The organism is Streptomyces sp. CS113, from assembly GCF_002188365.1.
Classification (GTDB): Bacteria; Actinomycetota; Actinomycetes; order Streptomycetales; family Streptomycetaceae; genus Streptomyces; species Streptomyces tendae.
In genome coordinates this window covers 3,201,672-3,256,978 of record NZ_KZ195574.1, presented here as the reverse complement: position 1 = coordinate 3,256,978, position 55,307 = coordinate 3,201,672, and the positions used below count along the sequence as shown (strand labels likewise).

The following is a 55,307-nucleotide window of genomic DNA, read 5'->3' as shown; positions in this document are numbered from 1 at the left end:
GGGTGCGCAAGATCGCCGAGGGGCTGCCCGACTGGGAGCCGCTGCCACCCGGTGAAACCGTCGTACGCCGGCCGGGCGGCGGGGCGTGACGGGGTACTGGGGGCACGGCGGCCCCTACGAGACCTGGGTGGACTTCCTGCGCCGCTGGGCCGCCGAGGAGAACCCCGACCCCGCCGCCCTGCCGCCGCTGGCCCAGGAGGACTTCCCGGGCGAGACCTGGGAGCGGTTCGCCCTCCACCTCGGCGAGGCCCTCGACACCCGGCTGAAGTCCTGGGCCGAGCGGCTCAGCGAGGCGGTCCTCGCCGCCCCGGACGAATTCTCGGCGGGCCGCGAACTGGCCCAGGCACGGGCAGGGCTCCGGACGGTACGGGCGGTGGCGGGGCATCCCGGCCTGCCCGAAACGCTCCGGACGAGGTTCCGCGAACTCGTCGACGGCCAGATCACGGACCTCCAGCGGCAACTGGAACGCCGGCTGGACGACCTGGCCGCCGCGAACGGCTCCGACCCCCGCTGGGTGGAACAGCGCCGCCGCACGGTCCGCGACAACGCCCTCACCGCAACGCTCTCGCCCTCGCCCTCGCCCTCGCCCTCGCACCCCGGCACGGCCGATCCATGGGCGCAGACGCACACCGCAGACCGTCCCCGCCGCCGCGTCGTCACGGACTGAAGAACCGCGACCGGGCGGGCACCAGAGGCATCCGAAAACCGATCCGAAGGCCCGTATGTCGAATTACAGCGAAAGCCTCCATCACCTGGACAGCTACATCTCCGCCCGTGTCCCAGTGATCGGCATGCGCACCATCGAGCAGCAACGCGCTCTCCGCCTGCTGAGGGACGCGGCCCTCCAGCACCGCCGCAGCAGCATGCCGTTCTGGATCTACACCCGGGCCACCGGGCTGCGCGACCTGCGCACCAACGCGCCCGTGCAGGACGACCGTTCACTGACCGGGGCGATGGACTTCGCCGCCGGCCAGTTCAGCAGCCGCGCCAACGCCACCGTCGTCTTCGTCGACCCCGACCACCTGGAGGACGACACCCCCGTCACCCGGCACATCGCCGAACTCGCCCGGCTCGCCGACAACAACATGGGCAGCATCGTCCTGATCACGGACGCGCCCATCTGGAGCGGGCTCCAGCGGCTCGGCATGAGCCTGCAACTGGACCTGCCGGACGCCGAGGAGATGCACGGCACCCTCGCCGGCTTCCTGGCCGACCACCGGGGGCACATCCCCATCGAGTGGGACGAGAACGACACCCGCCGCGCCGCCGAGTTCCTGCGCGGTGTCACCGAGGCCGAGTGCATCAACCTGATGGCCACCATCACGGCCAAGGGCTCGATCGGGAAGGCCGACGTCCTCGGCCTGGCCCAGGCCAAGGACCGCATCTTCAGCAATCTCACCGGTCTCGAACGCGTCCAGCTCAGGGAGAGCGACTACACCGTCGGCGGACTGACCAGTCTGCGGGAGTGGCTGAAGCGTAAGCACGACATGATGCACGCCGACCTGCGCGACTCGGAGCTGCGGCCGCCCCGGGGCGTCCTGCTGGTCGGGGTGCCCGGCTGCGGGAAGTCCCTGTCCGCCAAGGCCGTCGCCCACGAGTGGCAGCTGCCGCTCTACCGGCTCGACATGGCCAGCATCCACGGCAAGTACCTGGGCGAGTCCGAGGGCCGGTTCCGGGAGGCCCTGGCGATGGCGGACCGGGTGGCCCCCTGCATCCTGTGGATCGACGAGATCGAGAAGGGCCTCGCGGGCAAGGACGACATGTCCGGTGTACCGCAGCGGATCATCGGGCAGTTCCTGTTCTGGCTCCAGGAGTCACGGTCGCGGGCGTTCGTCGTGGCCACCGCCAACGACGTCCGCAGCCTGCCGCCCGAGCTGTTGCGCAAGGGCCGGTTCGACGAACTGTTCTTCGTCGACCTGCCCGACAGCCAGGACCGCAGGGAGATCATCGAGCTCTACTTCCGCCGCTATCTGAAGGTCGACCCCGAGCCCGAGCAGGTGGACCGGCTCGTCGATCTCTCCGAGGGCTTCGCGGGCTCCGACATCGAGTCGACCCTGCACGACGTGGGCGAGGAGGCGTACCGCTGCGGCGGCGCCGAGCGCCTCCGGCCGTCCTTCCTGCTGGACACCTTCGCCAACACGGTGCCGTTGAGCCGGGTCAACCCCGAGCAGATCGAGGAGATCCGCGCCTGGGGCCGCGAGCGCGCGGTGCCGGCCGGCCGCGCGGCGACGACCGCGGGCGCGGGCGTGGCGACGCCGTCGCGAAGGATCGTGTTCATGGACGAGTGATCCGGAGGAGCCGGTGGACCCGTGGACCCGAGTGCCCGTGCACCCGTGCGCCGGAGGCCCGTGTAGGCGTCTTATAACAAAGTTGGGGCCGACTGTGTCGGGCACAGGTTTGTCGACCATACTCCTGCGGTGTGGAGCAGCGCAGAGGATCGACGAGCCAGCCCCTGGAAGGCGCCGGATTCGACCCGGCCTTCATCCCCGGGCTCACCGCACCCGTGTCCGGTGAGCCGGAGGACGTGAGAGGCGACCGGGCGGAGACGGAGAAGGACGCCGACGCGGAGACCGAGGAGCCGACGCCTTCCCCGGCCGCCGGCGACCCGGCCGCCGAGGCCGCAGAGGACGCTGCGGACGCCTCGGAACCGGAGGACGAGGCCCCCGTGGACGGCCCGGTCTTCGAGGCCGCCGACCGCCGCGCGCGGATCGTGGCCGACCACAAGGGCGTACGTCTCTCGCTCGACGACCAGAAGTGCGAGTTCCGCTGGGACGAGGTCGGAGCCGTCGAGACGGAGACGGGACGCTTCGGCAAGCGGTTCACGGTGACCGTGCACACGCCGGACCGCCGCTGGTACCCCATCGAGATCGAGGCCGCGTCCCGAAGCCGTTTCCCGGAGTGGGAGTCGGCCCTGGACGAGGTCCTCGACGCGTACTTCGAGGACGGCGAGGCGGAGGCCGCGGCCGAGGCGGAGGCCGAAGAGGCGGCGGCAGCGACGGCGGACACGACGGAGGCAGCAGAGACTTCGGACGCGGCGGACGCGGCGGACGCGGCGGAGAAGGACGTCAAGGAGACCAAGACCCGCGCTGAGTAAGCGCATCGGGTGAAGATCCGTGCACGCCCTCTTGCCGCACCGGCGGCCATGGGCTTTCTTGACCCCCATGGCCGACACCACGGGCAACACCGCAGACGCAGCCGTATCGGGGGGCGCCGCCCCGGCCCCCCGCAAGTCCAGTTGGCGCTACATCGGCCCCGGCATCGTCGTGGCGGCGACCGGTGTGGGCGCCGGCGACCTCGTGGCCACCCTCATCGCGGGCAGCAACTTCGGCTACACACTGCTGTGGGCCGCGGTCATCGGCTGCCTGGTGAAGATCTCCCTCGCCGAGGCCTGCGGCCGCTGGCACCTGGCCACCGGCCGCACCCTCTTCGACGGCTGGGCGAGCATCGGCTCCTGGACCACGTGGTTCTTCGCGGTCTACGCCGTGATCTGGGGCTTCGTCTACGGCGCGGCGGCGATGTCGTCGAGCGCGCTTCCCCTCCAGGCGCTCTTCCCGGACGTGATGGGCCTCGAATGGTGGGGCATCGCCTGCGGCCTGGTGGGCCTGGTCTTCGTCTGGTTCAACAAGTACAACGTCTTCGAGAAGGTCATGACGGTCCTGGTGGGCGTCATGTTCGTGGTGACGGTGTACCTGGCGATCCGCGTCACGCCCAACCTGGGCGACGCCTTCGCCGGCCTCCTCCCGGTCCTCCCGGACGAGAAGGACTCGGTCCTCAACACCCTGGGCCTGATCGGCGGCGTGGGCGGCACCATCACGCTGGCCGCGTACGGCTACTGGGTCAACGCCAAGGGCTGGACCAACACCGGCTGGATGAAGGTCATGCGCCTGGACAACCGGGTCGCCTACGCCACCACCGGCATCTTCGTCGTCGCGATGCTCTTCGTCGGCGCCGAGCTGCTCCACTCGGCCAACATCGCGATCGCGAGCGGCGACAAGGGCCTGATCCAGCTCGGCGACATCCTGGAGCAGGAGTACGGCACGGCGACCGGCAAGCTCTTCCTGATCGGCTTCTTCGCGACCAGCTTCACCTCGCTGATCGGCGTCTGGCACGGCGTGAGCCTGATGTTCGCCGACTTCCTGGCCCGCCGGCGGGGTGAACGCGAGGCGAAGGGCGACGAGTTGGCCTCGGGCCGCCGCGAGCGCTCCTGGGCCTTCCGCGCCTACCTGCTCTGGCTCACCTTCCCGCCCATCATCCTGCTCTTCCAGGACGAGCCCTTCCGCCTGATCATCATCTACGGCGTCCTGGGCGCCGCGTTCATGCCCTTCCTCGCCCTCACCCTGATGTGGCTCCTCAACTCCTCCCGCACCCCGCGCGAGTGGCGCAACGGCAACCTCAGCAACGGCATGCTCACGGTGGCCGGTCTGCTGTTCCTGGTCCTGTGCGTGAAGCAGATCTGGGACCAGCCGTGGTCGGAGTTCTTCTAGGCGCACCTGCACTTTCGGGCAGGCGGACATGTCCCGGAGGGTGCTCTTCCCGTCCTTCCCGGGTGCCGACGAGTCGTATAGGTCTGACGCTGGAGAACTCTGGCCACCCGGGCCAGGCACTGGCGTCCCTCGGAGGGAACAGCATGCGAGGACACGACCGGCAGTCCGATCTCGAGCTCGCGGGCGGGCGCAGCGCCGGGGACCGCGGCCCTGTCGTCCGGACGGACCGGTCCGCGTCGACGGCCGGTCAGGCGTGGTCGGCCGACAACATCTCGGCCGGCGCGATGTCGGAACTCCAGCACTCGGCGGGCAACAAGGCCGCCGTGGCGTCCATGGCCGGGCAGCGCCAGCAGCAGGGGCAGCAGCCGACGGTGCAGCGCATGCTCAAGAAGATGAAGGACGCGGTGAGCGGAGGCCGCTCCGCGCCACAGCAGGAGAATGTGCGCGTGGGGGACGAGACCCTGCCCATGACGCGACAGGGTGCCTTCTACGTCTTTCGGACGCCCCAGGGCGGCAGGGCGTACATCCACGATGTCGCCGTCGTCAACGGGGTGGTCAACGACGACCTCGCACCGCATGTGATGAAGTACCGGATGGGCGGCCTCGCCCTGTACCGCGGGATCCCCCGCCATCACGAGACCTGGCACGACGTCAACGGCGCCGGAGTCATTCCCCCGTTGGGCAGCGGAGAGCTTCCCGACTACCTCACCAACAACACGTCGTTCATCCCGTTCAGCCCGAGCGAGGGCATCGCGCGCGCGGCCGCGGTCGCCACGAGGGGGATGGCCGAACGCAACCGCGCCGAGTACGTGCGGGGTTACACGCGGAGCAACGAGAACTTCTTCGTCGGCCTGGTCGCGACGGTCGTGGCCGGACCCAACCTCGACGTCGGCTTCTTCAACGGAGGCGAGGTCCAGATCCGAGGTCCCGTGCGCGGCTTCGACACGGATCACATCCGGATGAGCACCGATGTGCAGCAGGCCCTGACCGGCACTCCGGGCAACCCGCCGGAACCGATCAGCGAGAACCGCCCCGCGACACCGACCGATGAGCAGAAGAAGGAGTTCGAGCAGAAGCACGGCCAGCTGCCCTGACCCGGCACCGGCGAAGGAGCCCGGCCTACCGCAGCGCGTCCCACTGCCCGCTGAGCGCGATCTCACGCAGCTGCTCCATGCTCACAGCGGGCGCGTCGCGGGTGGCGTCCTTGTTCTGGTCGCCGGTGTTGAAGGCGCTGATCACCACGCGGAGGCCCGCCGTTCCGGGGCGCAGCGTGTCCACGGTCCACATCACCACGCCGGAACCGGCCTTCTCGCCGGGTTCCTGCCGGGTGACGAGGCGGGTGCCGTCGGGCAGGATCTCCCCGCCGGAGTACAACTGCCCGGCGGCGTCGGCCATGCCGTACTGCACGTTGATCTGGACGAGGCTGCGGCCCCGCCCGTCGTCCACGACGACGTAGGCGTACTCGGACTCCTGCCCGCCGCGCGCGACGACGTCCAGCTTCCCCGGGAGCAGCCCGGCGAGCGTGTCGCCGACCGACTTCCCGGCGACCTCGGGCCGCTCGGTACGGGGCGCGGCCGACCGCGAGCGCTTCGGGCTCTTGGGAATGGCGTCGACCACCTCGCGCCACACCCCGGCGGTGACGAGCGCCCGCAGCCGCTCCGTGGACAGGGGAGGCTCGTCACGGCTGACCGGTGCGCCCTTCTGCGTCGGGGAGTTCCACTCGGAGACGCTGACGTGCTGTCCCTCGGCGGTGACGAGGTCGGCGGTCCAGAGCTTGGTGTCCACGCGCAGGTCCGGATACTCGTAGCCCTGGTACAGCTTGAGCAGCGAACCGTCGGGGAGCCGGACGGAGGTGCAGTCGTCGTACGGCGTCATGGCGTGGTCGGGACAGGCCATCAGCTCCCGCACCTGGGTGCTCCCCGGCTCCACCCGCGCGAACCCCATGCCGATGGCGCCCGCCCCGGCCCCGTCGTCGTACACGAGGTGCGCGGCCGGGCCCAGCCGGTGGTCCGAGCCCCGGGCCGACTCTTCGCCATACGTCCCCCCGGGGAGCAGGCCCTTGAGCTCGCGCAGCAGGTCGTCGCCGGAGAAGGCGGCCGCGGCGGCGGGCGCGGTGCTGGCGGAGGCGGCGGAGGCCGTCCGGGACCGGTCGGGGCCGGCCGGGCCGTCCGCCGGGAGGACGAGAACCCCGCCCACCCCGGCCAGCGCGACCCCGGCCACCCCGCTCACCACGGCCGCCCTGCGCCGCAGCAGGGCCCGCCTCCCCCGGACCCGCCCGGCGGTGACGAGGGCCGCCCGATCGGTCTCGAAGCCGTCACCGGCGTCGCGCAGGGCGGTGCCCAGCCGGTCCTCGAAGGGGTCCTGACGATCGTTTTCGAGCATGGTGAACCACCCTTTCCATACGTGAGTCGAAACGAGCCGCGAAGAGCGGCGGACAAGAGACGGTCCGGGCAGGGGCCGCCTACGGTCTGGCGTACTCCGAGAGGTCCTCGCCCAGCAGCTGCCGCAGCCGGCCGAGCGCCCGCGAGCACCGGGTCCGCACCGCCGCCGAACTGACGCCGAGCACGTCGGCGGTCTGCTCGACCGAGCGGTCGTCCCAGTACCGCAGGACCACGACGGCCCGGTCCTTGGCCGGCAGCCGCGCGAGCGCGTCGAGCAGCGTCAGCCGCAGGGACGCGTCCCCGTCACCGGCGCCGGGCAGATCGGGGAACACGTCGGTCGCCCGCTCCCCGCTGCTGCGCCGCCGCTGATGGGCGAGGAAGGTGCGGGTGAGCACGGTCTGCGCGTAGGCGGCCGGGTTCTCCGCCCGCGACACCCGTCCCCACCGCACGTAGAGCCGCCCGAAGGTCTCCTGCACGAGATCCTCGGCCAGGTGCGTGTCCCCGGCGGTGAGCAGACACGCGGACCGGTACAGGTGCCCGGCCCGCGCCACCGCGAACTCGGCGTACTCGTCCGCCCGCCCCTGCCTCATGTCCGCGCTCCCCCGAAGCCGCCGTCGTGTACCGCCTCCACCTCATTGATGCGGCGGGGCCCGGGAAATGTTTCATACGGACTTCACAGCCCGGCGGAGAGCCGGCCGCCCCGGTACCGTTCCCACCCCTCCGCGCCCGGACCCGCCCGGCCGGGGCCGTGCGGACGGGCGCCTCGCCGTGGGCCGCGTCGGCGCGGCGGCAGCCTGGGTCCCTCGTCGTACGCGGTACGGGTGAATGGGCTCGCGGTCCAGGTCGGGGCAGGTGGCGGGTCTTCTACGTTCGGTGAGGGAAGCTCCCGGGCCTCGAGGAGGTCCTGGGGACCGGGACCGGCGAAAGGCGCACCTGATGTCGGGGTTGGGGAGCGCGGTGGCGCGGACGGTGGTCTTCGGGCCGTCCGTCGGATGCTGCCTGCTGGCCGTCTCGCTGGCGCTGCGCGCGCGGTGGGCCGACGGCCGGGTGCGAACGCGACTGCTGCTGCTGGCGGGTTCCGCGATGGCGGGAGGCGCGTACCGGCTGCTGGCCGAGGCGCTGTCGGTGCACGCCTCTGACTCCGGGCAGCACGAACGGCCACTGCTGGAACCGGTGGTGGCGGTCGGAGCGCCGCTCGCGGTCGGCCTGGCGGCGGCCGGTCTGGTGGTCGCCGCCGACGCCGGCGCCGGTCGGCCCGAGCTGTTGCGGAGGGTGCTCGACGGGTTCGTCGCGGCGGGAGCCCTGTTCATGGCGGGATGGGTCCTGCTGAGCGGGGCAGGCGGCGGCTGGCGGCTGGGGGAGGGAATGGTGGGATTCCTGTGGGCCGCCGAACTGGTCTTCCTCAGCTTTCTGCTGGCCCTGTGCCGCCTCGTGCGCAGTGACCAGAGAGCCACGCTGTGGGCGGGGGTCGTCGGACTGTCCCTCATGCTGCTCGGCGACACCATGCAGCTGTGGACGGTTGGGCCGCACCGACTCGGGGCGGGGGCCGCGCAGCTGGTCGTCGGGTGCAGGACCGCGGGCCTGCTGGTGATCGCCGTCGGTCCGTGGCTGCCCGGCGGGGCCAGCGTCCTGGGCATGGCCCGGCCCGCGCTGCGCTGGGGGATGGAGGGTGCGGCGGCGTTCGTTCCCCTGACGGTCTGCACGGTCATGGCGCTGGGACACGTGCTGGCCCCCACCGCACAAGATCCGGTGCCGCTGGTGGTGGGCGGGACGGTGCTGCTCAGTCTCTGGGTACGCCAGAAGTTCCTGCCGGGCGAGCCCATGGAGACAGGAGGCTGAGCCGCGTGCGGCGTCCGGTGACGCCCGGGACGCTTCTGCGTCCCGCTCGTGACCTGCGGTCGCGTTCGCTACTGTTCGATCGGGGTCGGCGGACGACCGGAGCGCAGTCAGCCAGTGGGAAGGTGGGAACCGGATGTCCTTTCTGAAGTTCGCGGAAGCCGAGGTAAAGGACATGGCAACCAAGCTGGAGACCAGCGGAAGCCATATGAAGAGCGCGTCGAAGGAGATGAAGACTGCCGACACGAAGCAGGTCGGTCACTCGGGTCTGGAGTCCGCGTGTGACGACTTCGCGGACTCGTGGGACTACGGATTCGGGCAGCTCTCCACAAAGTGAGCCTTCGGCGCCACCTCGGCAAGCTCCTGCGCGCGACGGGAGAGGATGGCCGGCCCAGTGGGTCCGCTCACGCACCCGGCCCGTCGGGTGAGGCCGAAGCGTCCTTCACGACAGAGGTCCCGTGGCCTTCGCTGCGGAAGTTCGCTCAGTTCGCGTACATCGCCGAGCAGTACGGATACCGGTACTCCGGCCTGGATCCCGACCTGCGGGACTCCGGCACGCCGTTCTTCGTCTTCCGGCGCCTGCCGGACGCGGGCGAACGCGCCGCGCGCACGAGGGAGAGCTTTCCCGGCGCCCCCGGAAACGGCCGACTGCCGGGCATGCGCGCGTGGCCGCTGCCCGTGCTGACGCGGCCGGCGGCACGGAGCGAGGTGAAGCTGCTGCACGCCCGGATCGTCGTCGACTACTACGGTGCGCTGGGACGGCAGCGGATGCGTCCGTGGCTCATCGGCATTCCGGTGGTGTTCGTGCTCTTTCTGCTGGTGAACGGCGAACTGCACGCGACAGGGCTGCGAGTGGCGGCCGGTATGGCCGTGGCGTTGATCCTGGTGCTGACGGCTTCCAGGTTCGTCATGCGCCGTCGCCGTGCGACGTACCGGCGGCTGCTCGAGCAGTCGGGGGTCCGCCCGCCCCCGTGAGCGGGGTCGGTGCCTCGAAGACGAAGGTCCGTCCGATGTGCGCGAGGCGCTCGCTGTAGGAGTCGAGGAGGTAGACCGACGGTGTCGCGATCGTGATGTACGCGCAGTTCGGCCAGGGCCGACTCCCAGCCCTCGACGGTGGTCGGGTCCGGCACCGTCACGAACTCTTCCGGAAGCCGGTAGCGGAAGGCGTACGGCACTACTGCGCGGTCCGCCCGGTCCGGGGCGGGAGCGTCGTCATCACGCCACCCCGGGAGCCGAGGGCTGGAGCCCGTCGGTGAACGTGCCCCCCGCCGAGGACAGGGCCTGGGACGGGCCGGAGTGGTGGCCGTAGTCGTGGTCCAGCAGCGGTGGGGCGGTCCCCACCACGGGTATGTCGGCCATGTTCCAGTCCCCGTCGAGCCGGCGCCCGCCGTTCAGGTTGGAGCCGCCGGCCAGACCAACGCCCGCCTGTGTCCACCTGGCGTCCATCGTGTTGCCCCGGGCGATCATGTTCCGGCCTGCCGCGATCTGGCGCTCGCCCTGGCCGATCTGCCGGTAGCCGAGGTTGGTCTGGCGGAACCCCTTCACGGAGTTCCGCATGCCGTCGCCGATCCCCTTCAGGTTCTTCCACGGGCTCTGCTTGAAGATGTTCCGGCCGGCCTTGCCCGGTGACGCCGCAAACCCCTGGCCCATGCGCAGGGCCTCACCCGCCCGCGCATTGGCCTGGCCAGGGTCTGCCAGGTCACCCCGTCGGCGCCGCCGAGCATCGCCCCGGTGTGGGCGAGCAGCGCGCCCCCGGCGATCACGAGCCCGATCAGTCCGAGGCTGGGTACGCCGATCACCATGGCGAGGTAGGCGAGCATGTCGCCGACCGCCTTCCAGAAGTTGGGGTCCGACAGGGTCTCCCAGGCGTCGGACCAGAACTCCTTGAACCCGTTGGAAGAACCGAGCAATCGGACGACAGGAAGCTACCCAGGACGGAGGTGATTTCGTCATCCGGTGCGGGGTTCTGGTAGCGCCCGGCGGAGGGAGGGCTCGCGAGCGGGGACGGCCGCACACAGGCATCCCCCGCCCGGACCTTCGCGGGCGGGGGAGCCGGTCGGCCGTGGGTTACGGCAGCGCGTGCACGTGCGCGCCCACCGCGCTCGACCAGCCGTTGCCCGCCGTCGCGTCCCAGTTGGTGGACCAGGTCATCGCGCCCCGGAGGTCGGGGTACGTCCTCGACGGCTTGAAGGAGCCGCAGTTGGTCGCCTTGGTGAGGCAGTCCAGGGCGGCGTTGACCACCGACGGGGCGACGTAGCCGCCGCCCGCCGCGCGGCTGGAGGCGGGCAGGCCGAGGCCCACCTGGGACGGTGCGAGGCCGCCCTCCAGCTGGATGCAGGCCAGCGCGGTGAGGAAGTCGACCGTGCCCTGGGCGTAGACCTTGCCGTCGCAGCCCAGCATCGTGCCGCTGTTGTAGTACTGCATGTTGACGACGGTGAGGATGTCCTTCACGTTCAGCGCCGTCTGGAAGTAGCCGCCCTGCGTCGACTGCATGTCGATCGTCTGCGGGGCCATGGTGAGGATCATGTCCGGGCCGGCCTTCGCGGACAGGGCGCGCAGGGCCTGGGTCATGTAGGTCGGGTTGATCCCGTTCTCCAGGTCGATGTCGACGCCGTCGAAGCCGTACTCCTGCATCACCGAGTACACGGAGTTCGCGAAGTTCGTCGCGGAGGCGGAGCTGTTCACCGAGACGGTGCCCTTCTCGCCGCCCACCGAGATGATGACCTTCTTGCCCGCGGCCTGCTTGGCCCGCACGTCCGCCTTGAACTGGTCGACGGTGTAGCCGCCCAGCCCGGCCGAGTCCAGGTTGAAGGTCACGGCGCCCGGCGTCGTCGTCGCGTCGGCGAAGGCCACCGCGATGATGTCGTACGCGGACGGCACGTCGGAGATCTTCTGGACCGTCGCGCCGTTGTTGAAGTTCTGCCAGTAGCCGGTCACCGCGTGCTTGGGCAGGTGGCCCTGGTTGCCGCCGTCGTCCGGGGCCGTGGTGCGGGCCGTGACCGCCGCCGACTTCACCGACTCACCGGCCGTGTTTGTCGCCGTGACCTGGAAGGAGTACGACGTCGAGGCCGCCAGCCCGGTCACCGTCGCCGACGTGCCGGTCACCGCGGTCACCTTCGTGCCGTCGCGGTAGATGGAGTAACCGGTGGCGCCGGACGCCGCGTTCCAGCGGAGGGAGGCCGAGTTCGGGGTCGTGCCGGAGACGCTCAGGCCGGCCGGGGCCGGGGGGACCGTGGGGTCGGGGTCCCCGTCGCCGCCACCGCCGTCGGGGCCGAAGACGGACAGGTCGTCGGCGTAGTACGCCGACTGCCCGTACCAGCCGTGCGTGTACACCGTGACGGAGGTCGTCGAGGAGCCGGTGGTGAAGGTCGTCCTGAGCTGCTTCCAGGAGGCCGCGTCCGGGGTCCAGGTCGACACGTCCGTGGTGCCCGTGCCCGTCACGCCCAGGTAGGTGTAGCCGCCCTGCACCCACGCGCTCAACGTGTACGTCGAGTTGGGCTGCACCGCGACGCTCTGCGCACAGCGCGCGTTGTCCTGCCCCGCCGGGGTGGCCTTCAGCGCGGCGGAACCCGCGTGCGCGGGGGAGGCGACGGTGGTGCCGCTGTTCGCCGAGCAGGTCCAGTTGCTCAGCCCGGACTCGAAACCGGCGTTCTTGGCGTTGTTGACGTCGGCGGCCGAGGCGGGGCCGACGGCCGTGAACGCGAGAGCCAGGGCGGCGGTGACGGCGCCCGTCAAGGATCCGAGACGTCTTCCGCGGCTGCGTCTGCGTACGGGGTCCACTGCTGCCTCCGGGGGTGGGGTGGGGCGGAATGGGGGACGGCGGCCACCGCTGACGTACAAGGTGGTCCAGACCAATTGAAGGTGTCAAGAGGTAGGTACGGACCAAGTTGACGGGCCGGGCCGCACCCTCCGGGACGCGGCGGCCCGGCCTCGAAAATGCTCAACCTGCCCTGATTTGGCGCGTCTTGTGCAACACAAGTTGTTCCACAGGCTGGAGAAACGCTGTTCTCCGGTCACAGACGCGTGGATACAGTGCTCAGGTAGTCACGCAGTGAAGTCATCCGGGTGTGCCGGAGTAACACCGGCGGACCGACGGGCATGGGAGACGGGGAGCCGCGCGTGCCAACTGCCATTGCCGTGACCAGTGCCGACATGGCACTGCCGCCGCAGGACGAACGGACGCTGCCCGCGGCCGTACTCCAGGACGCCGACCGGCGCCCGCTCGAACAGGTGCTGGCCGAGCTGCAGACGCTGGTCGACCAGCACGGGCACGTGATCGTGGTGTGCTCCCAGGCCGTCCCGGCGGGCGTGGAACGACGCCTGCACACCGTCCGCGCCCTGCTGGAGACCGACCGCATCGCCCTGTTCCGGCCGCCCCTGCCCCCGCTGGGCATCGCCGTACTCGCCCGCCAGCTGCGCCAGCTGGCCTCCTGCGACCTCGGTCCCGGCGTCCTCGCCTCCGCCGGCCGGCTGCTCACCCACTACCTCCACGCCGGCGCCCTGCTCGGCTCCGTCGCCCGGCTCGACCGCGTTCCCGTGGACCTTAAGGCGCACGCCAGGTCCTGGGTGCCCGGCAGCCAGTTCGGCGTCGTCGCCCACCCCGTGCCCCAACTGGTGAAGGTAGGCCCCGAAGCCGCCCTGGCCGGACCCGAGTTCGGCACCTCGCTGCTGGTGGCCAAGGGGCAGCTCGCGCCCGACTGGGTCACCGGCACCCTCGCCCCGTCCTGGCGCGTGCAGGGCTTGCGCGAGGCGGCGCTGCCCGCGGAGTCCGCGGACTGGTGGGGGACGGCGCGGCTGACCGAGTTCTGCGCGTACCTCCCCGACCTCTCGGTCCTCTACCAACTCGTCACGTCCGTACGGCGAAGCGCCTGCCACTGGTGCGGCATCGACGTCATCGGCGACCGCTGCGTGTTCTGCTCCGCGACACCACCGGACCACGACGAGGGCGCCGGGGACGGGAGGGGCGGCGCCCGGGACCGCGCGCTGGGCCACCGCCGCGACCCCGCCCTGGGCCGCCGCCGTGAGAGACGGGCCCTGACTGGGTAGGCCCGTAGCGCCCCGTCCGCCCGTCCCGCCCCGTCCGCCCCGCCCCGTCCGTACGCCGTCCGCCATCCGCCATCCGCCATCCGCCGTCCGCCGGACATCCGACCCCCCAATGAGGTTGCACGGCCCATGAACTCCCGTCAGCGCCGCGGCATCATCCTGCTCGTCCTCTCGGTCCTCTGCGCCCTCGGCGCCTTCGCCGGCGTGCTCTCCGTCGTCAACGACGTGAAGTCCAAGGTCGGCCCCGAGGTGAGCGCGTACCGGCTGAGGTCCGACATCGAGCCCTACACGGAGCTGGGCGCGGGGCAGTTCGAGAAGATCGAGATGCCCGAGCGCTGGCTGTCCGAGAACGCCGTCACCGACCTCTCCCAGGTCCGCGGGAAGATAGCCGTGACCAGGCTGAAGGCCGGCTCGCTGCTCCAGACCGACATGATCGTCGACACGCCCGCCCTGCGGCCGGGACAGCAGGAGGTCGCCATCATGATCGACGCGGCGACCGGCGTGGCCGGGAAGATCACCCCGGGCTCCGCCGTCAACGTGTACGCCACCTTCGAGGGCCCGCGCGAGGGCGACCCCGACCAGTCGAAGATCATCGTGACCAACGCCAGGGTCATCGACGTCGGCGAACTCACCTCGCTGGAGCCCGACGAGGACAGCCGCGACCGCGAACCCACCGACGCCGTGCCCATCACCTTCGCCCTGTCCACCATCGACGCCCAGCGCATCACCTACGCCGAGTCGTTCGCCCGGCGTGTCCGGCTCGCGCTGGTGGCCCCCGGCGGCGACACCACGGTCCCCGACAAGGACCGGACGTACGAACTCGCGAAGGACAAGTGAGAGCCGCATGGCCACGAGGATCCTCCCGGCAGTCGGCGACCCGGACGCCGTACGGTCCCTCACGTCGCTGCTCAGCCAGCTCCCGGACGCCGAACCGGTCGCGCCGGTCGCCGACTCCACCCAGCTCGTCGACACCCTCGCCCGGCTCGCCGCCGAGTCGGTCGACGAACTGCCCGAGGTCGTGATCGTCCACGAGCGCATCGGACCGGTCCCGGCCCTGGAGCTGATCCGCGAGGTCGCCCTCCGCTTCCCGGCCGTCGGCGTCATCCTCGTCACCTCGGACCCCGGTCCCGGCCTCTTCCAGGCCGCCATGGACCACGGCGCCCGCGGCCTGGTCGCCCTCCCGCTCGGCTACGAGGAACTGGTCAGCCGCGTCCAGGCGGTGGCCCAGTGGTCGGTGGGCGTACGCCGGCACCTCGGCGGCGCCGTCGACGTGTTCACCGGAGCGGGCGGCACCGTGGTCACCGTCAGCGGCGCCAAGGGCGGCGTGGGCGCCACCCTGACCGCCGTCCAACTCGCCCTGGCCGCCCAGGCGTCCGGCCGGTCCACCGCTCTGCTCGACATGGACCTCCAGACCGGCGACGTCGCCTCCTACCTGGACGTCCAGTTCCGCCGCTCCGTGGCCGACCTGGCCGCCATCACCGACCTCTCCCCGCGCGTCCTGGCCGACGCCGTCTTCCGCCACGACAGCGGGCTGGCCCTGCTGCTCGCCCCCGGCGAGGGCGAACGCGGCGAGGAGGTCACCGACCGCGCCGCCCGGCAGATCGTCGCCGCCCTGCGCTCCCGGTACGAGGTGGTCGTCATCGACTGCGGCGCCCAGCTCGGCGGGGCGGGGGCGGCCGCCGTGGAGAGCGCCGACACGGCGCTGCTGGTCACCACCCCGGACGTGGTCGCCGTACGGGGCGCCAAGCGGGCGGTGCGGATGTGGGAGCGGTTGCAGATCCGCAAGGCGCAGGAGACGACCGTGGTCGTCAACCGGCTCACCCGGGGCACGGAGATCCAGCCCCCGCTGATCCAGCGGATCACCGGCACGGCGATCGCCGCCACCACGGTCCCGGCGAACTTCAAGGAACTCCAGGGCGCCGTGGACGCGGGTCGCGTCCACGAACTGGACGGCAGGAGCACCGTGAAGCAGGCCCTGTGGACCCTCGCCGGCGAACTGGGCCTGGCCGGCCCGCCCGACGGGGGCCGGAAGGGCCACGGCCGCGTCCGCGGGGACCGGGGAGGCCGGGGAGACCGGGGCGCGGCCGGCTTCCGGCGCCGGAAGGACGGTGCGGGGTGAGCGGCCTGTGCGCGGTGAGCGGGTTGAGCGGCCGGGACCGTGCCCGGGGCCGCGACCGTGCCCGGGGCCGCGACCGTGCCCGGGGCCGGGACCGTGTCCGGGACGGCGGTCAGGTCACCATCGAGTTCCTCGGCATGACGCCGGTGATCATCGCGACGCTGGTGGTGCTGTGGCAGCTCGTGCTCGTGGGATACACGTACACGCTCGCGGGGAATGCTGCGGACGAGGCGGTACGGGCGGCGACGGCGGCCGAGCGCGGCGCGCGGGAGGGCGCCTGCCGACAGGCGGGCCTGGACAAGCTTCCGGGCTCGTGGGAGGGAGGTGCCGAGGTGAACTGCGGTACCGCGGGCGGATACGTCACCGCCGACGTGCGCATCGAGGTCCCCCTCCTCTTCCCGGGCACCCTCAGCGTCCCCTTCACCGTGCACGGACACGCGGGGGCCGTGGAAGAGGAGGACGACTGAGATGCCGTACTCCCCGAGGGGGCGCGCCAGGGACCGGGGCCAGGTGGCCGTCGAGTACCTCGGCTTCCTCCCGATCCTGGTCCTCGTCGGCATGGCGGTCGTACAGCTCGGCCTGATCGCGTACACCGCCCAGCAGGCCGGTACGGCGGCCCGCGCGGGGGCGCGCAGCGCCTCGCTCCAGGAGAGCGCGCAGGCGGCGTGCGCGGCGGCCGTCAGCAGCTGGCTGGCGGACGGCACCGCCTGTCCGGAGTCGTACGGCGGGGACGAGGTGACGGTCACCGCCACCGTCGAGATCCCGTCGATCGTGCCCGGGTGGGACTTCGACCCGGCCCGCAAGACCGCCACCATGCCGCTGGACCACTGACCGAGGAGCCGAGGACGCATGAGCCTGCGCGCACGCATCCACTCCCCCGAGGAGCACGGCAGCCGGGGCGAGGACGGACACCTGGTCGCCTCCTACCGGGCCAAACTCCTGGAGGAGATCGACCTCGCCGAGATGAGCGCGCTCGCGACGGCCGAGCGCCGGGCCCGCCTGGAGCGGGTCCTCGGGCACATCATCAGCCGCGAGGGCCCGGTCCTGTCGACGGTCGAACGCTCCCAGCTGATCCGCCGGGTCGTGGACGAGGCCCTCGGCCTGGGCATCCTCGAACCCCTCCTCGAAGACGCGTCGATCACGGAGATCATGGTCAACGGCCCCGACGCGATCTTCGTCGAACGGGCCGGCCGCGTCGAGCAGCTCCCGCTCCGCTTCGCCTCCCACGACCAGCTGATGCAGACCATCGAGCGCATCGTCTCGACGGTCAACCGCCGCGTGGACGAGTCGAACCCGATGGTCGACGCCCGCCTGCCCTCCGGCGAGCGCGTGAACGTCATCATCCCCCCGCTCTCCCTCACCGGCGCGACCCTCACCATCCGCCGCTTCCCGCGCTCCTTCACCCTCCAGGAGCTGATCGGCCTCGGCTCGCTCGACGAGAACATGCTCTACCTGCTGGCCGGTCTCGTGCAGGCCCGCTTCAACATCATCGTCTCGGGCGCGACGGGCACCGGGAAGACCACCCTCCTCAACGCCCTCTCCGGGCTCATCCCCGAGTCCGACCGCATCATCACCATCGAGGACTCGGCCGAACTCCAGCTCCAGCAGGCGCACGTCATCCGCCTGGAGTCCCGCCCGCCGAACGTCGAGGGCCAGGGCCGCATCACCATCCGCGACCTGGTCCGCAACTCGCTGCGCATGCGCCCCGACCGCATCGTCGTCGGCGAGGTGCGCGGCGGCGAGTCCCTCGACATGCTCCAGGCCATGTCCACCGGCCACGACGGCTCGCTGGCCACCGTCCACGCCAACAGCGCCGAGGACGCCCTGATGCGGCTCCAGACCCTGGCCTCGATGTCGGACGTGGAGATCCCCTTCGTCGCCCTGCACGACCAGATCAACAGCTCCGTCGACGTCCTGATCCAGCTCACCCGCTTCGCCGACGGCGCCCGCCGCATCACCGAGATCGCCCTGCTGGCCAGCCACGGCGGCGAGCCGTACCGCCTGGCCACGGTCGCCCGCTTCAACGCCCGCCCGATGGCCGCCGACGGCCGCGTCGTCGGCGCGTACGAGTACCACCCGCTCCCGCACCGCACCGCCGAGCGCCTCTACATGGCGGGCCAGCCCATCCCGCAGGCCTTCGGCGTGGCCCACACCCCGGACCAGCTCACCACCCGAGAAGCCAGGTAGGACCGCCCGATGGAACCGGAACTCGACACGCTCGTCACGCTCACCACCGGTGTCACGCTGCTGACCTGCGTCCTGGCGGTCGTCGGCCTGCACTCGTACGCCGCCGGGAAGGCCCAGCGCGCGGCCCTGGTCGACCGCCTCACCGCGGCCGGCCAGACCTCGGCGCCGGGACGACGGCGCCGCTTCCCGGGCCTGGACCGCCGCCTGCGCCGCACCAAGCTCGGCCGGAACCTGGAGCGGCGCCTGTCGGCCACCGGCCTGGACGTGACCCCGGGCGAGTTCTTCGCGTACATGCTGGCGGCGGTCGCGGGCCTGTGGCTGATCGGCCAGGCCGCCCTGGCCCCCTTCTTCGGCCCGCTGGCGGGCCTCCTCGGCATCGGCGCAGCGATCCAGTTCCTCAACTGGCAACGCCAGAAACGCATCGAGAAGTTCATCAACCAGCTCCCCGAACTCGCCCGCATCCTCGCCAACGCCACCCAGGCCGGACTCGCCCTGCGGACCGCCATCGGCATGGCCGCGGAGGAACTGGAGGCCCCGGCCGGCGAGGAACTCGGCAAGGTGGCCGACCAACTCGCCATCGGCGCCTCGATGGACGACGCCCTCGGCGAACTCGCCGACCGCCTCCCCTCCCGCGAACTGGTGGTCCTCGTCACCACCCTCGTGCTGTCCAACCGGGCGGGCGGCCAGGTGGTCGGCGCGCTGCGCAATCTGACGGAGACCCTGGAGGAACGCAAGGAGACCCGGCGCGAGGTCCGCACCCAGCTCTCCCAGGTCACGATGACGTCGTACGCCGTCCCCGTCCTGGGCATCGGCTCGTTGCTCCTGATGAACGGGGTGAAGGACGGCGCCCTGGAACGCATGACCGGCTCCCCGGCCGGCCAGGCCGCGGTGATCACCGCCTTCGCGCTCTACGCCGTCGGGTTCGTCCTCATCCGCCGCCTGTCCCGCATCGACGTCTGAGAGGAGGGGAGACAAGGACATGGGTCCGCAACTGCCCGGCATACTCCTCGCCCTCCTCATGGCCCTGGCCGTCTGGGGCGTCTTCGCCGGCATCCGCATGTACCGCGCGGAGGCGAAACTCCCCGACGACCTCGCCCTCGCCCTGGAGGTCGGCGCCACCCGCACCGGCGCGGCGCACTCCCTCATCGACCGCATGGGCATGCGCTACGCCCCCGCCGTACTGCGCCTCATGGGCCCGGCGCTGGTCGCCAGGTACCGCCGCAGGATCGACCTGGCCGGCAACCCCGGCGGCCTCACCATCGACCGCTACGCCGCCCGCCGCGCGGTCTACGGCGCCCTGGGCGCCCTGGGCTTCCTGGTCTTCCTCCTGCGCGGCCAGTACCTGGTGGCCCTCCTCCTGCTGGCCTTCGGCGCGTTCTGGACGGAGGTGGGCATCTGGTCGGCGATCCGCATCCGCAAGGACGTCATCGAGCGCACGCTCCCCGACTTCCTGGACGTCCTCGCCGTCGTGGTCAGCGCGGGCCTGGGCTTCCGCCAGGCCCTGGACCGGGTGTCCACGCGCTACGAGGGCCCCTGGGCCGACGAACTGCGCATCACGCTCCGCCAGATGGACCTCGGCATGAGCCGCCGGGAGGCCTTCACGGAGCTGCGCCGGCGCAACGACTCCGAGCAGGTGGCGATGTTCGTGACGGCCCTCCAGCAGGGCGAGGAACTGGGCGCCCCCATCGTCGACACCCTGGTCTCCCTGGCCAAGGACATGCGCCGCACCGACGCCCAGAACGCCCGCCGCAAGGCCGCCCGCGCGGTCCCCAAGGCCACGCTGATGATCACGACCTTCATGGTCCCGGCCACGATGATCCTCCTCGGCGCGGGTCTGATCCTGGGCTCGGGGACGGACTTCGGCACGATCACGGGCGAGTAGGGAGTGCGACTGCACATGAACAGGAGACGACAACTACCGGCACCCAAGGACTCGTTGGCTTCAATTCGCCGCAATACCTTTCGCATTTGCAATCCACTGTGGGACAGTCGTCACCTGGTACTCCCGACAGGTCGAGGTCCCAACCGAGCGCAAGGGAGGTGGAGATCGTGGACGCCGTGAAGACCGGCACGACCAGCCCGCAGATCACCACCGCCCACCGGCACGAGGAACACGGCTTCGCCCAACCTGGAGGGGAACACCATGACCAACTGGCTGCACACCGTCGCCGCCTACCTGCACACCCACACCACCACCCGCAACGACAAGGGCCAGACGGCGGTGGAGTACCTGGGCATCATCGCGGTGGTGGTGGCCATCGTGCTGGCGATCACGGGGACGGACATCGGCGAGACGATCTACAACGCGATCACGGACAAGATCGACGAGGTCATCGACTGACGTGGCATCGCGGTCAAGGGGATCTGGGGCAGGCCTTCCCGATCTACGTCACCGTGGTCGCAGGCCTGCTCTTCCTCGCGCTCGCATATCTCGCGGTCGGTCAAGCGGCGACCAACCGCAACGGCGCGCAGACGGCAGCAGATGCCGCCGCGCTCGCCGCAGCGCAGGAAACCCGCGATCAACTTGCGGGGGAGTGGGTGGACAACATTGCGGACCCCTCCTCCTGGGAGCGCATCTTCGACGGCTTGGGGGCGGGTCCGGGCGACTCGTGCCGGCGTGCTGCTCAGCTCGCCTCCCGAAACGACGCCCAGGTCGATGTTTGTGAACCGGACGGGCCGCTCGGGTTCAGGGTCGAGGTGACCGCGGAAGATTCTGTCGGGGAGTCGATCGTTCCCGGCACAGAGAACAAGCACGCGCATGCGTCTGCCACAGCCGTGATCGAACCCAACTGTGAATTCGAGCTGCCCGACGTGGAGGAGAAGGACGATGTGCTTCTCACGATCACCTGCAACGACCAGGACTGGGAACTGGATCCCGAGGACCTCCCCGAGCTGCCGCAGCCCCAGGACCTGTTCGACGTTCATCTGGCCGACAGCTAATCGGGACGACGAGTGATGGAGGGAGCCGAGCCATGGGCATCCGGTTCGCTGTGAAGATCCGCAAAGGAGCGACCGCGCTGACTGTCGCGGCCGGCCTGGCTCTCTGCATGGTCGGCTGTAGTAGCGGGGGTGGTGACGACAACAAGGCCGAGACGTCGGCATCCGCCACCGCAGAGAAGCAGTCGGACCCCTCGGCTCAGGAAGGCACCGACTCTCCGCTGGCCGAACTCAAAGGTCAGGACGGTCTACTGCTCACTATCGACTCCGCGGAACGTGACGCAGGGGGGTTCGTGACGGTGAGCGGCGAGATCAAGAACGACGGTGCTGAGGCGGCTCGCGTCCCGATTCAGACCAGGGGTGACGAGACGGAGATCATGCGCCACGGTGGCTCACTCGGCGGCGCCACACTCGTGGACCCTGCGAAGAAGAAGCGCTACTACGTCTTGCGGGACACAGACGGCCGCCCTTTGACGACGACGGACATGCCTCGGATCAAACCAGGAGCGTCCATCCCCGTCTTCATGCAGTTTCCGGCGCCCCCTACCGATACTGGCAAGGTCACCTTTCAACTCCCCACCTTTGCCTCCGCACTCATTGAGATCTCCGGATGAGGCACATGACGAAGCACAGCCGCGTCACGGTGCTCCTCGCGACGTCCGTCCTGACGGCCGCAAGCTTTGGCACGGGCCATTCCTACGCAGCCGACGACCCCCCTGGCACGGAACCCTCCGCCTCCGCCCCCGTCGACGTGGACCCCAACGACCCCGACCTGAAGCTCCCGGACGGGGCCACGCTCGCCCAGGCGAAGGTGCTGGACATCAAGTCGGTCGTCGAAGAGCAGAGCGGCGACGAGCGCCGCGAGGACACCAACACCAGCGTGACGCTCGCCCTCCAGGCCGAGGTGCTGTTCGGCAAGGACAGCTCGAAGCTCGGCGCCGAGGCCAAGTCCCGCATCAGGGGCATCGCCGACGAGATCAGAACCCAGAACGCCACACGCGTCCGCGTCTTCGGCTTCACCGACGACCTCGGCTCCTCCGCCCACGGCGACGTACTCTCCAAGCGGCGCGCCAACGCCGTACACGACGTCCTGTCCCAGTCCCTCAACGACGCCGGCATCACCTACGAGGTCCGCGGCTACGGCGAGCAGTACCCGATCGCCGACAACGCGACGGAGGCCGGCCGCAAGAAGAACCGCAGGGTCGAGGTCTCCTTCCCCCGCACCGAGCCCTGACGCGAACGAGGAAGCACATGCGCCGCTCACGCTCCGCTCGCACACTCCTCACGGCCCTCGCGGCGCTGACCGCCCTGTCGACGACCGCGTGCGGCAACACCCAGGAACCGAAGGACGACGAGCCGCCCCGCACTCCCCGGGACCGCCCCACGACGTCCCGCTCCGCACCCGAGCCCCCCTCCTCGTCACCGGCGGACGGCACCGACGTCGGCGCCTGCACCGACGGCAACTGCGAGATCACGGTGACCGAGCCCGTGACCATCCGCTTCCCGGCCCCGGGCGACGCCGGCCGGGCAACGTTGTCGGTGACGAAGGTCGGCCCGAACGAGATCGAGTACGAGGTGAAGTCCGGCAACAACCGCTCCTCCGGCGGCGCCCGCGGCCCCGGCCAAGGCTGCCTCACGTACCTCCGCGACCACGGCAGCGGCAACTCCTGCGGCACCCTCGACCCCACCCGCCCGAGCCCGCAGCCCGGCGCCGTGGTGATCCAGGCGGCGACGGGCACGGACGGCACGGCACTCCTGCACATCGTCTCGCCCTGACGGGGGAAACCCCCTCACGTACGTCACGCCGTGGAGACATCGATCCGCAGGCTCTCCCGCGCGGTCGCGAACAGACGGCTCTGCTCGGCGAGGCGCCGCGCGGTCGCCTCGGTGTCGACCAGCAACTGGTACACGTAGCCGGCCCGCCCGGCGACGAACACCTCCAGACGCTTGCGGGGTTCGCTCTGCTGCGCCCAGTGATAGTCGATCTCCAGCCAGAGCGCGTCCCGCCCGTTCTGGCGCGTCCGGTGCGTGGTGACCTCGATGCCGGCCATCGACGACGCGGCGGTGTCGCGGTACCAGGCCAACTGCCCCGCCGAGGCGGCCTGCGGGGTCGACCCGTACGACCTGTCCCGCTTGACGCTCAGGTCGTACGCGCCGTCCGGTGAACGCCAGGTGCTGTGCAGCTCACTGGCGGGCACCTCGTCCCATCCGTCGGGCCTGCCGAAGCAGACGGTCAGAGGGACTGCTTCGACCCGCCGCCAGGACTTGGGCAGAGACGACGAACAGGACGAGGCGGGAGCCGAAGCCCGCTCCGACCCAGAAGCGGAAGCAGAACCGGACGCCGCACCCGAAGCCGAAACCGACCGGGATGCCGATACCGACACCGACGGCGACGGCGACGGCGATGCGGCGGTGCCCCCATCCGAGGACGACGACGCCCCGGCCCCCGCGACACTCCGGCCGAGCGGCGAAGAGTTTCCCACGAGGGGTATCCCGAAGACTGCCAGGAGCAACCCCGCCACAGCGGTGATCGCCGAGACCACGGCCGCCACCTCCCCCATCCGCCTCCCTGGCGAGGCGCCGCCACCGGAACTGCTCAACTGCCTACCACGCCTCTCTGTCACCGAACCGGGCTCACCACTGTCCGACACCCGCGCCCCCTCGTCCTCGCCCGAGCGCGCAGAGTCCTTTGACGATGGGCGCAAACCCCACCCGAACTGACCGGTCGAGAGCTCCCGCGTCCCAGGACCGCGGCGCAGAATGTCGGCAGAGTCGGCACGGGCGCGACGGCTGCGGGGGTGGAGGGCATGGGACGGGGGACAGCGGTGGGGAAGACCGGGGCGGGAGCGTCGGTGCACCTCTCCACGGACAGCGTCAGCGGCCCCGAGGGGTTCGGCTGGTGGGGGGACATGGTCAGCAGGGCGGTGATGCCGGTGTCGCTGGCGAGCGCGCACGCCGACCACTTCGAAGGCGAGGTCGCCCTGCTGGAACTCGTGGACACCGAGTTCTCGGCCTTCTCGTTCTCGCCGATGTCGGCGCGCCGGACACCGGACCACATCCGCTCGTCCGACCCGGAGAACTACTACCTCTTCCTCGTCCACGGCAGCCCATCGGTCTGGAGCAGCGCCGCAACAACGCTCTGCTGCGCGCCGGGGACGTGGCTCTGTTCGACACATCACAGCCCCTGGCCTGCGAGTTCCAGGACCAGGGCCGGCACTCGCGGGTGAGTGTGCTGCGGCTGCCCCGAGCGGCCGTGCCGCTGCCCTGGGACAAGACGGACCACCTGGTGGCCACGCCGCTGCCCACCCGTACCGGTTCCGGCGCCCTGCTCACCTCCTACCTGGCAGGACTGCGCGAGAACGCCGAGCACTGCGGGCCGACGGAGCTGCGCCGCCTGGGCACCATGGCCCTCGAACTCGCGGTCACCTTCCTCGGCGCCCGCCTCGACAGTGCTCCGACGCTCCCGATCGAAAGCCGTCGGCGGGTGCTCCTCGCCCGCATCCACGCCTTCATCGACCACAACCTGCACGAGCCGGACCTGGGCCCGGCGACGATAGCGGCACACCACCACATATCGGTACGCCTCCTGCACGCCCTCTTCGAGGAGGAGCCGGAAACCGTCAGCGCCACGATCCGCCACCGCCGACTCGAACGCAGCCGGACCGACCTCGTCGACCCGCGCCTACGCCACCGCACCATCGGCGAGATCGCCGACCGCTGGGGTTTCCGCCACCCCGCCGCCTTCAGCCGCACCTTCCGCGAGGCGTACGGCATCTCGCCGACCGAAGCGCGGACTGCACCCCACGCCGAACAACCCTGCACTCCCCGCCGAGGACCGGGACACCGATCCCCGGCACAGTGAAGCGGCGCAACGGCACCGAGCGGGGGAGAGGTCCGGGAAATGAGACCGAACGACACGGGGGAGCCGGAGAGCAGACGCCCCTGGGAACGGACGCCGGGCCGAGGCGGACCACCGGCGGCGGGCCCCGGGGGCCCGGCCGGCCCCGGCGACCCGCACCCGCCGCACGGCGACAGCTCATGGCACAGGACGCGCAGCGTGCCGTCCATCGTGGTCGTCGCCCTCATCGTCATCTGGACGGTCCTCGCCGTGCAGTGGAAGGAAAAGGACTGCGCCTTGGTGCCGACCTCGTACATGCTCGTGATCACGCACGGCACCCCGAGCGTCTTCGAGGGATGCGGCGACCACGCCGTCGACGTCACGGACGACTAGTCCTGCCGACCGGCACCGCCGGCCGACTCGGCCGAGCCCTCGACGACCTCCACCCGTGCTCCCACCCGGAGGCCCCACTCACCCATGGCTCCGGCCTCCGCCTCCAGCACGTGCCGCGCCCGCAACCGGGGCAGCCCCATCCTGCCCGGCCGCATCGTGCGCACGGCGATGACGTTGAGCCGCCGGTCGAGGTAGGCGACGTCGATGGCCATCCGCATCCGGAACGTGTGCACACCGCTGGCGGGGGTCAGCAACATCACCCCGTCGACCGAGTCGCGCCCCAACAGCCCCTTGGTCCGCGCACGGTAGGAACTCGCGACCTCCAGTGGAACACGAACGCCCTCGCCGTCCGCCCCCACCACGGCCAGAACCCCCACCCCGTCCCGCCACCGCCGCCGTCCCATGCAGGTGCCCTCCCTACGCCCCGTCGCCCCCGCCGAAGGTATCCGCACCGGAGCTGGTGACCACCGGCTTCCTTTGCTGCTTCCGGTGCGTTACGGAACTGTTATGGCCCAAGAAGCCACCAGTGCAAGGGGCTTGAACTCCCGGGCGGCCGGGGGGAGACAGGTGTCACCCTGGTGCAGCCCGTCCCCGGTGGATAGCGTTGCTTCGCTGAAGAGAAGCCTCGTCCCACCCAGGAGCCGACAGTGAATCGCCGCCGCCCCACCCTCCTCGCAGCGCTCACGCTGACCGCCACAGCGGCCTTGACGCTGTCCGCGTGCGGCAGCGACGACAGTTCCGGCAAGGGGGAGGGTGAGGACAAGATCGCGGGTGCGGACACAAGCAGTGAGCCGTCGGCGTCACCGACCGCGTCCGAGTCGACGGAGCCCGACCGGCCGGAGATCGAACTGCCGGATGATCTTTCCTACACCTTCGACTGGCCCAAGACTGGGGACAAGGAAAAGGACGCCGTCCTCGCCGACGGGGAGCAGTCCATCAAGGCCGTGGACCTCGCGATCGTCAATCAGGACCCACTGGACAAGGCCTACCTCTACTACTACGAGGGCGAAGCTGCGGCCGGTACGCAGGAGTTCATCCAGGCATACGTGAAAGAGAACGCGCGGGTGACTGGTGCGTACCGCTTCTACGACGCTGTGGTCAACGTGCGCGGAAAAGACAGTGCCTCGCTCGTGTATTGCGAAGATCAGGGCAAGGCCTACGACATGTACCTGAAGCCGAAGAAGGTCAACAAAACACCGGTAACCAAGAATAGTTACGTGCTGTACAACACGCAGTTGACTAAGAATGACAAGGGCGTCTGGGTTGTACAGAAGATGTTGTCCCAAAGGGGGAGCGACAAGTGCCAGCCCTGACTCCCGTCGCGCGTGCTCTAGTTGTGCAAGTCGTGACCGCTGCTGTCTTCGTAGGCGCGACAGCCGCAGCCGTTGCCGACAACAAGATCGGGGGCGGTGCTCAGTCGCCCAGCACGGACGCGCACGGTGAGTCCGACGGAAGCGGTACGGTCTCGGCGACCGCCGGCGCGGTCGTCTTCAACCGTTCCAAGAACGGCTCGGGGGCGTCCGTGGGCCCGGTGGCCGCTGCGACCAACTGGACGCCTCCCGCTTGCTACTACGCGCCGAAGTACTCCCCGGAGCAGCTCCAGAAGGTGAAGGAACCGGTCTGGGAAGCCGAGTCGACGGGTTACGAGTGGGATGCGGAGCAGCGCGACAGGTACGTGAACGGGAAGCCGTACAAGGACTTCAACAAGGAGAAGTCCGGCGAGGGCTACTGGTGGGACTCCTACGTCACACAGGGCCGGGAGGGTGATCCGGGGGCGCTCGACTGCAAGGAGGAGACCTTCTGGGTGGACACCGGCGACGACCCGCCCGCGGACATCCCGCAGGCGATCACGCCTGAGGTCCTCGCCCAGCTCGCCTACGCGGAGATCCGCGTCCCCACCACGGAGGTGGAGCTGAGGCCCGCTGGGGCGACGAAGGTGAACCTCCCGACTTGGGCCTGGCTCGACGCAACGGACTTCAAACCCGTGTCGGTGACGGCTTCCGTGCCTCTGCTGGAAGTCAACGCGACGACCACGGCAACGCCAGTGTCGGTGAAGATCGATCCCGGTACAGCGGACGCTGAGACATACCCTGCATCCGGGGTGTGCGAGATCGCGAACGGTCGCATCGGTGAGCCCTACGCCAACGGGAAGGCGGATGAAACGCCGCCCTGCGGGGTCAAGTACCTGCGTTCGTCGGGCGAGGGGTCGTACCCGCTGAAGGCCACGGTCACCTGGAAGATCCATTGGACCGGTACCGGCGTGGCCGAAGAACAACCGCTGCCCGACGGCGACTTCGGCGGAGAGCAGGACGTCGTCGTCCAGGAGATCCAGGCCGTCAACCGCTGACGCGGGTGACGCTGGAAAGAAGCCTCGTCCCACGCAGGAGCCGACAGTGAATCGCCGTTGCCCCACCCTCCTTGCAGCGCTCACGCTGACCGCCACAGTGGCCTTGACGCTGTCCGCGTGCGGCAGCGACGAGAAATCCGGCAAGGGGAAGGACAAGATCGCGAACGCAGACACGGGTGACAAGCCGTCCGCCTCGCCGACACCGCCCTCCTCGTCCACTGCGGCAGCGGACCGCCCCAAGGTGGAGCTTCCGTCGGACTTGAAGCTGACCTTCGAGGGCGCTGAGACCGGAGACTCGGCTGAGGACGCCGTTCTCGCCGACAACGCGGAGCGGATGCGGGCGGTCGACGCCGCTATCGCCGGCACGGACCCTGAGGGCAAGGCGCTCCGCTTCTACAACACGGGCAAGGCCCTGGAGGCAGCGGTGTCGTGGGTCGGGCAGTTCGAAAAGGCCAATGCCACGGTGACCGGTCAGGTCCGCTACTTCGATCGCGAGGTGGAACTCAGGGACAAGACCTCAGCCGTCCTCACGTTCTGCGCGGACGAGAGCAAGGGCTTCAGCAAGGACAAGAAGACCGGCAAGGTCGCGAAGACGCCGGTCACGAAGAACAGCTACGTCCAGTACAACACCAGGCTCGACAGGAATGCCGACGGCGTCTGGCGGACGTCGCAGATCCTCTCTACGAGGGGGGCGGCCCAGTGTCAGCCATAGTGTGAGTGTCCGACCGCTGGAGGCGCGGTGGCCGAGCCCGTCCGTGTGCACAGACTGACCGACCAGGAATGATGGGGATCGAAGAGCGGTCTTTGATCACCAGAATGTAGGTTTTGGCCATGGCTGGTGACTGGCGGATGGACCGGATCGGGACTGCGCTGAGGGGCGAGAACCCGACCGTCCTGCGACGGCTGAGGTCGGGGTTCGCGGTGATCGGGGACGTTCAGTTCCTGCCCGGCTACTCGGTTCTGCTGGTGGACGAACCGGATGTGCAGCGGCTGTCGGATCTGCCGAGGGCGAAGCGACTGTCGTTCCTGTCCGACATGGACCGGCTCGGCGAAGCGGTCGAGCGTGCTTGCCGGCGGTTGGACCCGGCTTTTCGCCGGGTCAATCTGGAGATCCTGGGGAACACGGACCCGTTCTTGCACGCGCATGTCTGGCCGCGGTTCGAGTGGGAGCCAGCCGATGTGGTGGGCAAGCCAGTGTGGCTCTATCCGCGTGAACGGTGGAGTGACGAGCAGTTCAAGCTCGGCCCGCAGCACGACGCGCTGCGGGATGCGATCAGCGGCGAACTGAGCCAACTTCCGTCGATGACCTGAGTGTTGCGGGCCCGCAGATCGGTGACGGCCAGCCGAAGCTCACTGGAGGTGTCTGAGCGGGCGGGCGGCTTCCTGAGGGGAGGGGGCGAGCAGGGCGACGATCGTGTGGCGCTGGTCGCAGTGAGGACAGTTCCGGACTGCCGTCGGTGCCAGAGGGTCGGTGGCGCGTCGGGCGGTGGCGGACTCCCTGCTTCCCATCGCCTGGATGCGGGTGGAGGGGCGAGTCCAGCGGCTTGTCCACGTGTTGCCACGAAGGTTCGCTCTGGTGTCCTCCAGCCCCGGTGGATAGCGTGGCTTTGCTGAGCAGAAGCCTCGTCCCACCCAGGAGTCGACAGTGAATTGCCGCCGCCCCACCCTCCTCGCAGCGCTCACGCTGACCGCCACAGCGGCCTTGACGCTGTCCGCGTGCGGCAGCGACGACGACAGCCCGGCCAAGGGAGAGGACAAGATCGCGGGAGCGGACACGGGGGACAAGGCATCCGTCTCACCGAGTCCGAGCCCGAGCCAGACGTCCGCGGGAAGTCGACCGGAGATCACCTTCCCCTCCGATGTGAAGAATGTCTTCGAGGGCGGCGGCACCGGAGACGCCAAGAAGGATGCTGTGCTCAAGGACAGTTCGCTGGCGGTGAACGCGGTCGACGAAGCCATCTTCAAGGGCAGTACCGGTACGAAGGCGCTCGGCTACTACAACACGGAGAAGGCCCTGAGTTCGTCGATTACGTACGTGCAGGGCTACATCGACGACAACGACACCTGGATCGGTGTGACCCGGTATTTCAACCGCAAGGTCACCTTCTCAGGCGAGGACCAAGCTTACGTAACCTACTGCTCGGACGAGAGCAAGTCGTACATCAAGAACAAGGAGACCGGCAAGGTCGACAGGTCGGCGGCGACGGCTGACAGCTACGTGCTCTACAACACCAAGCTCGCCAAGAACGCCGTCGGTGTCTGGCAGACCACCGATATCGCTTCCAACCGGGGGGACAAGGCGTGTCAGCCGTAAGAACGTTGGGCAGGACGTTGACCGTCCTGGCTCTTGTCTGTGTTCCTGTACTAGTCACGCCCTCGGCATTTGCAGAGCGTGGAAAACATGGGAGTAATGGTCAGACGGAGCAGCGTGCCGACACCGGTGATGACGGGACCGTTTCGGTCACCGTGGGTGGTGTCGTCTTTGACCGTTCGAAGAACGGCAGGGGTGATTCGGTTGGGCCGGTGAAGTCTTCGACTTCGTGGAGTCCGCCGGCGTGTTGGTATGCCCCGAAGTTCAACCCTCAGGAGCTTCAGGACTACCTGGAGCCGATCTGGGAGGCGGAGTCCACGGGGTATGAGTGGGATGCCAAGCAGCGGGAGAAGTACAACGCGAAGGATGAGAAGAAGGGCTTCAACAAGGACAAGACCGGCAAGGGGTATTGGTGGGGCTCGTATGTGAACAAGAGCTTCCCGCCGGGCTGGGACAAGTGCGACACGGATTACTTCTGGGTGGACATCGGTGACCCGCCACCCGCGGACAAGGAGAACGCCGTCACCCCGAAGGTCCTCGCCGAGCTCGCCTACGCCGAGATCCGCGTCCCCGGTACCGAGGTGACGCTGGCGCCCGCCGAGGCGACCAAGGTGAACCTTCCGACGTGGGCGTGGCTGGACGGGGCCGAGTTCAAGCCGGTGTCGGTCACCGCGTCCGTGGAGGCGATCCCCATCACCGCGACGGCCACGGCGGAGCCGGTGTCGCTGCGGATCGAACCGGGCACCCCGGATGCCGAGACCTACCCCGCGTCGGGTGTCTGTGAGATCAAGGACGGCCGTATCGGCGCTCCGTACGAGAAGGGGAAGGCGGACGACACGCCGGCGTGCGGGGTGAAGTACCTGCGCTCCTCGGGTGAGGGGACTTTCCCGCTTCAGGCAACCGTCACGTGGGAGATCCACTGGACGGGCAGTGGCGGCGCGAGCGGCGACCTTCCCGACGGTACGTTCGGCGCCACCCAGGACGTCGTCGTCCAGGAGATCCAGGCCGTCAACCGCTGAGCGGTCCCGCCAGTCCTCAGGGCGGCGGCAGCCCCCGGGGCGTCACGAAAACCGGATGGCGTCGTTCCTCTCATCGGTGCGGTGGACCGGTGAGAGGGGACGGGCGGTGGCGGAGCGGCTTGCCGTGGACGGGGACGAGCTCGGGCGGTTCATGAAATCGCTGAAGAAGTCGTCGACTTCGCTCAGGGGAGTGCGGAAGGCGCTGTCGGACGCGACGATCGTCGGGCTGGGCACGGATGAGCTCGACTCCGCGTGCGAGGCCTTCCAGGAGGACTGGAAGTACGGCTCCGAGGAGATCGGCAAACAGACCGAGGACCTTGCCGACATCATCGGCAAGAGCAAGGACAGTTACCTCGAGGTCGACAAGGCGCTCGAGGCGGCGGTGCGGGAGTCGCGCAAGTGACCGTCACGGCCGGCCATGACCCGTACGGTGCCGCTCTCGACCCGCAGTCGCGGGCGGACCTGGGCAAGCCGCAGGGGCTCAAGTCCGCGCCGCCCATCCCGAACCCCGCGTATCCGCACCTCGGCTTCAATCCCGTGCCCGGGGACACGGAGACCGTGCGGGGGCTGGAGAAGAAGCTCAGCGGATGCGCGAAGGTGCTCCAGGAGGCGTACGACCTCGTCACCAAGCTCCTTGACGGCAGTTACTGGAAGGGTGACGCCGCCGTCGCCTTTCGCGAGCAGCTGGACGGCGGGCCCCTGCCGCTGAACCTGAAGAACGCCGCGCACTCGATCCGCAAGGCGGCCAGGCAGCTGGACCGCTGGGAGGGCGAGCTCGACGACTTCCAGCGGCGGGCGAGGAAGCTGGAGGACGACGCGAAGGATGCCCGGGCCGCGGTCGACCGTGCACAGGGGCGGGCGGACTCGGCAGGCCACGACCCCGACCTGAAGAAGGAGGGGGCCGACGGCGACGCCGCGCTGAAGGCACTCACGCGGGCGAACGGTGACCTCGAGGATGCCCGGGCCGAGCTGAAGAAGATCATCGGCAAGGCGGAGAGGCTGGCCGAGGAGCACGAGGAGAAGGCCGGGTACCGGGCGCGGAAGATCCGCGACGCCACGAAGAAGCTGGTACCGCACGAGCCGGGCTGGTTCGACGAGGTGCTCGACTGGCTGGGCGACAACCTCCCGGACATCCTCAGCTTCGTGGCGGGGGTGATCGGGGTTGTGGCGCTTCTTTTCGCCGGGCCTCTGGGGCTGGCGACGGTAGCGGCGTTGCTGCTGACGGCTTCCGGGTTGAGTGCTACGGCTCTTGGTCTGCGGCTCGGGGACGCCGAGGTGCGAGCGTCTCTGATGGACGGCATCACCAAGGGCGAACTCGACGCGGACTTCTGGAGTAACGCGGTCTCGGTGGGGGCCGATTTCATGGGAGTTCTGCCTGGGCTGGGTGCTGTATCCAAGGGCGGTATCGAAGCGGCAGATGCTATTCAAACGACTGCCGGGTCGATGGGCGTGTGGCAGAAGCTTGCCACCTACGGGTCGAAGTCGCTGGATGAAGCTGGGCAAATTGCTGGACTGGAGAATCGACTGATTGCGCGAGCGGTGCGCGGGTTCAGCGATCCGGAAAAGGCGGCTAAGGCCGTATCTGCGACATCCGGCATCGCTGGGATCGGCACCGGCGGGTTCGGCTTGTACGGCAAGGCTGTCAACGCAGACGACGACGGCATCAAGGACGGTGCCGTAGCCGGAATTGGCGGATCCCGTCTCATTCTCGACAACGGCGGGATTATTGGCCTAGTTCGTCACGTATTCTAAGCTCGTTCGGGAGTGTCATGCTGCAGTCTGTAGATAGTTCGACTGCCTGGAGTCTTCGTTCAACGCGATGGTCGTGGGCATTGCACATGACTATGAACGTCGTTGGACTGATCTGCTGGATCGTTGGCTGGATCGCGTTGCTGCAGGTGTCGCTCTGGACTCCCAACTGGGTCGCATGGATTTTCATGCCGTACTTTATCTACGGCCCGTATCGGGTGCTGACCCAGTTCAAGTACTTCCCATCGGCATTCTTGATACGGCGCATCCTGCGCGCATACCCATGGGAGATTGTGCGAGATGCTCCGCGAGGGTTGACCAGGCGCCCAGAAGTGATGAGTAAGCAATATGGATGGTTCGAGTTCCTCAATCCGGCTCGCCCTGAACAGCGACTACCGCTCGTTTTTCCCAGTCACCTGCGGCGACGATGGTGGTCCCGTCGGATGGCGCCTCGCGCCAAAGCTTGCTTGAGGGCGGAGATCGAGACCATCTGGTTTGCCGGTGATCCTCGGTTCATCGGAGTTGTCGCCGCGCCACCTCGCTGGGGAGCAGGCCCCCGTCGACTCCATGTCGTCGAGCAGCGGACCGACGCACGGAGTGGTCAGCACTTTGCCGACTGGGGTGCTACGCCCCATGACATCGAGCGTGGGCGACGCGCCGGCGTTTATCCCGTCAATCCTTGAGTCATGAGATGAGCCGTGCCGTGAGTTTCGCTGCGATCTTCGCGCATGAGTCGCTTCAGGACCCATACGCAGAACTGTGGTTCGCTGAACCCTCAGGTTTCACGTCCCTGCCCTTGACCGCTCTTCTCGCAGACCCGGACACGCCTGAGGCCGAGGTTCTGCACGCCGCCGCTGCGCCCCTCCTCGCGTCCGCCCCGCACGAAATGGCCCGACAGCAGTTCATCGCGCTCCTTGCCTCGGGACAGCGGATGCTGGGAGCGTTGCGCGAGGTCGGGACGGTGCACTGTTCGGTGGGTCTGCATCGTGACGACGTCGGCGGCGGCGTACTTCCGCTGTTCTCCATGTTCACCATCACCTGGCGGGACACCGCAACGGCTCCGCGTGCGGCGACCGCGGCCCGGGCCGTTGCCGCATCGGCCGGTCACCGGCAGTTCGAGTACCTCGAACTGCCCTGCGGCCCCCTCACCATCAGCGAGGTCCTGCGCCGTCCGGCTACGGACAGCGGGTTGGAGAGCGGGCTCCCCCAGCTTCCCCTCCTCCAGGTCCACGCTCACCTCCCGCACCCCGACTGCAAGCGGCTGGTCGTGTTGACGATCAGTAGTACCGCGGTCGCGCGTCGGGAGGAGTACCGGGCGTTGTTGAGGGGGATCGTCGAGACCGTTCGTTTCGAGGATCCGATGCGGGTGGCCTCGTAGGTCGCGTGGGCCCTGTAATCGTGTTGAGCGGGGCCTCGGTCGGAGGTAGGAAGACACCATGACTGGACTCGGTGCCGTATTCCGCCCCCAGCTCGCCCCCGAGCGGCTGCGTGCCGTGGCTCGTGTGGCCGACGAGGTGGGGCTCGAGGAGTTGTGGCTGTGGGAGGACTGCTTCCGTGAGGGCGGGATCTCCACGGCCGCCGCTGCCCTCGCGTGGACCGAGCGGGTGCGGGTCGGGGTCGGGCTGTTGCCCGTGCCCTTGCGGAACGTGGCCGTCACCGCGATGGAGGCCGCCACGCTGCACCGGATGTTCCCCGGCCGCGCCGTCCTCGGCGTGGGGCACGGGGTGCAGGACTGGATGGGGCAGGTCGGGGCGCGGGCCGAGTCGCCGCTCACGCTGCTGCGGGAGCATCTCGTCGCGCTGCGGGCGTTGTTGAGCGGGGAGCGGGTGACGACGAAGGGGCGCTACGTCCGGCTCGACGACGTCGCGCTCGACTGGCCGCCGGAGCGGGCCGTCGAGGTGCTCGCCGGCGCCACCGGGCCCCGTTCGCTGCGGCTGGCCGGTGAGGCCGCCGACGGGACCGTGCTCACCGCGAACACCCCGCCGGACGGGGTGCGGCGCGCCCGGCGACTCATCGACGAAGGGCGGGCGGCCGCCGGACGGACGGACGCGCACAAGATGGTCGTGTATCTCCTCGCCGCCACCGGCCCCGGCGCCGGTGAGCGACTCCGCAACGAGCTGGTCGGCGAAGGCGTCGGGGACGTCCCCGAGCTCGGAGCCGCCGGGGACGCGGAGGCCGTCGCCGACGCCGTGCGGCGGCTGGCCGAGGCCGGGGCCGACACCGTGATCCTTCAGCCGACCGGCGACGAGCCCGACCCGGAGGGATTCGTGCGGTTCGCCGCCGAGCGGGTCCGGCCCCTGGTGGGAGCGTAGTCATGTCCGCTCACCGGCCCTCCGATCGTTCCTCCGGTCGCTCATCGCACCGGCCCTCCGGTCGTCCCTCCGATCGTTCCTCGCAGCGTCCTGACCGCCGTACCTTCGATGACCTCGTGGCCGAAGGCGCCGCCGTTCCCACCGAAGGGTGGGACTTCTCCTGGTTCGAGGGGAGGGCCACCGAGGCGCGGCCGTCCTGGGGGTACGCGCGGTCCATGGGGGAGCGCCTGGCCGGGGCCACCGCCGTACTGGACGTGCAGACCGGGGGAGGGGAGGTGCTGGACTTCGCCCTCGCGGCCGCCGGGGCTCAGCGCGCCCCCCTCGTCGTCGCCACCGAGGGGTGGGAGCCCAACGTCGCGGAGGCCACCCGGCTGCTGCGACCGCGCGGCGTCCCGGTGGTCGCCTCGGCCGACGACGCGCCCCTGCCCTTCGCGGACGGCGCCTTCGACCTGGTCGTGAGCCGGCATCCCGTCGAGCCGCACTGGGACGAGGTCGCCCGTGTGCTCGCGCCCGGCGGCACCTATTTCGCCCAGCACGTCGGGCCCGCCAGCGTCTTCGAGCTGATCGAGTACTTCCTGGGGCCGCTGCCGGAGGAGAACCACCGGGCCCGTGACCCCGAGCGCGAGCGAGCCGGGGCCGAGGCGGCCGGGCTGGAGGTCGTGGAGCTGCGGACGGAACGGCTGCGGATGGAGTTCTTCGACGTCGGTGCCGTGGTCCACTTCCTGCGCAAGGTGGTGTGGATGGTGCCCGGGTTCACCGTAGAGGCGTACCGGGACCGGCTGCGCGAGCTGCACGAGCGCATCGAGGACGAGGGGCCCTTCGTCGCCCACAGCTCCCGTCATCTCTTCGACGTGCGCAAGCCGCAGGCCATGCCCTGATAGGCCGTGAGCCGTGACCCGACCCCGCCGAGGTCCCGGCCACCCGCCGCGGTCCCGGCCATCCGCCGTGGCCGCGGTCTCACGCGTGCGCCCCCACCGTCACCTCCCCGATCACCAGTTCCGCCGCCGCCTCCAGTACGGCACCCACCCGTTCCACGCGGTCCGCCAGCTCGCTTTCCTGCCGTGCCGTCAGGCGGCCCAGCGGCTCGACCGTGACCGTCGTACGCCGGCCCCGGCGGCGTTGGTGCCAGACGCCCGCCACGACCCCGTCCACCAGCAGCACGGGGAAGTTGCCCGCCTGCCCGCCCGCCAGCGCCCGCTGGTACGCGGCCCCGGGGAAGAGCAGCTCCCGCGGCTGCGCGGCGACGACGTACGCGTCGAAGTAGGGGAGCAGGCGCACACCCCGGGCCGTTTCGTCACGCTCCGCGGCGTCCGGGAAGACGGTGTCGCCGGCCACCACCCACGCCGGAGTGCCCTCGAAGCGGACCTCCTCGATCTCGCCCGCGGCGGCCAGCTCGGCGTAGCGGGCCTGCGCCCAGCCGGGCGGTGCGGCCAGCCAGCGGGCGAAGTGCTGCGGGGTCGCGGGTCCGTACGCGTACAGGTATCGGCGTACGAGGAGCCGGGACGCCTCCTCGGGCGGCAGCGGGGTGAAGCGGGGCGGGCGGGTGTACGTCACCCGGCGGCCGCGGTTCGGGCCGAAGGACAGGGCTCCGCACTGGCCGGCCCGGTGCAGGACCTGGCGCCAGCGGGGCCACATGGTCTGGAAGGCCGGCATGACCAGGTCGCCGGCCCAGGAGCCGGTGCGGGCGACGACCTCCTCGCCGAGTTCGTCGATGGTCAGGAAGGCGCCGTCGAGCGCGTCGGCGATCGCCGCCACGACCTGCTCGGTCTGCTCCCCCGTGAGGCGTACGCCGTTGGGAAAGCCGGCCGTGCGGTCCGGGATCGCGGGCAGGGCGGCGCACCACATCGGCAGGTCGCGGGCCGGCAGCAGGTGCACCGTGCCGCGCGGGCCGTGCGTCTTCACCAGCGAGGACGAGGGTGCGGGCGGTGGGGGAGGCGCAGGCGCGGCGGGTGGGGCGGTCGGCCACAGGGCCTCGCGTACGTCCGCGCGGGTCACGCCGTCGGTCCGCAGGCCCAGCGACAGCTCGGCCGCCGACAGTACCTGGGCGTGGACGCCGAGCATCGCGGCGGCCACGTCGGCTACGGGCGTGCCCGTTCGGGCGGGCATGGCCAGGAACTGCCGTTCGTGGCGCCGTGCGCTTGCCTCGGCCCAAGTGATCCCCGTGGTCTTCGTCATGAGGCGACGTTAGGTGAGAAGTAGGACAAGAACTGTCCTCTGTCGCCCGCTGTCACCCTCTGTCGCACCCTCGGCCGCTTCGGCCGTCCGGCGGGAGCGGAGAGAGGGATCTTTCGGGCTTAAAGGGCACACTTTCGCAAATGCCGGCGCGCTCGGAGGCGTGGTGTCGGTCACGCGTCGATCACCCGTCCATCACCAGTCAATCCTCACAGGGTTTCCACATCGTTATTCACCGTTGTCCTTCTCGGGTCGAACTCGGGCCACCTGGTCGCGTAAGTTCACACCCAGGTAATTCGCGTGAGCAAAGCTACGCGCGTGGCACCGCGCAGTGGAGGGGGCTGCGCGGTGCCGGATCAGGCGCCGGTCGCACGCCAGTCGCACGCCGGTCGAGCGGGACCGGGTGCCGGGTCAAGTCCGTGCAGGGCGGTGGCGTCACCCGGACGGGCGAAGCGGGATTCCGTGCCGCACGCCCGCCGTCGGCCCGGCCGGGTCACTCCCGTCACACGCGAATCGGCCGCCCGCCTGGAGATGCGGGGTGATTTGGCCACCGTTCGAGGCGGAATAAGGGGTTCCGTGGTCATCCGGGCGTCGCCGGGTGACTTCGGAGAGTAGTTGTGGCACGCCGATGCACGCAGCATCACTTACGAAGGGTTATGGTGGAAACCCCCCCTCGGGCCGGTCCGTATCCCCCCCCACGGACCGGCCCGTTTTTTCTGTCCTCCCGGGCGTCCCCACGAGCGGTACGCCCGTAACGAGGAGTTCACCGGTGCGCCGTCCTGTGTCGTGGCATGGCTGCGCTTGTTCGAGGGCATAAGCCAAGCAGGTCGACGCCCGAACCACGGGCGTCGGTTCTCAGCGGACGGCACGGAGCCGTCCGCCCGGGAGGCCCTTTGCACCAGCCCCACCGTGCGGTCACGGCACGGAAGACGCGGCGGAGGGCCGGTCCACGGCCCGCGCCAGTGCAGGGCGGCCCTCGACCGGCCGGCTCGTTACGGCCCGCCCGGCGCGGCTCGTTCCCGCCTTCCCGGCGCGGCCCGTTTCCGCCCTCCCGGCCCAGCGTCCACTCCGTCGCTCCCCGACCTCTTCCGAGGGGGTACGTCCTTCCGTGGTGACCAGCACAAAGCGCCACAAGCCCGACAGGCGCACCTACGTTCTCGACACCAGCGTCCTGCTGGCCGACCCGAACGCCCTGAGCCGCTTCGACGAGCACGAGGTCGTGCTCCCCATCGTCGTGGTGACGGAGTTGGAGGCCAAACGGCACCATCCCGAACTCGGGTACTTCGCCCGGCAGGCCCTGCGCCTGCTCGACGAGTTCCGGGTGCGGCACGGTCGCCTCGACGCCCCCATCCCGATCGGGGACCTCGGCGGTACCGTCCGTGTCGAGCTCAACCACTCGGACCCCAGCGTGCTGCCCACCGGCTACCGCCTGGGGGACAACGACTCCCGCATCCTCGCGGTCGCCCGCAATCTCCAGGCGGAGGGATTCGACGTCACCGTCGTCTCCAAGGACCTGCCGCTCAGGATCAAGGCGTCCTCCGTCGGACTCCTCGCCGAGGAGTACCGCGCCGAGCTGGCCATCACGGACGCCTCCGGCTGGACCGGGATGTCCGAACTCACCCTGCCGGGCGAGCAGGTGGACGTGCTCTTCGAGGAAGGCCGGGTCTACGTCCCCGAGGCCGCCGGCCTGCCCGTGCACACCGGTCTGACCATCCAGTCGGAGCGCGGCAAGGCGCTCGGCCGGGTCACGCCCGACGGGAACGTGCGGCTGGTGCGCGGCGACCGGGAGGCGTTCGGCATCAAGGGCCGCAGCGCCGAGCAGCGGATCGCGCTCGACCTGCTCCTCGACCCGGACGTCGGCATCGTGTCGATGGGCGGCCGGGCCGGCACCGGCAAGTCGGCGCTCGCGCTGTGCGCGGGGCTGGAGGCCGTGCTGGAGCGCCGGCAGCACCAGAAGGTGATGGTCTTCCGTCCGCTGTACGCGGTGGGCGGGCAGGAGCTCGGCTATCTGCCCGGCTCCGAGGCCGAGAAGATGAGCCCCTGGGCGCAGGCGGTCTTCGACACGCTGTCGGCCGTCACCAGCCGGGAGGTCATCGAGGAGGTGACCGCCCGCGGGATGCTGGAGGTGCTGCCGCTCACCCACATCCGGGGGCGCTCGCTGCACGACGCGTTCGTCATCGTCGACGAGGCCCAGTCGCTCGAGCGGAACGTCCTGCTGACCGTGCTGTCCCGGATCGGGGCCAACTCGCGGGTCGTACTCACCCACGACGTGGCACAACGGGACAATCTGCGGGTGGGCCGGTACGACGGAGTCGTCGCCGTCGTCGAGAAGCTGAAGGGGCATCCCCTCTTCGCGCACGTCACCCTGACGCGCTCCGAGAGGTCCCAGATCGCGGCGCTCGTGACCGAAATGCTGGAGGACGGTCACATCTGACGCTTCCGTGAAGTCCGACCCGTGAAGGGTCGATTGCCCGCAGGAAGGCCGGTTACCCGTCAGTTCGGCGCCGTCCGGAAAGGCCCAGAGCCTAGCCGGGCGGCGCCTCGGCGTGTGCGGATTTCCGAGAATCCCGTGGGCCAAACGGGATGTGAGCTTTCACACGCAACACGGAATTGCCTCACCCGCCGGGTTACGGCAGAGTCTCATTCCTGTCAGGCCCCGCATACGACACAGGCGTACCCCCAGCGGTACGGCGCCCCAGAAGCACCAGATCCAACTCCATAGCAGAGTCGTATGCCGCCCGAGCACCACGCGGCGCTCCCGCCGAGGGAGTTGTCCACCGGGCCCGTGCCTCCCGTGACCCGTAGTTGGGGAGGCCAGTGCCAGGGGCACGATTGCGTCCGCGAGGGTCACCGAAGCGGGCGATGCTGGAAGGAAACCGTGTGAGCCGGATCTCGGTCCGGGGATTCGCAGTGGCCTCGGCCACGGCGGTCACCGCCGTCGGAAGCGTCGTCGGAGTTGCCTCGGGCAGCGTCGCGCAGAGCAACGACGACGCGGAGGCGACGGCAGCAGGCACGACCCTGCTCGCCGACATCCCCATGGGTGAGCAGGCGCAGGTGCAGACCGCGTCCCTGACGCAGCAGGCCGACGTGCAGGCCATCGCCGCGGACGCGAGCGCCAAGAAGGACGCCGAGGAGGCGGCCCGCAAGGCAGCCGCCAAGACCGCCGTGGACAAGCAGGAGAAGGCCAAGAAGGCGGCCCAAGCGGCGAAGCAGCGCGAGGAGGCGAAGGAAGCGGCCAGCCGCGACGCCAAGCGCGAGTCGACCAGCTTCGCCGTCCAGAGCTCCTACAGCACCGGCCAGATCCAGGCGATGGCCCGTCAGATGGTGCCCAGCGGCCAGTTCCAGTGCTTCAGCAACATCGTGAACCACGAGTCCAGCTGGAACTACCAGGCCGTCAACCCCTCCTCCGGTGCCTACGGCCTCTTCCAGGCCCTGCCCGCGGGCAAGTACGCCTCCGCGGGCGCCGACTGGCGGACCAACCCGGCCACCCAGATCAAGTGGGGCCTCAGCTACATGGACAACCGCTACGGCAGCCCGTGCGAGGCCTGGACCTTCTGGCAGGCCAACCACTGGTACTGAGCCCGCCGTCCGCCCGTCGTCCCCGTCGGCGCGGCCCACGCTCAACCCCGCGCAGCCCCTCACCGTCCTAGGGTGAGGGGCTTTCGCGCTCCTGCCATGTACGGTCGGACCGGTACGACTCCAGGGGGGAGTGGTGGGGAAAGACGGGGGAAGAGGACGGATCATGTCACGAGTGCCAGGGTGGCTCGGCCGGGTCGGCGCCGGACTGACCCGTATGAGCGAGCGGTTGGAGCAGCGCCGGGAGGAAGCGCGGCGGGACGACGACGCCGACGACGGACCGGTGACCCACTCCGGCCACGCGCGACGCCCCCTGGACGACCCGGCCGCGTACCCGACCGAGGGACCCATCGAGGGACCGACCGAGGAGGGTGCGGGCGCGGAGCACACCCGGGCGTCCCGTTCCGTCGTGGTCGTCGACCGTCCCGACCCGGCGCAGGCCGTGCCCTGGGGAGTACGGGTGGCCGCGGAGGCCGGCTGGCGGCTGCTGGTGCTCGCGGGCACCGTGTGGGTGCTGATGCGGGTCATCAGCGCCGTACAACTGGTGGTGCTGGCCTTCGTGGCCGCGCTGCTGATCACCGCGCTGCTCCAGCCGGCCGTGGCGTGGCTGCGCCGGCACGGGGTGCCGCGGGGGCCGGCCACCGCGCTGACCGCCATCCTCGGCTTCGTGATCATGGGCCTGATCGGCTGGTTCGTCACCTGGCAGGTGATGGAGAACATCGACAACCTCTCCGACCAGGTCCAGGATGGCATCGACGAACTGCGCAACTGGCTGCTGAACAGCCCGTTCCACGTCACCGACAAGCAGATCAACGAGATCGCCAAGAACCTGCGCGACGCGGTCGGCGCCAACACCGACCAGATCACGTCGGCCGGGCTGGAGGGCGTCACGGTCGTCGTCGAGGCGCTCACCGGCATCCTGCTGGCCGCCTTCTCGACGCTCTTCCTGCTCTACGACGGCAAGCGCATCTGGCAGTGGTCGCTGAAGCTGGTGCCCGCGGCCGCCCGGCCGGGCGTGGCCGGGGCCGGCCCGCGCGCGTGGCGGACACTGACCGCCTATGTGCGGGGCACGGTGATCGTCGCGCTGATCGACGCCATCTTCATCGGCCTCGGCATCTACTTCCTGGACGTGCCGATGGCCGTCCCGCTGGCCGTGTTCATCTTCCTGTTCGCCTTCATCCCGCTCGTCGGCGCGGTGGTGTCGGGCGCCCTCGCGGTCGTCGTGGCGCTGGTGACGCAGGGCGTGTTCGCGGCGGTCATGACGCTCGTCGTGGTGCTGGCGGTGCAGCAGATCGAGGGGCACATCCTCCAGCCGTTCATCCTCGGGCGCGCCGTGCGGGTCCATCCGCTGGCGGTGGTGCTGTCGGTGGCCGCCGGCGGCATGGTGGCCGGCATCGGCGGCGCCGTGGTCGCCGTGCCGCTGGTGGCGGTGACCAACACCGTCGTGGGCTATCTGCGGGCGTACTCGCGGGAGGCCGCCCTGCGGCAGACGCCCAGGCCGCACGGTGCCACCTCCTCCGACGCCGCTCCCGCGGCCGACCGGCCTCCGGGGCCGCCGAAGACCCCGGAGCCGCAGGATCCCCCGGCCGACGGCCCGCCGTCGGACCCCTCCCCGGCGTAGCGACGCGAACGGGCCCCGCTCACCTCTCGGTGAGCGGGGCCCGTGCCGTGTGCGCCGCGCCGGGACGAATCCCGCGCGGGCACAGGGGGACTACTGGGCGTCGGCCAGGACCGCCTCGGCGTCCAGCGTGACGCCGACGGCCTCGACCACGGCGGCGATCTTGAACGCCTCCTGGATCGTCTCGCGGTCCACCCCGGCCTTGCGGAGCACCTGCTCGTGCGAGTCCAGGCACATGCCGCAGCCGTTGATGGCGGACACCGCGAAGGACCACAGCTCGAAGTCGGCCTTGTCGACGCCCGGGTTGCCGATGACGTTCATCCGCAGACCGGCGCGCAGGGTGCCGTACTCGTGGTCCGACAGCAGGTGCCGGGTGCGGTAGAAGACGTTGTTCATCGCCATGACGGCGGCGGCCGACTTGGCGGCCGAGTACGCCTCGGGCGAGAGGTTCGCCTTGGCCTCCGGCTCCAGCTCGCGCAGCACGATCGGGGAGCGCGAGGCGATGGCGGTCGCCAGCACGGTGCCCCACAGCTGCTGCGCCGGGAGGTCGGAGTTGCCGATGACCGAACCCAGGTTGAGTTTCAGGTCCTTGGCGTAGTCCGGGACGGCGGACTTCAGGGAGTCGAGGGACATGTCAGCTCACTCTCCCGAAAGCAGCGCGACCGGGTCCAGGGTCTCGTCGCCCTTGCTCCAGTTGCACGGGCAGAGCTCGTCGGTCTGGAGGGCGTCGAGGACCCGCAGGACCTCCTTGGGGTTACGGCCGACGGAGCCGGCGGTGACCATCGTGAACTGGATCTCGTTGTTCTGGTCCACGATGAAGACGGCGCGCTGCGCGAAGCCGTCCTCGCCCTCGATGCCGAGGTCGCGCATGAGCTCGTGCTTCGAGTCGGCCAGCATCGGGAAGGGCAGGTCGGTCAGGTCCGGGTGGTCCTTGCGCCAGGCGTGGTGCACGAACTCGGAGTCGCCGGAGAAGCCGAGGATCTGGGCGTCACGGTCGGCGAACTCGTCGTTCAGCTTGCCGAAGGCGGCGATCTCGGTCGGGCACACGAAGGTGAAGTCCTTGGGCCACGCGAAGACGACCTTCCACTGACCCTCGTAGGTCTTGTGGTTGATCTGCTGGAACTCCTCGCCCTTCTCCAGCGAGACGCAGGCGGTCAGGTCGAACTCGGGGAACTTGTCACCGACAGTGAGCACGCGCTCTCCAAAAAGTGCAGCGAGAAAACACCCATATTGCGAGTGTTTCCCATGGGTTGGACGTCAGTGATGCTGGCACAGAGTGCATTGATTAGTGAAATAGCTACAATCGGTCGAGTTGATCGGAGGTGGCTATTAGTGTCCAGTAAGAAGAGGCAGCCCAGCCTCGCCCAGCTGCGGGCTTTCGACGCGGTCGCCGAGCACCTGCATTTCCGCGACGCCGCCGCCGCGATCGGCATGAGCCAGCCGGCGCTCTCCGGCGCCGTCTCCGCCCTGGAGGAGGCACTGGGTGTCACCCTCCTGGAGCGTACGACGCGCAAGGTGCTGCTCTCGCCGGCCGGGGAACGGCTGGCGGTGCGGACCAAGGCGGTCCTGGCGGAGGTCGGCGCGCTCCTCGAGGAGGCGGAGGCGGTCCGGGCGCCCTTCACCGGCGCGCTGCGGCTCGGCGTCATCCCGACCGTGGCGCCGTACCTGCTGCCGACGGTGCTGCGCCTCGTCCACGACCGCTACCCCGACCTCGACCTCCAGGTCCACGAGGAGCAGACCGCCAGCCTGTTGGAGGGCCTGACGACCGGCCGCCTCGACCTGCTGCTGCTCGCGGTCCCCCTCGGGGTTCCCGGCGTCACCGAACTCCCCCTCTTCGACGAGGACTTCGTCCTGGTCACGCCGCTCGACCACCGGCTCGGCGGCCGGGAGGGCATCGAGCGCTCGGTGCTGCGCGAGCTGAAGCTGCTGCTGCTCGACGAGGGCCACTGCCTGCGCGACCAGGCGCTCGACATCTGCCGCGAGGCCGGCCGCGCGGGCGTCCCGGCGACGACGACGGCCGCCGGTCTGTCGACGCTGGTGCAGCTGGTGGCGGGCGGCCTCGGGGTGACGCTGCTGCCGCGCACCGCCGTCCGGGTGGAGACCTCCCGCTCCAGCCAGCTCCTCACCGCGTCCTTCACCGACCCGGCCCCCACCCGCCGTATCGCCCTCGCCATGCGCACCGGCGCGGCCCGCTCGGCGGAGTACGAGGAACTGGCGGCGGCCCTGCGGGAGGCGATGGCGGACCTGCCGGTCCGCACGGTGCACGACTGAGGGGCCGGGCGACCGCCCGGTCCGGCGGTCCCTCGGCCCCTCGGCGACGCCCGGGCGGGTTACTCCGTGCGCAGCCCCTCCGGCCGCATCAGCCGCAGCAGCGGCGGCAGGCTGCACAGCGTCACCACCAGGACGACCGCGGCACCGATGCCGGTCATGGACAGGACGCCGGTCCAGTCGACGTGCACCGGGGTGCTCGTCATCTTCAGCAGCACCGTGCCCAGGGCCAGGCCCACCGCGGAGGCGAGGAGCAGGCCGAGCACGATCGGGATCGCCGTCTGCCACAGGACCGACAGGCTGAGCGTGCGGCGCCGGGTGCCGAAGGCGACCAGCGCCGACAGCAGCTTCTTGCGCTCGCGCAGCTGCTCCAGCTGCGAGACCAGCAGACTGGCGCCGATCAGGGCCAGCACACACGCCGCGCCGACGAACAGACCGGTGCGGATGGCGTCGAACCGGTCCGTCCGCTCCGTCGCCGCCCAGGTCACGGTGGACGCCAGCGGGTCGATGCCGGTCGTGGTGTTGCGCACCAGCTCGTGCACGTCGGGCACCGACTCGTCCAGCTTGAGGTAGGCGTGCCCGTCCAGCGCCGGCACGAGTGCGTCCGGCAGTGCCTTCGGCGTGATCAGGAAGCCTCCCGTGTCGATCCCGCCCACCAGACTCGGCCGGGGCTTGGCCTTCTTGATGCCCTGCGGCACCGTCCAGGGGATCTCCAGGCTCTTCGGGCCGCCCTCGTAGGACGGGTCCGCGTACAGCTTCCGGCCGGGCGCGGCGAGCTTCGCCATGTCCTCCCCGGTGTCCCACTCGGCACCGTGCACGGCGAACACGTCCCCGTCCGCGCACGAGGTCAGCCTGGCGACCTCCCGCAGCGACGCGCAGTCGCCCACGGTGACCGTCGAGCCGTGGTCCGGGTCCTGGGCACTGCTGCCCAGATAGCCCTCGGAGTAGGCGTAGACCGCCGCCACGCCCTTGGTGTCGCGGTACTTCTCGGCCGCCGGGGCGATCGGGACCCCGGTCGGCAGCTGCGCCTCCATCTGCGCCCGCGACACGTCCTGCCCGGTGGACTTGGTGTAGTCGTCGTCCACCCCGGCGAACAGCATCTGAAGCGCGATCGCCCCGGCGACGGCCACCGCGATGCCGTTGACCATACGGGCGGCCGTACCGCTGCTCAGCTGCAACCTGCGCACGGCCAGCTGCCAGGCCACGCCGCCGGAGCCGAGCCGGGCGACGGTGCTCTCCACGACCCACGGCAGCAGCGCGGTCACGCCCACCAGGAGCAGGACGACACCACCGGTCACCAGGTACTGGTTGAAGTCGCCGTTCTCGCGGCCGTTGCCGATCATCGGGTAGAGCATCGCCAGGCCGGCCAGCGGCAGGATCAGCCGCCACCACAGCTGGCGCCGGGCCGGCCGGCCCGCGCGCACCACGCCGAGCGGCTCGATCACCACCCCGCGCAGCGCGAACAGCGTCACCAGCACCGCCGCCGCCGGGACCGCCACCGCGACCAGCAGGGCCAGCAGCGGCGAGGGATTGAGATAGCTGGGGAACACGCTGATGCGGAACACCTCGGCGCTGCCCGCCAGTTGCCGCCCGACCATGAAGAACCCGGCGCCGAAGAGCAGCCCGAGCACCGCGCCGGCCAGGGCCTCACCGGCGGCGATGCGCCGGGTCATGCGGCTGTCGGAGCCCACCAGCCGCAGCGCCGCGAGCCGCCGGTCCCGCCGCTCGCCGCCGAACCGCACGGCGGCGGCGATGAACACCGCGACCGGCATCAGCAGCACCACGAAGACGACGAGGATCAGCAGGAGCAGCACCGGGTCGGACTGCTCCTCGCCCGGCTCCGGGTCGCCGAACCGGTCGACGCGCTCGACCCGGCCCGGGGTGATGTGCTCGGCGAGCCCTTCCGCGCCCCGGTAGTAGGCGAGTTCGGCCGAGCCGATCAGCCCGCTCTCCCCGATCGTGCCGACGATCCGGTCCGCCAGCCGCTCGCGCAGCAGCGCGCCGGAGTCCGACTCCAGCAGCTTCTTCAGCGCGGGGGAGACCACCATCTCGCCCACGGCCGGGAACTTGTCCACTCCCGGCGGCAGCGGTGCCCGCGGCCCCTCGGGCTCCAGGGCCCGGCCCCGGACGGTGTCGTCGCGGAAGTCCTCGTCGAGGTCGGCGACCACGAGTGTGTCGTTCGCCTTCGGCATCGTGTCGATGGCGAAGGCGATGTCGGAGCGCGCCGCCTCCCGCTCGTGCCGGACGGAGAGCGCGTTCGGGATCGCCGTCGTCAGCAGGAGCAGGGCCACGCCGAGCCCGACGCCGACGGCGGTCAGCACGGCCCGGGTCCAGCCCTCGCGGCCGCCGGTGAAGGCGAAGCGGACGCCCAGCGTCAGGTCGGCCGCCCACTGGCGCACGCTCATACGACCCGCTCCATGTCCCTGGACTTGCCGTCCCGTACGACGATCTCGCGGTCGGAGTAGGCGGCCACCCGTGCCTCGTGCGTGACCAGCACGACCGCGGCGTTGGTGGAGCGGGCGGCGTCCGTGAGGAGCTCCATCACGCGCTCGCCGTTGAGGGAGTCCAGCGCGCCGGTCGGCTCGTCCGCGAAGAGCACCCGCGGGTTGGTGACCAGCGAGCGCGCCACCGCGACCCGCTGCCCCTGGCCACCGGAGACCTCGCCGGGCCGCTTCTTCCTGAGGTCGTCGACCTCCAGCCGCTCCATCCAGGTCAGCGCGGCCCGCTCGGCCTCCTTGCGGGAGGTGCCGTTCAGGCGCAGCGGCAGCGCGACGTTCTCGACACAGGTCAGCTCCGGCACCAACTGGCCGAACTGGAACACGAACCCGAAGTCCGAGCGGCGCAGCGCACTGCGCTGGGCGTCGGACATCGCCGACAGCTCCCGACCGTTGTACGTGATCGTCCCGGAGTCGGGCGTCACGATGCCGGCGAGGCAGTGCAGCAGCGTGGACTTGCCGGACCCGGAGGGGCCCATCACGGCGACGACCTCGCCGGGGTGGATGGAGAACTCGGCGCCGTCGAGGGCGAGGGTGGGGCCGTAGGCCTTGCGGAGCTGGTCCGCCGAGAGCAGGGAGCCTGCGGGGGGAGTCATCGGGTTACCGCCTCACGGAGCTTGTCGAGGCGCGCGGCGGTCAGTTCCAGCCAGCGCAGGTCGGCCTCGAGATGGAACAGGGCGTGGTCGCAGATGAGCTGGTCGGCGAGATCGCCCTTGCGCTTGCGGTCGGTGAGGATGCGCATGCTGCGCAGGTGCTCCGAACGCTGGGTGTCGAGGATGTCGGCGGCGTCGCGGTGGGTGAGCAGCGCGAGGACGACCTTGGTGTACAGCGTCGACTGGAGGTACGGCTCGGGCTTCTCCGGCGTGGCGAGCCACCGCTGTACGTCGGTGATCCCCTCGTCGGTGATCGCGTACCGCTTGCGCTCGGGACCGCCGCCCGCCTCGATGCCGTCGACCACCACGAGGCCGTTCTTCAGCAGGCGGGACATCGTCGAGTAGACCTGGCCGTAGTGCAGCGGCCGGTCGTGACCGAACTTCTCGTCGAAGGCGCGCTTGAGGTCGTAACCGTGGCGCGGCCCGGACTCAAGGAGCCCCAGGAGGGTGTGACCGATGGACATGCGGAGCACTCTACACACGGTGTATACGCCCTATGTATACGCACCGTGCAGAGGTCGTGGCGAGGCGTTCACCAAGGCCACGGCGCCGCAGGTCGGAGGCGATTGTCACGGTTCCGCTACGACGGAGGCCGCACCTCCGCATCGCTGCGGTGGTGCGGCCCGCGCGGTGCGGTCACGGTGGTGGCGCGGCCCCCGGGCCGCCGCCCCTCGGCGGGCGGCCGCGGCGCGGCAGTGGCCCGGTGTCGCCGGGCAGCCGGCCGGCCTCCGCCAGCGCCCTGCGGAGCAGGAACTCGATCTGGGCGTTGGCCGAGCGCAGTTCGTCGCCCGCCCAGCGGGCCAGTGCCTCGTACACCTGCGGGTCGAGCCGCAGCAGCACCTGCTTGCGCTGCCGCGGCCGACGCGCCGGTGCCGGGTCCTCGGACGGCGCGGAACCCTCGGGCGGGGTGGTCACTGGTAGAGCGTCCCCGTGTTCAGGACCGGCTGGGCGGCGCGGTCCCCGCAGAGCACGACCATCAGGTTGGACACCATCGCCGCCTTGCGTTCGTCGTCCATCTCCACGATGCCCTGCTCGCTGATCCGGGCGAGCGCCGCCTCGACCATGCCGACCGCGCCGTCCACGATCTGCCGCCGCGCCGCGACCACCGCGCCGGCCTGCTGGCGCTGGAGCATCGCCGAGGCGATCTCCGGCGCGTACGCGAGGTGCGTGAAGCGGGACTCGATGATCTGCACCCCGGCCGCCTCCACGCGCGCGTGCAGCTCGACGGCGAGCTTCTCGGTGATCTCCTCGGCGTTGCCGCGCAGCGAGAGGCCGTCCTCGTCGTGGGCGTCGTAGGGGTACTCGATGGCGATGTGCCGCACGGCCGCCTCGGTCTGGGTGGAGACGAACTCGATGTAGTCGTCCACCTCGAACGTGGCCTGCGCGGTGTCCTCCACCCGCCACACCACGACCGCCGCCAGCTCGATCGGGTTGCCGTAGGCGTCGTTGACCTTCAGGACGGCCGTCTCGTGGTTGCGCACCCGCGTCGAGATCTTGGTGCGGGAGGTGAAGGGGTTGACCCAGCGCAGGCCGTCCTGCCGGATCGTCCCCCGGTAGCGCCCGAAGAGCTGCACCACGCGGGCCTCGCCCGGCGCCACCATGTTCAGCCCGCACATCGCGAGGAAGGCGGCCAGGGCGATCACGATGCCCGCGATGATCAGCGCCGCCTTCCCGCCGGTGGAGGCGACCGCGGTCGCGGTGACGATCAGGCCGGCGCCGACCAGCAGCCCGACCAGCCCCAGCAGCAGCGCGAAGCCGCCGCCGATGCTGTGTGCCTGGTTCTCGCGCACCCGGGGTGTCGGCATCTCGGGCACATCGGCGGTGACCTGCGGGGCATCGTGCGTGGACATGGGTGGTCTCCCGTTCTCTCTTTGCTCACTAAGTGATATCACTTTACCCGCCGATCACAACCTTGAACCCCTCTCGTACGTCGGTTCCTGTGGAACGGGTGCTGATTCTCACGTCCGTACAAGGCCGGATCGGTTGCCGTTTGTCACATCTCCCGGTGTTAGCTTTCTGAGCTGACCTGAGCGACGAACCTGTGTGACACGTGAGCGAGGCGTGCCCACAGATGACCGAAGCGGAGCGGATCGGACCCATGGGACGAGCGGAAGAGAGAAAAGCGCGACAGCGCGGTGGACGCCGCGCGGCGCCGAAACGCCGCCGTTCGTCGGGTGCGGCCCAGGGCGCGGGCGGGAAGGGCCGGATACGCCGGCTGTTCACGTGGAAGAAGATCCTCGGCACCTTCTTCGGCCTCTGCCTGCTCGGCATGGGCGCCTTCATCGTGCTGTACATGATGATCGACATCCCCGAGGGCAACCCCGATGCCGAGTTGCAGAGCAACGTCTACAAGTACAGCGACGGCAGCATCATGGCCCGCACCGGCGAGCGCAACCGTGAGATCGTCGACCTCGCCAAGATCCCCAAGGACGTCCAGCGGACCTTCGTCGCCGCCGAGAACAAGACGTTCTACAAGGACGCGGGCGTCGACCTGAAGGGCACCGCGCGCGGTGTGCTCAACACCCTCTCCGGCAAGGGCGCGCAGGGCGGTTCGACGATCACCCAGCAGTACGTCAAGAACTACTACCTGACCCAGGACCAGACGGTCTCGCGCAAGCTGAAGGAACTGGTCATCTCGCTGAAGCTGGACCGGGAGAAGTCCAAGGACTACATCCTCGCCGGCTACATCAACACCAGCTACTACGGCCGCGGCGCCTACGGCATCCAGGCCGCCGCCCAGGCCTACTACCGCGTCGACGCCGAGGACCTGACGGTCGAGCAGGGCGCGTACCTCTCCGCGCTGCTCCAGGCGCCGAACCAGTACGACTGGGCGATCGCCAGCGAGGCCGGCAAGAAGCGCGTCCAGGAGCGCTGGAACTACGTCCTGGACAACATGGTCGAGCAGAAGTGGCTGAACTCGGGCGACCGGCAGGGCATGAAGTTCCCGACGCCCAAGGAGCCCAAGGCCGCCGCCGGCATGGACGGCCAGACCGGCTACCTGGTGGACGCGGCCAACTCCGCGCTCAAGAAGCAGCTCGTCGCGCAGGGTGCCGCCGAGGACATGGAGCAGGCCAAGGCCCTGGTGGACCTCGGTGGCTACACCGTCACCCTCAACGTCGACAAGAAGAAGCAGGCCGCGCTGGAGGAGGCGGTCAAGGAGAAGCTCACCAGCAAGCTGGACCCCGACAAGCGCAAGGTCGACGCGGACGTCCAGGCCGGTGCCGTCTCCGTCGACCCGAAGACGGGCTCCGTCGTCGCGATGTACGGCGGCGTGAACTACCTGAAGCACTACACCAACAACGCCACCCGCGACGACTACCAGCCCGCCTCCACCTTCAAGCCGGTGATCCTCGCCGCCGCCGTCGACCACGACGCGGAGACCCAGGACGGCGTGCCGATCACGGCCAACACGATCTACAACGGCGACAGCAAGCGCCCAGCGATGGACGGGGACCAGAAGGTCGGCTTCGCACCGCCCAACGAGGACGACGTCGACTACGGCGACATCGACGTCCAGGAGGCGATGAACAAGTCCGTCAACTCCGTCTTCGCGCAGATGGGCATCGACGTCGGCATGACCGAGGTCATGAAGGTCGCGGCCGACCTCGGCATGGACACCGAGGGCGACGACCCCGTCCCCGCGCAGACCCTGGGCAGTATGGGCGCCAGCCCGATGGAGATGGCCGGCGTCTACGCCACCCTCGACAACCACGGCAAGAAGGTCACCCCGGCGATCGTGAAGTCGGTCGAGCACAAGGACCGCACGATCGAGATGCCCGACCCCGTCGGCGAGCAGGTCATCAGCCGGGAGGCCGCCGACACCGTGACCTCCGTGCTCACCGGCGTGGTCGACGACGGTACGGCCAAGAGGTCCGTACGGGAGAACCCGCTGCGGGACGGACAGCAGGTGGCCGGCAAGACCGGTACGTCCGACGACAACCTGTCGGCCTGGTTCACCGGCTTCACCCCCGGCCTGGTCACCTCGGTCGGCCTGTTCGGCGAGGACGACAAGACCCAGGACCACGTGCCGATGTACAAGGCCGCCGGCGTCGACTACCGCGTCAACGGTGGTGGCCCCCCGGCGGAGATCTGGGCCGCGTACACCTTCGGCGTCATGGACGAGGTCACCAAGTTCGACCTGGACACCAAGCAGGGCGCCGCCGTGAAGCCCAGCAAGTCGCCGACCACCTCCCAGTCGCCGAGCGAGTCGCCGACCCGGGAGGAGACGACCGAGGCGCCGCCCCCCTCCAAGGACCCGACGACCGAGGCACCCCCGTCGACCGGCCCGACGACCCAGGAACCGCCCGAGTCGCCGACGAACTCGCCGTCGAACAGCCCGTCCACCGAGCCACCGCCGGACGGCGGCGGGTCCACCGAGTCGGGGGAGCCCGAGTTCCCCGGCGGGGACCGGCTGCCGTAGACCGTCAGCGAGTCGCGGAAACACGCGAAGGGGCGCCCGGTGCTCACCGGGCGCCCCTTCGCGCGTGTTCGCCGTTCCTCGGACTCAGCCGCGGTTCAGCTCGAACCACACCACCTTGCCGGTGCTCAGCCGCGTCGCGCCCCAGCGCCGGGCCAGCCGGTTCACCAGGTACAGTCCGCGGCCGCCCTCGTCGGTGGCGCGGGCCTGGCGCAGCCGGGGCAGCTGCGGCACGTCGTCGCCGACCTCGCAGCGCAGCACGTCCGTGCGCAGCAGCCGCAGGGTGACCGGTTTCGACGCGTACCGCACCGCGTTGGTCACGACCTCGCTGACGAGCAGCTCCACGGCGTCCGTGAGGTCCTCCATGCCCCAGCGGGCGAGCGCACGCCGGGCCAGCCGGCGGGCCTTACCGGGGGCCGCGTCCTCCGGATCCAGGAACCAGTACGCCACGTCGCTGGGCGCGATGCCGTCGAAGCGGGCGGCGAGCAGCGCGATGTCGTCGTCCCGGTCGCCCGGGCCGAGCATGTCGAGCACCTCGTCGCACAGGGCTTCCAGGGGCGGCGGATGGTCGGGACCGGTGAGCTGCGCGGTCGCCGCCAGCCGCTCCCGCAGCTGCTCTATGCCGGTCCACACGTCCCGCAGCCGGGACTCGACCAGCCCGTCCGTGTACAGGAGCAGGGTCGCGCCCGCCGGGGCGTCCAGCTCCACGGCCTCGAAGTCCACGCCGCCCACCCCGATCGGGGCGCCGGCCGGCACCCGCAGCACCTCGGCATGGCCGCCCAGGTGCAGCAGGACGGGCGGCGGGTGGCCGGCGTTGGCGACGGTGATGCGGTGCGCGACCGGGTCGTACACCGCGTACAGGCAGGTCGCCATCCGGTCGGTGCCCAGCCGCTGCGCCTGCTCGTCCAGGTGGTGCAGCACCTCCTGCGGCGGCAGGTCCAGGCCGGCCAGGGTCTGCGCCGTGGTCCGCAGCTGGCCCATGATGGCCGCCGACGTCATGGAGTGGCCCATCACGTCCCCGACGACCAGCGCGACCCGGCTGCCCGGCAGCGGAATGGCGTCGTACCAGTCGCCGCCGACCCGCGCGGTCTCGGCGGCCGGGAGATAGCGGGAGGCCAGCCGCACGCCGGTGCAGCGCGGCAGGTTCTCCGGGAGCATCGTGCGCTGCAACTCGTCGGCGATGTACGCCTCACGCCCGTACAGCACGGCCTTGTCGATGCCCAGCGCGCTGTGCGTGGCGAGCTGCGCCGCCACCAGCAGGTCGTCGGCCTCGAAGGCGATGCGCTCCGGACCGCGCAGGAACAGCGCGGCGCCGATCACCCGGCGCCGTCCGCGCAACGGGGCGAGGATCGCCCTGCGGCCGTCGGGCAGCGCGAAGTCCCGCTCCTCGCCCAGCAGTTCCGGCAGCGCGGCGCGGGCGGCGGGCGTGTCCGTGAACACCGGGCGCACCCCCCGCAGCACCTCGGCCAGCGCGCTGCCCGGCCGCACCTCGCACAGCTCGGCGCCGACCGTCTCCAGCTCCGACGGCTCCGGCTGGGGCGCGGGGGTGAAACCGCCCTCGGTGTCCCGCTCGGCCGGTATGCGGTCGGTGCGCCGCAGCCGCAGGACCAGGGGGCCGGTGGGCCGCTCGTCGCCGACCGGCAGCGGCTCGCGCAGATAGACCAGGATGGCGTCCGCGAAGGTGGGCACGGTGGCCCGGCACAGCCCCATCACGATCTCGTCGAGGTCCATGCCCCGGGCGATCCGCCGGGTCGCGGCGCCCACGAACCGCAGCCGGTCCCCGTCCCGCCGCATGGGCGTGGGCCGGCCGGGCGCGGTGGGCTGCCCGGTACGCCGGTCCGGCTCCGACGGCGCGTCAAGGCGGCCCGGGCCCCCGGCACCGGCCGGCGCCCCCGAACCCGGCTGTACGACACCGGCCTGCCCGCCGCTCGCGGACGCGCCGCCCGCGGCCACCCCGTCCGAGGTCACGCCGCCCGGGACACCGCCCGTCGAGGAAGTGTCGCCCGACGGCGCACCGCCCGGCTGCCCGCCGTCCGGCTGGGCCGGGACGCCCTCGGACGCGGGCCGCGGCCGGTGCGTGTCCGGCTCGGCGGCCTGCTCGGCGCCCGGCTGGGAGTGCTCGAAGGCCCCCGGGGCGTCCTCGCCCGCGACGGGCGGCGTCTGACCGGCGGCCCCCTGAGCCGGTAACGCGGACCCGGAGGCCCGCGGCGGCACGGGGGTACGCAGGAGCGCCCCGCGGGGATCCGTGGGGTCGGCGCCCGTCGAGGGGCGGTCGAAGGAGGTCGGGTGCTCCGTCACGCGTGTCGAATCCATCCGTCCGGGACTGCGCGCGGCGCGTGCAGTTCGTCCCGCAGAAATCCCGATACCCGCAATCCGTGCCCAAGGAACGGGGTTCCCGCGTGGTCAGAGGCTGTTCCTGTGTCACCGGCGGACCGTCCGCGGTCCGTCTGCGTGTTGCCCTCGTACCCCTCGCTCACGTCCTGCCGCCCCTCGGTGACGATCGGTCAAGCACAGCGCACGCTCCGCCGGTTGCCGTTGCCGCGCTCTTTGCGGAGGACGATCCTACGTTTCCTGCCGGGGGGCACATCAAGGGTCTCATGAGGAGACGTGCGCGGGCGTGCGATCCCAGTCGCCCGGCAGGGGCGGCACCGGCCACGCCGGATCGGGGCGCCAGTGCTCCCAGCCGTCGGCGAACGGGGACCCCCAGGCACGGATCTCCGCGACCGCGGCCCGGCTCGCCCGGCGCACCCGCCCGGCCAGTGCCGGGTCCATCAGCCGGTCCCGCTGGGCCTGCGCGAACTCGTCCTCGTCCCGCCAGTGCCAGCTGCGGTCGGGGTGGACCGAGATGTCCAGGAAGTGGTCCTCCGAGTCGACCCCGCCCTCCCAACGGGCCAGCGGCTCCTCCAGGTTCACGTACCAGTTCTTGAACTGCCAGCCCGGGTCCCAGAACAGCCACACCGACCACGCCTCGCCGGGCCGCGCCAGCTTCAGCACACCCGTGCCGAACCACCGGTCGCGCTGCACGGTGCGCGGCTTGGTGTACCGCGTGGCCAGCGGTTCCAGGTGGACGGGCGTGCCGTCGGCGAGGACCGGTTTCACGCACTCGGTGCCGGGCGCCAGCCACACGGCGAGCAGTTCGGCGTCGTCCCGTACGA

The 55,307-nt window shown here is 70.4% G+C and carries 59 protein-coding genes (2 of these 59 cut by a window edge); 42 read left to right on the top strand and 17 right to left on the bottom strand.

Annotated elements, in window-relative coordinates:
* The 6 genes from B9W62_RS14045 to B9W62_RS14020 all read left to right on the top strand — a co-directional run.
* On the top strand, nucleotides 1-89 hold the 3' end of the coding sequence (locus tag B9W62_RS14045) for a hypothetical protein (protein ID WP_087807511.1). Its footprint begins 148 nt before the window's first position; 89 of the gene's 237 nt are visible here — the last part of the coding sequence; its start codon lies beyond the left edge, outside the window; its stop codon occupies nucleotides 87-89.
* On the top strand, nucleotides 86-667 hold the full coding sequence (locus B9W62_RS14040) for a hypothetical protein (RefSeq protein WP_087807510.1): 582 nt from the start codon (nucleotides 86-88) through the stop codon (nucleotides 665-667). Before B9W62_RS14045 ends, B9W62_RS14040 begins: the two co-directional genes overlap by 4 nt.
* Before the next feature lie 55 nt (nucleotides 668-722).
* Nucleotides 723-2,288: an AAA family ATPase gene (locus B9W62_RS14035; RefSeq protein WP_087807509.1), complete on the top strand. Its 1,566-nt coding sequence runs from the start codon at nucleotides 723-725 to the stop codon at nucleotides 2,286-2,288.
* A 131-nt stretch (nucleotides 2,289-2,419) separates the two neighbouring features.
* Entirely contained in the window at nucleotides 2,420-3,094 is a 675-nt protein-coding gene (locus B9W62_RS14030; protein WP_087807508.1) for a hypothetical protein, read from the top strand.
* Between the two features lie 67 nt (nucleotides 3,095-3,161).
* The gene (locus tag B9W62_RS14025; RefSeq protein ID WP_179235483.1) at nucleotides 3,162-4,484 is read left to right on the top strand and encodes an Nramp family divalent metal transporter; all 1,323 of its coding nucleotides are present in this window, start codon (nucleotides 3,162-3,164) and stop codon (nucleotides 4,482-4,484) included.
* A gap of 143 nt (nucleotides 4,485-4,627) precedes the next feature.
* The gene (locus tag B9W62_RS14020) at nucleotides 4,628-5,578 is read left to right on the top strand and encodes a hypothetical protein (protein WP_087807506.1); all 951 of its coding nucleotides are present in this window, start codon (nucleotides 4,628-4,630) and stop codon (nucleotides 5,576-5,578) included.
* A 25-nt stretch (nucleotides 5,579-5,603) separates the two neighbouring features.
* Here B9W62_RS14020 and B9W62_RS14015 read toward each other — a convergent pair whose 3' ends face one another.
* Together B9W62_RS14015 and B9W62_RS14010 are read right to left on the bottom strand one after the other, a co-directional pair.
* Nucleotides 5,604-6,866 carry a hypothetical protein gene (locus B9W62_RS14015; protein WP_087807505.1) on the bottom strand — a complete coding sequence of 421 codons (1,263 nt, stop codon included), beginning with the start codon at nucleotides 6,864-6,866 and terminating at the stop codon, nucleotides 5,604-5,606.
* A 79-nt stretch (nucleotides 6,867-6,945) separates the two neighbouring features.
* The gene (locus B9W62_RS14010; RefSeq protein ID WP_087807504.1) at nucleotides 6,946-7,455 is read right to left on the bottom strand and encodes a SigE family RNA polymerase sigma factor; all 510 of its coding nucleotides are present in this window, start codon (nucleotides 7,453-7,455) and stop codon (nucleotides 6,946-6,948) included.
* Between the two features lie 346 nt (nucleotides 7,456-7,801).
* On the opposite strand from B9W62_RS14010, the gene B9W62_RS14005 reads away from it, so the two are divergent.
* The 3 genes from B9W62_RS14005 to B9W62_RS13995 all read left to right on the top strand — a co-directional run bounded on the left by B9W62_RS14005 (nucleotide 7,802) and on the right by B9W62_RS13995 (nucleotide 9,676).
* Nucleotides 7,802-8,704 (top strand): hypothetical protein, encoded by a 903-nt coding sequence (locus B9W62_RS14005; RefSeq protein ID WP_256976336.1) that lies wholly within the window; start codon nucleotides 7,802-7,804, stop codon nucleotides 8,702-8,704.
* A gap of 133 nt (nucleotides 8,705-8,837) precedes the next feature.
* Nucleotides 8,838-9,038, top strand: coding sequence for a hypothetical protein (locus B9W62_RS14000; protein WP_256976334.1), 201 nt, complete (start codon nucleotides 8,838-8,840; stop codon nucleotides 9,036-9,038).
* A complete protein-coding gene (locus tag B9W62_RS13995; RefSeq protein WP_087807502.1) occupies nucleotides 9,035-9,676 on the top strand; it encodes a hypothetical protein in 642 nt (213 codons plus the stop codon). Before B9W62_RS14000 ends, B9W62_RS13995 begins: the two co-directional genes overlap by 4 nt.
* Nucleotides 9,677-9,916: 240 nt before the next feature.
* On the opposite strand, the gene B9W62_RS13990 is transcribed toward B9W62_RS13995, so the two are convergent.
* The 3 genes from B9W62_RS13990 to B9W62_RS13985 form a co-directional block, all read right to left on the bottom strand.
* Nucleotides 9,917-10,258: a hypothetical protein gene (locus B9W62_RS13990; RefSeq protein ID WP_143665461.1), complete on the bottom strand. Its 342-nt coding sequence runs from the start codon at nucleotides 10,256-10,258 to the stop codon at nucleotides 9,917-9,919.
* Between the two features lie 17 nt (nucleotides 10,259-10,275).
* A complete protein-coding gene (locus B9W62_RS39950) occupies nucleotides 10,276-10,611 on the bottom strand; it encodes a hypothetical protein (protein ID WP_143665460.1) in 336 nt (111 codons plus the stop codon).
* A gap of 157 nt (nucleotides 10,612-10,768) precedes the next feature.
* The gene (locus tag B9W62_RS13985; RefSeq protein WP_087807500.1) at nucleotides 10,769-12,481 is read right to left on the bottom strand and encodes a chitinase; all 1,713 of its coding nucleotides are present in this window, start codon (nucleotides 12,479-12,481) and stop codon (nucleotides 10,769-10,771) included.
* 318 nt (nucleotides 12,482-12,799) lie between these two features.
* On the opposite strand from B9W62_RS13985, the gene B9W62_RS13980 reads away from it, so the two are divergent.
* From B9W62_RS13980 to B9W62_RS13920, 13 genes are all read left to right on the top strand, one after another.
* Nucleotides 12,800-13,747 carry a hypothetical protein gene (locus B9W62_RS13980; RefSeq protein WP_087807499.1) on the top strand — a complete coding sequence of 316 codons (948 nt, stop codon included), beginning with the start codon at nucleotides 12,800-12,802 and terminating at the stop codon, nucleotides 13,745-13,747.
* A gap of 126 nt (nucleotides 13,748-13,873) precedes the next feature.
* Nucleotides 13,874-14,581, top strand: a complete 708-nt coding sequence (cpaB, locus tag B9W62_RS13975; protein WP_087807498.1) for a Flp pilus assembly protein CpaB — start codon at nucleotides 13,874-13,876, stop codon at nucleotides 14,579-14,581.
* Between the two features lie 7 nt (nucleotides 14,582-14,588).
* Nucleotides 14,589-15,863 carry a CpaE/TadZ family protein gene (locus tag B9W62_RS13970; RefSeq protein WP_087807497.1) on the top strand — a complete coding sequence of 425 codons (1,275 nt, stop codon included), beginning with the start codon at nucleotides 14,589-14,591 and terminating at the stop codon, nucleotides 15,861-15,863.
* A 134-nt stretch (nucleotides 15,864-15,997) separates the two neighbouring features.
* Nucleotides 15,998-16,327 carry a pilus assembly protein gene (locus B9W62_RS13965; protein ID WP_256976766.1) on the top strand — a complete coding sequence of 110 codons (330 nt, stop codon included), beginning with the start codon at nucleotides 15,998-16,000 and terminating at the stop codon, nucleotides 16,325-16,327.
* Between the two features lies 1 nt (nucleotide 16,328).
* Entirely contained in the window at nucleotides 16,329-16,691 is a 363-nt protein-coding gene (locus tag B9W62_RS13960; RefSeq protein WP_087807496.1) for a TadE/TadG family type IV pilus assembly protein, read from the top strand.
* An 18-nt stretch (nucleotides 16,692-16,709) separates the two neighbouring features.
* Nucleotides 16,710-18,047: a TadA family conjugal transfer-associated ATPase gene (locus B9W62_RS13955; protein WP_087807495.1), complete on the top strand. Its 1,338-nt coding sequence runs from the start codon at nucleotides 16,710-16,712 to the stop codon at nucleotides 18,045-18,047.
* Nucleotides 18,048-18,056: 9 nt separating this feature from the next.
* Complete coding sequence (locus B9W62_RS13950) at nucleotides 18,057-19,007, top strand: type II secretion system F family protein (protein ID WP_087807494.1); 951 nt, start codon at nucleotides 18,057-18,059, stop codon at nucleotides 19,005-19,007.
* A gap of 19 nt (nucleotides 19,008-19,026) precedes the next feature.
* On the top strand, nucleotides 19,027-19,929 hold the full coding sequence (locus B9W62_RS13945) for a DUF5936 domain-containing protein (RefSeq protein WP_087807493.1): 903 nt from the start codon (nucleotides 19,027-19,029) through the stop codon (nucleotides 19,927-19,929).
* Nucleotides 19,930-20,190: 261 nt separating this feature from the next.
* Nucleotides 20,191-20,388 carry a Flp family type IVb pilin gene (locus B9W62_RS13940; protein ID WP_087807492.1) on the top strand — a complete coding sequence of 66 codons (198 nt, stop codon included), beginning with the start codon at nucleotides 20,191-20,193 and terminating at the stop codon, nucleotides 20,386-20,388.
* Nucleotides 20,385-20,987 (top strand): pilus assembly protein TadG-related protein, encoded by a 603-nt coding sequence (locus tag B9W62_RS13935; protein WP_179236001.1) that lies wholly within the window; start codon nucleotides 20,385-20,387, stop codon nucleotides 20,985-20,987. Before B9W62_RS13940 ends, B9W62_RS13935 begins: the two co-directional genes overlap by 4 nt.
* A 32-nt stretch (nucleotides 20,988-21,019) precedes the next feature.
* Entirely contained in the window at nucleotides 21,020-21,598 is a 579-nt protein-coding gene (locus B9W62_RS13930) for a hypothetical protein (protein ID WP_087807491.1), read from the top strand.
* Complete coding sequence (locus B9W62_RS13925; protein ID WP_373433686.1) at nucleotides 21,595-22,218, top strand: OmpA family protein; 624 nt, start codon at nucleotides 21,595-21,597, stop codon at nucleotides 22,216-22,218. Before B9W62_RS13930 ends, B9W62_RS13925 begins: the two co-directional genes overlap by 4 nt.
* Nucleotides 22,219-22,235: 17 nt before the next feature.
* Nucleotides 22,236-22,760 carry a hypothetical protein gene (locus tag B9W62_RS13920; protein WP_087807489.1) on the top strand — a complete coding sequence of 175 codons (525 nt, stop codon included), beginning with the start codon at nucleotides 22,236-22,238 and terminating at the stop codon, nucleotides 22,758-22,760.
* 23 nt (nucleotides 22,761-22,783) lie between these two features.
* Here the strand turns inward: B9W62_RS13920 and B9W62_RS40715 are convergent, their stop codons facing one another.
* Nucleotides 22,784-23,182, bottom strand: a complete 399-nt coding sequence (locus tag B9W62_RS40715; protein ID WP_256976329.1) for a hypothetical protein — start codon at nucleotides 23,180-23,182, stop codon at nucleotides 22,784-22,786.
* A gap of 67 nt (nucleotides 23,183-23,249) precedes the next feature.
* Between B9W62_RS40715 and B9W62_RS40710 the strand changes: the two genes are divergently transcribed.
* From B9W62_RS40710 to B9W62_RS13905, 4 genes are all read left to right on the top strand, one after another.
* Nucleotides 23,250-23,705, top strand: a complete 456-nt coding sequence (locus tag B9W62_RS40710; RefSeq protein ID WP_256976328.1) for a hypothetical protein — start codon at nucleotides 23,250-23,252, stop codon at nucleotides 23,703-23,705.
* 86 nt (nucleotides 23,706-23,791) lie between these two features.
* Complete coding sequence (locus tag B9W62_RS40705; RefSeq protein WP_256976327.1) at nucleotides 23,792-24,211, top strand: cupin domain-containing protein; 420 nt, start codon at nucleotides 23,792-23,794, stop codon at nucleotides 24,209-24,211.
* Nucleotides 24,142-24,846 (top strand): helix-turn-helix domain-containing protein, encoded by a 705-nt coding sequence (locus B9W62_RS13910; RefSeq protein WP_256976326.1) that lies wholly within the window; start codon nucleotides 24,142-24,144, stop codon nucleotides 24,844-24,846. The genes B9W62_RS40705 and B9W62_RS13910 overlap by 70 nt, the downstream gene beginning before the upstream one ends.
* A 195-nt stretch (nucleotides 24,847-25,041) precedes the next feature.
* Entirely contained in the window at nucleotides 25,042-25,215 is a 174-nt protein-coding gene (locus B9W62_RS13905; protein ID WP_087807487.1) for a hypothetical protein, read from the top strand.
* Here the strand turns inward: B9W62_RS13905 and B9W62_RS13900 are convergent.
* Nucleotides 25,212-25,619, bottom strand: coding sequence for a DUF192 domain-containing protein (locus B9W62_RS13900; RefSeq protein ID WP_087807486.1), 408 nt, complete (start codon nucleotides 25,617-25,619; stop codon nucleotides 25,212-25,214). The genes B9W62_RS13905 and B9W62_RS13900 overlap by 4 nt on opposite strands.
* A 243-nt stretch (nucleotides 25,620-25,862) precedes the next feature.
* Between B9W62_RS13900 and B9W62_RS13895 the strand changes: the two genes are divergently transcribed.
* From B9W62_RS13895 to B9W62_RS13845, 11 genes are all read left to right on the top strand, one after another.
* Nucleotides 25,863-26,528: a hypothetical protein gene (locus tag B9W62_RS13895; RefSeq protein WP_179235482.1), complete on the top strand. Its 666-nt coding sequence runs from the start codon at nucleotides 25,863-25,865 to the stop codon at nucleotides 26,526-26,528.
* The gene (locus tag B9W62_RS13890) at nucleotides 26,516-27,562 is read left to right on the top strand and encodes a hypothetical protein (RefSeq protein WP_373433685.1); all 1,047 of its coding nucleotides are present in this window, start codon (nucleotides 26,516-26,518) and stop codon (nucleotides 27,560-27,562) included. Before B9W62_RS13895 ends, B9W62_RS13890 begins: the two co-directional genes overlap by 13 nt.
* 46 nt (nucleotides 27,563-27,608) lie before the next feature.
* Entirely contained in the window at nucleotides 27,609-28,274 is a 666-nt protein-coding gene (locus B9W62_RS13885; RefSeq protein WP_087807484.1) for a hypothetical protein, read from the top strand.
* A gap of 119 nt (nucleotides 28,275-28,393) precedes the next feature.
* Nucleotides 28,394-28,873 carry an HIT family protein gene (locus B9W62_RS13880; protein ID WP_087807483.1) on the top strand — a complete coding sequence of 160 codons (480 nt, stop codon included), beginning with the start codon at nucleotides 28,394-28,396 and terminating at the stop codon, nucleotides 28,871-28,873.
* A 334-nt stretch (nucleotides 28,874-29,207) separates the two neighbouring features.
* Nucleotides 29,208-29,876 (top strand): hypothetical protein, encoded by a 669-nt coding sequence (locus tag B9W62_RS13875; protein WP_087807482.1) that lies wholly within the window; start codon nucleotides 29,208-29,210, stop codon nucleotides 29,874-29,876.
* Complete coding sequence (locus B9W62_RS13870; protein WP_373433684.1) at nucleotides 29,864-30,892, top strand: hypothetical protein; 1,029 nt, start codon at nucleotides 29,864-29,866, stop codon at nucleotides 30,890-30,892. The genes B9W62_RS13875 and B9W62_RS13870 overlap by 13 nt, the downstream gene beginning before the upstream one ends.
* A 55-nt stretch (nucleotides 30,893-30,947) precedes the next feature.
* Nucleotides 30,948-31,295, top strand: coding sequence for a hypothetical protein (locus tag B9W62_RS13865; RefSeq protein ID WP_256976325.1), 348 nt, complete (start codon nucleotides 30,948-30,950; stop codon nucleotides 31,293-31,295).
* On the top strand, nucleotides 31,292-32,644 hold the full coding sequence (locus B9W62_RS13860) for a putative T7SS-secreted protein (RefSeq protein ID WP_087807480.1): 1,353 nt from the start codon (nucleotides 31,292-31,294) through the stop codon (nucleotides 32,642-32,644). Before B9W62_RS13865 ends, B9W62_RS13860 begins: the two co-directional genes overlap by 4 nt.
* Nucleotides 32,645-33,332: 688 nt before the next feature.
* The gene (locus B9W62_RS13855; protein ID WP_087807479.1) at nucleotides 33,333-34,019 is read left to right on the top strand and encodes a hypothetical protein; all 687 of its coding nucleotides are present in this window, start codon (nucleotides 33,333-33,335) and stop codon (nucleotides 34,017-34,019) included.
* A 58-nt stretch (nucleotides 34,020-34,077) separates the two neighbouring features.
* A complete protein-coding gene (locus B9W62_RS13850; protein WP_087807478.1) occupies nucleotides 34,078-34,953 on the top strand; it encodes an LLM class flavin-dependent oxidoreductase in 876 nt (291 codons plus the stop codon).
* Between the two features lie 116 nt (nucleotides 34,954-35,069).
* A complete protein-coding gene (locus B9W62_RS13845; protein WP_087807477.1) occupies nucleotides 35,070-35,831 on the top strand; it encodes a class I SAM-dependent methyltransferase in 762 nt (253 codons plus the stop codon).
* A gap of 79 nt (nucleotides 35,832-35,910) precedes the next feature.
* On the opposite strand, the gene B9W62_RS13840 is transcribed toward B9W62_RS13845, so the two are convergent.
* The gene (locus B9W62_RS13840; protein WP_087807476.1) at nucleotides 35,911-37,128 is read right to left on the bottom strand and encodes a winged helix DNA-binding domain-containing protein; all 1,218 of its coding nucleotides are present in this window, start codon (nucleotides 37,126-37,128) and stop codon (nucleotides 35,911-35,913) included.
* Between the two features lie 1,105 nt (nucleotides 37,129-38,233).
* Here B9W62_RS13840 and B9W62_RS13830 point away from each other — a divergent pair.
* The 3 genes from B9W62_RS13830 (at nucleotide 38,234) to B9W62_RS13820 (ending at nucleotide 42,322) form a co-directional block, all read left to right on the top strand.
* Entirely contained in the window at nucleotides 38,234-39,559 is a 1,326-nt protein-coding gene (locus B9W62_RS13830; protein WP_087807474.1) for a PhoH family protein, read from the top strand.
* Between the two features lie 446 nt (nucleotides 39,560-40,005).
* Nucleotides 40,006-40,704 carry an aggregation-promoting factor C-terminal-like domain-containing protein gene (locus tag B9W62_RS13825; RefSeq protein WP_179235481.1) on the top strand — a complete coding sequence of 233 codons (699 nt, stop codon included), beginning with the start codon at nucleotides 40,006-40,008 and terminating at the stop codon, nucleotides 40,702-40,704.
* Between the two features lie 163 nt (nucleotides 40,705-40,867).
* Nucleotides 40,868-42,322 (top strand): AI-2E family transporter, encoded by a 1,455-nt coding sequence (locus B9W62_RS13820; RefSeq protein ID WP_087807472.1) that lies wholly within the window; start codon nucleotides 40,868-40,870, stop codon nucleotides 42,320-42,322.
* Nucleotides 42,323-42,412: 90 nt separating this feature from the next.
* On the opposite strand, the gene B9W62_RS13815 is transcribed toward B9W62_RS13820, so the two are convergent.
* Together B9W62_RS13815 and B9W62_RS13810 are read right to left on the bottom strand one after the other, a co-directional pair.
* On the bottom strand, nucleotides 42,413-42,952 hold the full coding sequence (locus tag B9W62_RS13815) for an alkyl hydroperoxide reductase (RefSeq protein WP_087807471.1): 540 nt from the start codon (nucleotides 42,950-42,952) through the stop codon (nucleotides 42,413-42,415).
* A gap of 6 nt (nucleotides 42,953-42,958) precedes the next feature.
* Nucleotides 42,959-43,513 carry a peroxiredoxin gene (locus tag B9W62_RS13810; protein ID WP_087807470.1) on the bottom strand — a complete coding sequence of 185 codons (555 nt, stop codon included), beginning with the start codon at nucleotides 43,511-43,513 and terminating at the stop codon, nucleotides 42,959-42,961.
* A gap of 138 nt (nucleotides 43,514-43,651) precedes the next feature.
* Here B9W62_RS13810 and B9W62_RS13805 point away from each other — a divergent pair, with 138 nt between their 5' ends.
* Entirely contained in the window at nucleotides 43,652-44,590 is a 939-nt protein-coding gene (locus tag B9W62_RS13805; RefSeq protein ID WP_087807469.1) for a LysR substrate-binding domain-containing protein, read from the top strand.
* A gap of 59 nt (nucleotides 44,591-44,649) precedes the next feature.
* On the opposite strand, the gene B9W62_RS13800 is transcribed toward B9W62_RS13805, so the two are convergent.
* The 5 genes from B9W62_RS13800 to B9W62_RS13780 form a co-directional block, all read right to left on the bottom strand.
* Complete coding sequence (locus B9W62_RS13800) at nucleotides 44,650-46,992, bottom strand: ABC transporter permease (protein ID WP_179235480.1); 2,343 nt, start codon at nucleotides 46,990-46,992, stop codon at nucleotides 44,650-44,652.
* The gene (locus B9W62_RS13795; RefSeq protein WP_061442757.1) at nucleotides 46,989-47,678 is read right to left on the bottom strand and encodes an ABC transporter ATP-binding protein; all 690 of its coding nucleotides are present in this window, start codon (nucleotides 47,676-47,678) and stop codon (nucleotides 46,989-46,991) included. Before B9W62_RS13795 ends, B9W62_RS13800 begins: the two co-directional genes overlap by 4 nt.
* The gene (locus tag B9W62_RS13790; protein ID WP_003973941.1) at nucleotides 47,675-48,199 is read right to left on the bottom strand and encodes a PadR family transcriptional regulator; all 525 of its coding nucleotides are present in this window, start codon (nucleotides 48,197-48,199) and stop codon (nucleotides 47,675-47,677) included. The genes B9W62_RS13795 and B9W62_RS13790 overlap by 4 nt, the downstream gene beginning before the upstream one ends.
* Nucleotides 48,200-48,371: 172 nt before the next feature.
* Nucleotides 48,372-48,650 carry a type II toxin-antitoxin system antitoxin gene (locus B9W62_RS13785; RefSeq protein WP_087807468.1) on the bottom strand — a complete coding sequence of 93 codons (279 nt, stop codon included), beginning with the start codon at nucleotides 48,648-48,650 and terminating at the stop codon, nucleotides 48,372-48,374.
* Nucleotides 48,647-49,585, bottom strand: a complete 939-nt coding sequence (locus B9W62_RS13780) for an SPFH domain-containing protein (RefSeq protein ID WP_087807467.1) — start codon at nucleotides 49,583-49,585, stop codon at nucleotides 48,647-48,649. Before B9W62_RS13780 ends, B9W62_RS13785 begins: the two co-directional genes overlap by 4 nt.
* 248 nt (nucleotides 49,586-49,833) lie before the next feature.
* Between B9W62_RS13780 and B9W62_RS13775 the strand changes: the two genes are divergently transcribed.
* Nucleotides 49,834-52,155 (top strand): transglycosylase domain-containing protein, encoded by a 2,322-nt coding sequence (locus tag B9W62_RS13775; RefSeq protein WP_179235479.1) that lies wholly within the window; start codon nucleotides 49,834-49,836, stop codon nucleotides 52,153-52,155.
* 84 nt (nucleotides 52,156-52,239) lie between these two features.
* Here the strand turns inward: B9W62_RS13775 and B9W62_RS13770 are convergent, their stop codons facing one another.
* Together B9W62_RS13770 and B9W62_RS13765 are read right to left on the bottom strand one after the other, a co-directional pair.
* The gene (locus B9W62_RS13770; protein WP_087807466.1) at nucleotides 52,240-54,450 is read right to left on the bottom strand and encodes a SpoIIE family protein phosphatase; all 2,211 of its coding nucleotides are present in this window, start codon (nucleotides 54,448-54,450) and stop codon (nucleotides 52,240-52,242) included.
* Between the two features lie 297 nt (nucleotides 54,451-54,747).
* Nucleotides 54,748-55,307: the 3' portion of a cytidylyl-2-hydroxypropylphosphonate hydrolase gene (locus B9W62_RS13765; protein ID WP_087807465.1), read on the bottom strand. It continues 151 nt past the right edge of the window; only the last 560 of its 711 coding nucleotides appear in the window; its start codon lies off the right edge, out of view; its stop codon occupies nucleotides 54,748-54,750.

What these genes read in the sequence shown, in the direction of transcription:
- B9W62_RS13795 (WP_061442757.1), bottom strand. Translation starts at nt 47,678, where the DNA reads ATGACTCCCCCCGCAGGCTCCCTGCTCTCGGCGGACCAGCTCCGCAAG.
- B9W62_RS13945 (WP_087807493.1), top strand. Translation starts at nt 19,027, where the DNA reads ATGGGTCCGCAACTGCCCGGCATACTCCTCGCCCTCCTCATGGCCCTG.
- B9W62_RS13950 (WP_087807494.1), top strand. Translation starts at nt 18,057, where the DNA reads ATGGAACCGGAACTCGACACGCTCGTCACGCTCACCACCGGTGTCACG.
- B9W62_RS13955 (WP_087807495.1), top strand. Translation starts at nt 16,710, where the DNA reads ATGAGCCTGCGCGCACGCATCCACTCCCCCGAGGAGCACGGCAGCCGG.
- B9W62_RS13800 (WP_179235480.1), bottom strand. Translation starts at nt 46,992, where the DNA reads ATGAGCGTGCGCCAGTGGGCGGCCGACCTGACGCTGGGCGTCCGCTTC.
- B9W62_RS13965 (WP_256976766.1), top strand. Translation starts at nt 15,998, where the DNA reads ATGACGCCGGTGATCATCGCGACGCTGGTGGTGCTGTGGCAGCTCGTG.
- B9W62_RS14010 (WP_087807504.1), bottom strand. Translation starts at nt 7,455, where the DNA reads ATGAGGCAGGGGCGGGCGGACGAGTACGCCGAGTTCGCGGTGGCGCGG.
- B9W62_RS14020 (WP_087807506.1), top strand. Translation starts at nt 4,628, where the DNA reads ATGCGAGGACACGACCGGCAGTCCGATCTCGAGCTCGCGGGCGGGCGC.
- B9W62_RS13790 (WP_003973941.1), bottom strand. Translation starts at nt 48,199, where the DNA reads ATGTCCATCGGTCACACCCTCCTGGGGCTCCTTGAGTCCGGGCCGCGC.
- B9W62_RS13855 (WP_087807479.1), top strand. Translation starts at nt 33,333, where the DNA reads ATGAGCCGTGCCGTGAGTTTCGCTGCGATCTTCGCGCATGAGTCGCTT.
- B9W62_RS13920 (WP_087807489.1), top strand. Translation starts at nt 22,236, where the DNA reads ATGCGCCGCTCACGCTCCGCTCGCACACTCCTCACGGCCCTCGCGGCG.
- B9W62_RS13880 (WP_087807483.1), top strand. Translation starts at nt 28,394, where the DNA reads ATGGCTGGTGACTGGCGGATGGACCGGATCGGGACTGCGCTGAGGGGC.
- B9W62_RS13900 (WP_087807486.1), bottom strand. Translation starts at nt 25,619, where the DNA reads ATGGGACGGCGGCGGTGGCGGGACGGGGTGGGGGTTCTGGCCGTGGTG.
- B9W62_RS13775 (WP_179235479.1), top strand. Translation starts at nt 49,834, where the DNA reads ATGGGACGAGCGGAAGAGAGAAAAGCGCGACAGCGCGGTGGACGCCGC.
- B9W62_RS13980 (WP_087807499.1), top strand. Translation starts at nt 12,800, where the DNA reads ATGGGAGACGGGGAGCCGCGCGTGCCAACTGCCATTGCCGTGACCAGT.
- B9W62_RS14005 (WP_256976336.1), top strand. Translation starts at nt 7,802, where the DNA reads ATGTCGGGGTTGGGGAGCGCGGTGGCGCGGACGGTGGTCTTCGGGCCG.
- B9W62_RS13925 (WP_373433686.1), top strand. Translation starts at nt 21,595, where the DNA reads ATGAGGCACATGACGAAGCACAGCCGCGTCACGGTGCTCCTCGCGACG.
- B9W62_RS13865 (WP_256976325.1), top strand. Translation starts at nt 30,948, where the DNA reads ATGGCGTCGTTCCTCTCATCGGTGCGGTGGACCGGTGAGAGGGGACGG.
- B9W62_RS13820 (WP_087807472.1), top strand. Translation starts at nt 40,868, where the DNA reads ATGTCACGAGTGCCAGGGTGGCTCGGCCGGGTCGGCGCCGGACTGACC.
- B9W62_RS13970 (WP_087807497.1), top strand. Translation starts at nt 14,589, where the DNA reads ATGGCCACGAGGATCCTCCCGGCAGTCGGCGACCCGGACGCCGTACGG.
- B9W62_RS40705 (WP_256976327.1), top strand. Translation starts at nt 23,792, where the DNA reads ATGGGACGGGGGACAGCGGTGGGGAAGACCGGGGCGGGAGCGTCGGTG.
- B9W62_RS14000 (WP_256976334.1), top strand. Translation starts at nt 8,838, where the DNA reads ATGTCCTTTCTGAAGTTCGCGGAAGCCGAGGTAAAGGACATGGCAACC.
- B9W62_RS14035 (WP_087807509.1), top strand. Translation starts at nt 723, where the DNA reads ATGTCGAATTACAGCGAAAGCCTCCATCACCTGGACAGCTACATCTCC.
- B9W62_RS13940 (WP_087807492.1), top strand. Translation starts at nt 20,191, where the DNA reads ATGACCAACTGGCTGCACACCGTCGCCGCCTACCTGCACACCCACACC.
- B9W62_RS14015 (WP_087807505.1), bottom strand. Translation starts at nt 6,866, where the DNA reads ATGCTCGAAAACGATCGTCAGGACCCCTTCGAGGACCGGCTGGGCACC.
- B9W62_RS13780 (WP_087807467.1), bottom strand. Translation starts at nt 49,585, where the DNA reads ATGTCCACGCACGATGCCCCGCAGGTCACCGCCGATGTGCCCGAGATG.
- B9W62_RS13850 (WP_087807478.1), top strand. Translation starts at nt 34,078, where the DNA reads ATGACTGGACTCGGTGCCGTATTCCGCCCCCAGCTCGCCCCCGAGCGG.
- B9W62_RS13840 (WP_087807476.1), bottom strand. Translation starts at nt 37,128, where the DNA reads ATGACGAAGACCACGGGGATCACTTGGGCCGAGGCAAGCGCACGGCGC.
- B9W62_RS13930 (WP_087807491.1), top strand. Translation starts at nt 21,020, where the DNA reads ATGGGCATCCGGTTCGCTGTGAAGATCCGCAAAGGAGCGACCGCGCTG.
- B9W62_RS13990 (WP_143665461.1), bottom strand. Translation starts at nt 10,258, where the DNA reads ATGCGGAACTCCGTGAAGGGGTTCCGCCAGACCAACCTCGGCTACCGG.
- B9W62_RS14025 (WP_179235483.1), top strand. Translation starts at nt 3,162, where the DNA reads ATGGCCGACACCACGGGCAACACCGCAGACGCAGCCGTATCGGGGGGC.
- B9W62_RS13960 (WP_087807496.1), top strand. Translation starts at nt 16,329, where the DNA reads ATGCCGTACTCCCCGAGGGGGCGCGCCAGGGACCGGGGCCAGGTGGCC.
- B9W62_RS13815 (WP_087807471.1), bottom strand. Translation starts at nt 42,952, where the DNA reads ATGTCCCTCGACTCCCTGAAGTCCGCCGTCCCGGACTACGCCAAGGAC.
- cpaB (WP_087807498.1), top strand. Translation starts at nt 13,874, where the DNA reads ATGAACTCCCGTCAGCGCCGCGGCATCATCCTGCTCGTCCTCTCGGTC.